Genomic DNA, 57,671 nt, shown 5'->3' with positions numbered 1-57,671 from the left:
CAATCTTGAATAAATTCCCATCTGAGTATAAATAGTCTTTGTATATCAATTCATTAATACTTCCTTTATTTTGCATAATAGGAATAGTGTGTATGTTTCTGAATTTCTTAACCGTGTCTAATCCAGTACTCATCCAAGTTGTTTTCTCCATTTTGTTCATTTTGTAATTATTCATTAAAAATGAAATCAAACTAGGAGCAATGTCCCAATGTGAAGAAACGGATTTGAAAGTTTGTGTTTTTTTCAACAACGGACTGTACATATATAAAGGCACATGAAAACGGCACAATTTATCTTTTTGAGCAATAGGAATTAAACGATGATCTCCTGTGATTACAAAGATGGTATTTTTATATTCGGGTCTTTTTTTATAGGATTCAATAAAATTTTTAATTGAATGATCGGTGTATAATAAACAGGCAAAAATATCTTTATAAGTGGCTACCTCAGATTTTGAAACTGCTAAGGTTTTGTTCGTATTCATGATACTATCTACCTTTTTTAGATATTCTTTTTTGGCAGGAAAATCAAACGGCTCGTGATTGGTCAGCGTCATGATGATGTCCAATCTCGGGGCTTTTTTTCCATCTAATTCGGATAGTGTTTTTTTGAAAATTTCTCCATCAGGATACCCCCAACTAAATCCACCTGAATTTTCTTTGGTTTTTTCGTAGCCAGGACCAAATTTATTAATATCAATTACATTGTCTATTCCGTTGTATTCAAGAAAATTAATTTTTCGGTCAAAACTGGATTCGTCACCACAATAAAAAGAAGTAGTGTACTCATTGGCTTTTAAAATACTAACCAAAGAGATATGTGACGGTAATGGATTCATTTCTAAAAAACCTTTTTCGCCATAAGGGAGTGAGCCTAAAATAGAAGGTAGGGCGCCAAAAGTTCGTCCTGCATTACTAACGAAGTTTTCCCAATACAAAGATTTTGGAATTAAAGAATCTAGATAAGGTGTAAATCCACGATATTCATTTTTCCCTATGAATTCATTTCCTAGACCTTCAACAATAATCATCACAATATTTGGTTTTTCTTCTTTTATTTCGAAAAAAGGAGACAAAACATCGGGAGTTTCATTAAATGATTTTACTAACGGATATTCTTTTTTATACGTTAAATTATCGGCATTAAATGCATTTTTATCCGTTTGAAAACGAATGATATCCGAAGTGAAATAGGCTAATTTGTTTTGGTAATTGGAATCTGAAAACTCTGAAACAATTGTTTTAAAACCAAAACTTACTAATGCTAAACTTCCAAAAGTGATATAAAGTTGCTTGGTTGTTATACTTGTTGAAATCGCTTTGTGTATTCCCAAATAAAGGATTGGAAATACAATAAACGGAATGAAATAGACAATTGATAATGACTCTGATGCAGTTACAGTGGTGAACATATCATCAATCGAATATCCTAAAAAATCTGCCCCAAGATTGACTAATGTAGTCAAGTGGTATTTAGTTAGTGCAAATTGTCCGATTACAATTAATGAAAAAAACACTTTGACTACAATAGAGTCCCAAGGTTTTTTTGCAAATCCTAAAACTAAATAGAGAGGGTAAAATAGTAACGAGATAACCAATCCTGTCCAAATATCATTTAATAACTTGTATAGGATAGTGATTATCGTATTATCAAGTTGGATGCCATTAATTGTTTTGGAAACAATTTCGAAAAGGCTTATTAACCAAAAAGTTAGAATTAATGAAAGACTTAGGTAAAGGTAAGAGAAACTATTTTTTAGTTGGTCTTTAATTTTCATGCTTTTACTATTAAAATTTTTGGCAATTTAGTTATTTGTCATCCCTTTTCGGGTCATTTCGCCCCATTTTATTTTTTTGTTGAAATAATAATCAAAATTCCCCTTGACAGCTGCATACAAAATAAATGGATGATTTATAAATGGTTCTAGAAAAGCTGTTTTAATGAGTTGATAACCAATTCCTTTTTTCTTGTATTGATGATAAGTTAACTCTTCGGTTATGATTGTAATAATAGAAAAAAGTACTGTAAATAAGTAGGCTAATGTGATGAAAGCTAGTGCGTAATCCCATTTAACATTTTTATTCATTATCAAAAACAGGAAGTAAAACAAACCTGCAACTTCAATAATGGGGGCTATTCGTTCATAAATTAACCAATACGGATAACTAATAGTTCCTAAAGAGTTATATTTAGGATTGAATCCAATTTTTTTGTGTTTTTTTAAAGTTTCTATTGTTCCACGAGTCCATCTGTTTCTTTGAGAAATGAAAATTTTGTAACTATCTGGAGCTTCTGTCCAACAAAGTGGATCAGGAATATAAGCTACACGGTATTTTACTTTTTGTTCTTCCATATGTCTTCTCATCCTTACGATGATTTCCATATCTTCACCAACCGTTTTAGTGTCATATCCACCTACTTCGATAGCTGTTTTTTTGTCAAATAGACCAAAGGCTCCTGAGATTACTAATAAACCATTTAGTTTACTCCACGCCATTCTACCTAATAAAAAAGCTCTTAGGTATTCTAAAATTTGACCTCTAACAATTTTATTTTTAGGTAGGTTGACATCGATTAATTTTCCGTCTTTGATTTCACAAGAATTAGCAATTCGAATTACACCACCAGCAGCAATAACTTTTTCATCTGTTGATTCTAGGAATGGTTTAATCATTTTTTGCAATGCTTCCTCTAATAGTAAGCAATCCACATCAATACAAGCTACATATTTGTTTGTGCTAATGTTTAAGCCTGTATTTAAAGCATCTGCTTTTCCACCGTTTACTTTATCAACTACAATCAATTTTTCAAAAGCAGGATTGGTTGATTTAAAGATGCCTTCGCGCAAGGGTTTAGTAGGGATTTGTTGGTTGATTGAATAATCTACTTTTACTAAATCATAGGCTTTGATTAGTTTTTCAAGACTATCATCTTTACTTCCATCATTTACAATAATAACATCATAATTTACATAATGATTAGAGAGTAACGAGCGTACGTTTTCTACGATATTCAGAGTTTCATTATACGCAGGAGCTATAATGGAAATTGAAGGTGAAATAGAAGAGGATAATATTTCTTTATAATTCACAAAGCTGTTTTTCTTCATATAATTCACTGTTTCAAATCCAGAGATTATAGCTAGAATGATATACGATAGAATTGCAGAAAAAGCAAAACTATAAAAGATAAATTCTAAAACAGAAGTAATTAATTCGGGTATATTTAGATACATAATTAACTGGCTTTAGTAAGATTTGTGTTTTCTGAAGTGGTTTTGTTTCTGTCTATTTGTATGGTATTACATCCAACAAATTCAATGATATTATTTACTGAAGCTCTAATATCGAAGTTCTCATGAAGTAAAAACTCCATTACAAATGGTATATCAGCAGTTGTACACATTTTCTCAGACATTTTGAAGAAAGCGATTTGTTCCTCCAGTGTTCTTTCTGTTATGTCTTTTTTCAATAATTCAAAAGCTTCTAATATTCCTAGATGATCAACAACCTCAATAGCTTGTATTCTAATATCTAGATTAGGATGTTTAAAAAGTTCCAGAATTTCATCTTTTGTCTCAAATTGATTAAAGATTCTAGCCAATTTTATAGCAAAAGAAATAACAGAAGGATTGTTAGATTTTAACCAAACTGAAATGTCAGGGATTTTTTGGTTATCCGCTTTTTGTAAAATTTCTAATAATTGGATTTGGTCCCATTCAGACAATTGATTCTCTAATACATTAAGAAAATCTAATCCATCAAAACAGAATAATTTAACTAAATATTTTTGAATTTCATTTCGAACTTCTTTTTTGGGATGGTTTACTAGCAATTTGATATCATCGTGTACTTCTTTGATTTCAAACTGAGAAAGTTCTTTGATGGCTCTTGCAACTACATCCCATTTTTTATGCTTTAGTTTAGTTACTGCTTGCTCCATTAATCCAGTTTGGTAATATAAATTTTGGATGGCATCTGCAGTTTCACCTGAAATTTCATTTCTTAATTTCAATAAAGTATGAATAATGATTTTTCTTTTTAATCCACTGATGGTGCATTTTTTTAAATATTTAATAATTTGCTGTTGTTGAGGACTAATTTCATTTAGGTCATTACCAGCATACAAATATTCAATTAAATCAGACTCGTATTTTTTTTGATACGTGGCTTCTATCCTTTCTTTAGTTCTTAATTTTGCTCTTAAATATGATAAGTAGGTGATTAAAAGCATGATTGTAACCATAAATCCAGCACTCAAAATCCAAGATAATTGAATTAAGGTAGGGGCGTGATGGAAGTATTCTACGAAATAGTGATACAATTTTGCCATAATAGTGATACTAAAAGGTTAACGTAAAAGTCTTTTTGTTCTAATAATCAATTCATTAGGACTGAAAGGCTTGCTCATGAAATCGGTAGCGCCAAGGTTAAATGCATTTAGAACCATTTCTTCTTGACCAGCTGAAGAAAAAACAACAATAGGAGTTGATAAATCTAATTTGTTTCTAACGTGGCTAATGACTTCTAAACCGCTAACAAACGGCATCATAATGTCTGTAAGAATCATGTCTGGTTGATGCTCTTCGATTAAATCGATTGCTTCTTTTCCGTTAACAGCAATTAATAGATTATAACCTTCTTTTTCTAATTTGAACTTTAGTAATAATGAAAGTATCGAGTTGTCCTCTGCTAAAACAATTTTTTTTGTAGTATTCATTATAGGTTAAATATTAAATTAAGATTTGGGGCTTTTGGGTGAATCAAATATAATACAAATCTTTTTAATAGCATCGATAAAGTGTATAAAAATATCGATAAAGTGCATATTTTACCTATTTTGTAAAAAAATTATTTCAAAATCCTCAAAGTTTATAGCAAACAGTCTGTCTTTGGCGATAATCCATGAAGATATTATACGAAGAAAAGAAAATGTATTTATGATTTAGTTTTGGATTTGACCTAAGGTTTTAAGCAGTAGCGAATTAAAATCCTTCAAAAACTCCTAAACCAAATAAAGCAAAATCATATTTAGCAGGGTCAATAGCGTCTAGTTCACGAAGTTTTATATCCAATTCAGTTAATGCTTTGGCGTCATTTTGCTTCCTTGATAGTAAGCCTAATTTACGAGCCACATTACCTGAATGAACATCTAAGGGACAAGAAAGGGCAGCAGGTGATATAGTTTTCCAAATCCCTAAGTCTACGCCTTTGTTGTCTTGACGACACATCCACCTGAGGTACATGTTAATCCTCTTGGCCGCTGAATTATTTAATGGATCTGAAATGTGTTTTTCAGTTCGAGTCAAATGAGGTATTTCAAAAAAGGTTTTTTTAAATTCAGAGATGCTTTTTTGCATCGAATGCGGTTCTTGGTATTGGCTAAAGACAGCTTCGAGGCCACTATGATTTTTATAAATGTTTTGAAGGCTTTGTATAAAGAAAGTGAAATCAAGACTATTGAACGTTCTATGAACAAATGATTCGAGTCGCTCTAAGTCAGAATCCGTATGGGACATCACAAAATCATAGGGCGTATTGCCCATCAAATCCATCATCCTGTGACTGTTTTTGATAATCATCGTCCGATTACCCCAAGCGATAGTTGCGCTCAAAAAACCAGCAATTTCAATATCTTCTTTCTGCGAAAACAAATGAGGGATTTGCACAGGATCACTTTCGATAAAATCAAGAGTGTTGTATTGAATTACTTTTTCGTCAAGAAAATCTTTGAGTTCGGATTGTGTCATGTTTATGGAGGTTCTAAGGTTCTTAGATAGTAAGATTCTAATTTTTAAGAAGGTATACTTGCCTTAGTACCTCAGAATCTTAGCAACTTAGTTTCTTTAAGAGCTTATTTGTCCATCTACCATTACTAATTTTCTATCCGCCATATTGGCAAGCTCTTCATTATGAGTAACAATTACAAAGGTCTGCCCAAATTCGTCACGTAGTTTAAAAAATAATTGGTGTAAATTTTCGGCCGAATGGGTATCTAAATTCCCTGAAGGTTCATCAGCAAAAATAATTGCAGGTTTATTGATTAAGGCTCTAGCTACTGCCACACGCTGTTGCTCACCGCCCGAAAGTTCGTTAGGTTTATGATTGATTCTATGTGATAAGCCTAGATATTCTAATAGTCGTTTGGCTTCCGTTTCGGTTTCTTTTTTTGGTTTGTTAGCGATATAGGCAGGAATACATACATTTTCCAAAGCGGTAAACTCAGGTAGTAATTGATGAAATTGAAAAATAAAGCCTAAATTCAAATTACGAAACTTTGATAAGCTTTTATCATTCATCGATAAGATGTTCTCGCCGTTAATATTAAGTTGGACATCGCTTTTTGTAGAAGGATGATCTAATGTTCCTAGAATCTGTAAAAGTGTTGTTTTTCCAGCTCCCGAAGCCCCAACAATGGAAACAATTTCGCCTTTTTGTATGTGCAAATCGACTCCTTTTAAAACATGAAGTTGATCGTAGTATTTATGTAAATTTTTTGCCTGAATCATTTGAACGAATTTCAGCAAAGAAACAAAGAATTTAATAATTTGCCGAAAGAATTGAGAAGACTATTTGTAAATTTTCGTTAAAACAAAAGAGTCATTTCCTTTGAATAGCTTAAATTTGGTAAGAAGTCAAAATTTGGTTAAAAATTAAAAAGGATGAGTTATACGAATCAAACGGAAATTGCAATTATTGCAGGAGGTTGTTTTTGGTGTACAGAAGCTGTTTTTTTAGAGTTGAAAGGGGTAGTAAAAGTCGCTCCAGGTTATATTGGAGGAGTGTCTCCAAATCCTACTTATAAAGAAATTTGTACGGGACAAACTGGACATGCCGAAGCAATACAGATTGAATTTGATCCTAAGTTAATTTCCTATGCTGAACTTTTAGAAGTTTTCTTTGCCACTCATGACCCTACAACATTGAATCGTCAAGGGAATGATGTGGGAACACAATACCGCAGCGAGATTTTTTATACTAATGAAAATCAAAAAAAAATAGCACAAGATTTTATTGAATGGCTTAATCGGGAGGAGGTTTTTCCAAACTCAATTGTGACCAAAATTTCGGAAGCTTCTAAGTTTTATGTTGCTGAAGATTACCATCATAATTATTATAATAGTAACAAAGAACAAGGATATTGCTCCTTCATTATTAGTCCAAAAATTGAAAAGGTAAAAAAAGTTTTTAAAGACAAATTAAAAGAGTAGATGGTAGTACCTATAAATTCAAATTAAGAATAAAAGTCAACAAAGCTATTAATAAACAAAGTGGAGAATAATATTTGGTGTCGTTGATGCCAAATCTTGTTTCTTTGTGTTTTTTAAAAAAACCGATGTAATTAAATTCGCCAATAGCTCTTAAGACGAATAATCCTGTAATTAATTTTAAACCGTAGGTGTTAAGGAATTCAGGCAGTTCTAATGGATATATTTTTACTCTTATTAAATAAAAAAGACTAATAGTAAATAATGCAATACCAACAATAATCGTGGGTACTGCTCCAGGGACTTTAGGGTTTGTATCGTTTGGCTGTGTTGGAAAAACGGCTCCAATACCCCATTTTCCACCTAAAACCCAATAAAAATGTATTCCTGAAAGAAATAGAAAAAGTGTAAATAAAATGATTGCTAAGGTTATTGTCATTTTTAGGGTTTAAATAAGAATCCTAATCCCATTTTTATCAACATTTTTTTTTCGAATGCCCAAAAGAATTTTAATTGTCCAAAAAGGAATCCTATTAGTACTAATAAAACTTGATATAAAGGGAAAATTAATATAAGTCTAATGGGAGTGTAGATTAATCCTAAGTCGCTTTTATATATTCCCATCCAATCACAGACTATAGTCGATAACCAAGCTGAAGTGGAGCCAGTAATAGCAAAAACGATAAATATAATACTGAGTTGAAAGTTCGTTTTTATTCCCCAGCGCTCTTTTAATTTTTTCATTTTATTTCAATCCATACAAATATAAGAACATTATCTTAGAGGGACATTACCATAAAGTTTTTGTTTATAAGTATTTTGGAAATAAATCATGTAATTATAAATCAAGTAATTGACTTCGTATCCATAATTAATATGGGGGTCGTAGTCTATTGTCATTTCATAAAGTCTTGAATTATAGCGTTGTGGTTGCATGACACGATTGTTCCATTCAGTAATGTAAAATAGATTTTTGTTTTCTAAATATGCTTGTGTATGATATCCTCTTGGGAATGCTCTACTGTTAAGCCAAGTATTGAATCCAGGATCAATAATGATGACTTCATATTCTAGCTCCTCATTGGCAATACGAATGGTGTCACTTGGACTAGCGGTTGTGTTTTTATTTTTGACTAATGCTTTACTGCTAGTACAACTGATTATTACAATTATAAATAGGATAAAAAGTAAATTCCACTTTTTCATTTTATGAATTTTATTTAAAATTACAAAATAGATAGTAGATTTAGTGGGGATTTAACATAAAAAAAAGATTATATAGTGTTGATATATAGTCTTCTGATGCTAATTAGTATAAAGATAAAAAGAGAATAGATAATAAAAAAAGGAACAATAATTTCAATCCATTCTACAGCTAACATGATGGCTATAATTAATAATTGAAACCCTAATCCATATATCGAAACAAAAGTCATAAACCAGTTGGGAAAGGTTTTTACTTTGTATGCGTTTGGGTCTAAACTATGAATGATTTGGTCGAATTTTCCATAAACAATCGTGTAAATAAAAAACAGAATATTTACAGATTTTTGGTTTTCACCAGGGAGCGCTTTTGGGGTTTTATATTCAAATATTTTACTGGTTGCATCCCCGCCAACAGATTTGTTTCTTAGAATGACATAATAGTAATTGTATAATGTCCCTTGTAGTTGAATACAGATAAATGCAATGATAGTAAATATAAATGAAGTTTGAGAAACATAACAAATCGCTGACAATAGTAATAAATTAAGAATAATATCAAATATACTATCTAGATAACGACCAGTATAAGAAGGTGTGTTTTTTACGCGTGCGAGTTCACCATCGGCAGCATCAATTATAGATTTCAAAATAATGAAAAAACCAGCCCAATAGTAGTGATTTTGAAGAATGCAGTATATAGCTATCAATCCCGAAACTCCAAAGAGTAGGGTTACATCAATAGGAGTGAAGCGCGTGTTTTTTAAAGTATTAGCGAGCCATCTCCCAAAAGGTCTTCCGTAATCTGATAAATCAATAAATTGGTCTTGTGAGGCGAGTTTTGACATTTTTGTTGGTAAACAAAGAAATGTGACAATATAGTCAGTAATAAAGATACAAAAAAAAACAGGCTATTTAGAAAGCCTGTGTAATGTATAAGTCATGGTTGCTAGTAAGAAAAACGCATTGATTTGATGCGCTAATCCTAACCAAAGAGGTACTGAAAGCAATAGTGTAAAAACGCCTAAAATAAATTGTACCAAAACTAAAATCATCAGCAAATTAATACCATTAGATTGCTCTTGTTCCGTTATTGTTGTTTTGCTTTTAAAAAATAACACTCCAATCAAGAATACAACAAGATAAGCTAAGGAGCGATGTACAAATTGAACGCCACTTTTTCCTTCGGTCAAATTGAGTAGTAGTGATTTTTGTTCAATAAAAACACTATCGTGAATAAATTGTCCGTCACTCATCATTGGCCAATGGTTGTGAATCAAGCCCGCATTAAGACCAGCGACAAAACCTCCGTAAACAATTTGGATTAATAAAAAAACAAGTGCGTAACGCGCAATTTTTTGCAAATTAACATTGGGTTGTTTACGTGAAGGGTAAATTAAATCCAAAGCAACCCAAAGCGTATAGGCAAAGGTGATAAAAGCAAAAGTAAGGTGTAAAGCCAGTCTAAAATGACTGACATCAGGATTGTCAATCAAGCCACTTTTAACCATGAACCAACCCAAAAATCCTTGAAATCCACCCATGAAAAGCAGTATGAAACATTTCTTGATGGTGGCACGGTCTAATTTCTTTTTGATTAAAAAATAGACAAAAGGAACTATAAATACCAGTCCTATGATTCGACCAATGAAACGGTGAAACCATTCCCAGAAATAAATGAATTTGTAGTCCGAAAGTTGGAAATCGTTGTGAATGTTGATTTTTTGGTATTCTGGGAATTTTTTATACTCCTCAAAGGCCGCTTGCCATTTTTCCTCTGTTAAAGGCGGAAAAGTATCGGTAACCAAATGCCAATCGGTCATGGATAAACCTGAGTTTGTCAATCGGGTGATTCCACCCACAGTTACCATCAAAAATAATAGGAAGCATCCTGTAAGCAACCAGTAGATAACGGATTTGTTTTGTGTCATTTTTTATAGTTTCTAAGATTCTGAGTTTTAAAGAGACTAAGAACCTAAAGTTTATTGTATTTTTAATAGTTCATCTAATTAGCTTGATTTCTCAGTGCCTTAGCTACTTAGCTGCTTTCTTCAATCCTAATTTCTCTGCTCTTTTCAAAACAAAGGCATAAGCCGCTTCGTACTCATTTGGAATTTCACCTTCCAATATAGCTTCTTTTACTGCTTCTTTTAGGACACCAATTTCTCTCGAAGGTTTCAAGTCAAAAATTTCCATGATTTGTTCTCCAGTGATAGGCGGTTGGAAGTTTCGAATTGAGTCTTTCTCTTCAACTTCGACAATTTTTTGACGAACAATCACAAAATTGTTGTGGTATTTCTTGAATTTGTTCGGGTTTTTAGTAGTGATATCGGCCTCACAAAGGGTCATCAAGTCTTCCACATCTTCGCCTGCATCAAATACCAAACGCCTCACCGCTGAATCCGTAACAATATCCTGAGAAAGAACAATAGGACGCGAACTCATCATGACCATTTTTTGAACAAATTTCATTTTTTGGTTCAATGGCATATGTAAGCGTTCAAATATCTTTTTGACCATCTTTCCGCCCAAAAACTCGTGTCCGTGAAAGGTCCAACCTTGCTTTTTGTTGAATTTTTTAGTGGGAGCTTTGCCAATATCGTGTAACAAAGCCGCCCAACGCAACCATACATCATCCGTATTTGGACAAATATTATCGACTACTTCCAGCGTGTGGTAAAAGTTGTTTTTATGCGTTTGACCTTCAATTTCTTCTACATTATTCAAAGCCGTTAATTCGGGTAAAATAAGGTCTAAAAGTCCGGTTTGGTACAATAATAAAAAACCTACTGAAGGTTTGTCGGTCGAAAGGATTTTGTTCAATTCGTCTACAATGCGTTCACCAGAGATGATGCTAATGCGGTCTTTGTTTTTTGAAATCGCCTCCAAAGATTCGGATTCAATTTCAAATCCCAATTGGGTAGCAAACCGAATCGCACGCATCATTCGTAATGGGTCATCAGAATAAGTAATATCAGGGTTTAAAGGGGTTTTGATGGTTTTGGATTCCAAAGCCGCCACACCTTCAAACGGATCAACCAAATCGCCATAATTACTTTCGTTCAACGAAAAAGCCAAGGCATTAATTGTAAAATCGCGACGTTCTTGGTCATCTTGCAATGTGCCAATTTCTACTTTTGGGTTTCTGCTTTCAGTTTGGTAGCTTTCTTTACGCGCGCCCACAAATTCGATATCCGTGTCTTTGTAGCGCAACATCGCTGTTCCGTAGTTTTTAAAAACCTGAACTTTCGGTTTGTTGGCTAATAATTCGGATACTTTTAAAGCCAAATCGATACCGCTACCCACGGCAACAATATCAATGTCTTTTTTGGATGGACGTGTTAATAAATAATCCCGAACAAAACCACCAATAACGTAGCTTTCCACACCAAGTTCTTGACTTGCTTGTGCAATGATTTTAAAAATGGGGTTTTCTAATGCTTTTATATAATTCATTCTGTTTTACCGCTAATTGCTTTATAAATTTTTGAGGCTTATGCTGATTAAGTTGTTTACTTTACAATACGTTTATACTCAAGTGAAATAGAATTAAAATTTGCTAGTATAGCTAATCTATTATTAGATACTTTGAGATAATTCAAACATTGTGAATAGTGCTTTGGGTGAAGATTCTCACTTGATTTTATTTCTAAAATAATCTTGTCAAATAATACAAAATCAGCATAAAACTTATGATTTAAAACTACAGTTTTATAATTTACAGAGTATTCTTTTTCTCTTTCATATGGAATTTTATTCTGTTGCAATTCGTATTCTATAGCATCTTTATATACAATTTCAGAAAAACCACCACCTAAATTTCGATGTACATCAAATAAAATACCCATTATCTGAAAACTTTCTTCTTTATAAAGTACTTCACTCATAGTTTTTTCTTTTTTTAGCCACGAATTCACGAATTATTTTTAATAAATTGAACTTACTTTCGACTAATAATTCGTGAATTCGGGGCTATTAAAATTTATTAGTGGTTAAAAACTACTTTCTAATCACCTTCACCTGTGCATCATTCGTCAACTTGATAATGGTCGAGGGTTTGCCTGAAATTTTATCGTGGTGCAAATTTACAACATAGTCCACACCCTTAACAATTTCAGGGTTGATTTTCTAATAGTTTTGAATAGTAGGTTAAATCTATATTATCTTCATATATAATTTCAGAAAAGCCACCACCTAAATTTCGATGCACATCAAATAAAATTCCAATTATCTGAAAACTTTCCTCTTTATAAAGTACTTCACTCATAGTTTTTTCTTTTTTTAGCCACGAATTCACGAATTACTTTTAATAAATTGAACTTACTTTCGACTAATAATTCGTGAATTCGTGGCTATTAAAATTTATTAGTGGTTAAAAACTACTTTCTAATCACCTTCACCTGTGCATCATTTGTCAATTTGATAATGGTCGAGGGTTTTCCTGAAATTTTATCGTGGTGCAAATTTACAACATAGTCCACTCCCTTAACAATTTCAGGGCTGATTTCCTTAAAACTTTTAGGAGTAGGTTGGCCCGAAATATTTGCAGAGGTAGAAACCAATGGTTTTTTCATTCGCTCCATCAATTTAAAACAAAAAGGTTCTTTGACTAGTCTTATTCCCAGTGTGTTATCGGTTGCAATAATATTAGGCGCTACATTTCGTGGATTGTCCAAAATCAAAGTCGTTGGGTTTTCGGATAAATCCATTATTTGCCAAGCCACTTCAGGAATGTCTTTAAATACATTGTAAAGCATTTTTTCGCCATTCATCAGGCAAATCATACTTTGGGTTTCAGCTCTTTGTTTCAGCTTGTAAATCTTCGCAATCGCTTCAGGATTGGTCGCATCACAACCAATTCCCCAAACCGTATCGGTAGGATACAAAATGATACCTCCTTCTTTAATTACCTCAAAAGCGTTGTGTATTTCTTGATTGATGTCCATGATTGAATTTTAAAGTTGCAAAGATAAGCAATAAGGATTTAGGATTAAAGAGTAAGGATTTATGATTTCATATTTTTAGAACCTAAAAACAAAAAAAATACATTTGTACACTTTACTAAAATCAAAAAGTCATTCTCCAAAATCATAACTCTTTTTTGGGCATTCCCCGCCTACAACTCTTGAGGTTTGAAGAAGCAGTTTTTGGGGCGGGTCGGGCTGTCCGCACTCGCTTTATTGTTCCATTACCATTTTTACTCCAATTAGCGTTACGGGTGTCACAATAAGAGCTCAAACAATTGCTCCCATCCCTAATGCGGGTTCCGTGGATTGGAGAACGATTCGTTTTTAATTGCACGCTTTCTGCCCCTGATAAAAGCGGCAGCCCCGACTGAAAAATACTATTTTTTACGGGAGGGACAGAGCGACCAAAGGAAGCTCCTGTACCGACCTAGTAAAAAAAGTATTTTGAAGGAGGGCTACAGCGGATAGCAGGATAAGGCACAAAAAAAAAATTAAGGCCTCGATTTGATGTTTTTAGAACATAAATCGATAATGGCGTTAATACGACTTTGTCGGGTTGCTTCGCGTTTGGCTTGGTTGAGCCAGTACAAATAGCTTTTGCGGTAGGAGGGAGCAAAGGCGAGGTAGTGCGTGTAGGCCAACTTATTTTGATCAAAGGCTTGTTGTAAATCTTCGGGAAGGCTGAGTGATTCCACGCTATCTAGAGATTCCCAAGAGCCGTTGTCTTTGGCAATTTGTATGGTGGTATAACCACTTTCATGTAGCAATCCTTCTTTGTCGAGTTTTTCGATATAGGTTTTGTTGAGTTTACTCCAAACGCTTTTGGCTTTGCGGGGACCAAAACGTTGTTTACGTTTTTCATCATCAATTTTTCGTACCGTTGAGTCAATCCAACCAAAACAAAGGGCAACCTGAACGGCCTCTTCCCAGCGCATACTCTCCTGAATGCTACCCACCTTGTAGAAAATGAGATCAATACCTGTGCAATTAGCGTGGTTAATCTCTAGCCAAGCACGCCATTCAGCGCTATTTTTAAAGTAATGTTCTATTTCTTTGTTCTGCATAATTTCTTCTGGAAGCCTTTAAAAATAAAACCATTAAGAAAATAAGTTTATTAAGGAAGACTTAATTAGCTTATTTTCTTAATGGTTCAAATTGATTACTATATGTTTTATCAATTGCTATTATTTGATGATAGCCGTACAAGCCACTCTACCACCTGCATTTCCTGTTGGTTGGGTTGTAAAATCATCAGCGCCTTGGTGCACAATTATAGCATGACTTAAGATATCTTTGGTAGGGTCTCCCGAACCTATGTTCCATTCGTCAGTAGTGAATTTAATCGAACCGTTTCCGTTTTTGTCAGCAGTAAAATTCCCGATATCGCCTTTATGGTATTGTCCAACGCCCCATTTTCCATGGTTTTTGAAAGTGGGATTCCAGTGACCACCAGTTGAGGTACCATCAGGAGCAGAACAATCTGATTTTTCGTGAATGTGAATGGCGTGTACGCCTGGTGTCAATCCTGAGAATTTGGCTTCCAGGGTAACTTTTCCGTCTTTTTCGATAAAGGTTGCGGTACCCGCTACATTACTATTACTTTTGGCTTCAAATGTTAAGTTTAGTTTTTTGTCAGAATCAGAAGTACACCAAGATTTACAACCTACGAAGGCTAGTACTAAAAAGACTATTGATAGAAGAATCTTTTTCATTTTATGAGGATTTAATTTTTTTATAAAGTTAGCCAATTATTTAGGCTAGTCAAATAAAAAACCGCTCTAAATTAATTTTAGAACGGTTTAACAATATAATTTAACCAAAAATTATAGAACCATTATTAAAAACAATACTGATTTTCTTTTATGAGCTTAGTAGCGATAGTATGGCGTAATGCTACAATATTAGGCATGTTAGTGTATTTTGTAAAACGTTTTAATCCCATAAGCATCATACGCTGTTCATCACCTTCGGCAAAGGAAATGATGCTTTCTTTTCCTCTTTGAATTACAATATCAACAGCTTTGTATAAATACAATTGCGCCATGGCGATTTGTTCTTTAACCTTTTCTTCACCCTCTTTTTTAGCTGATTTTTCAGCTCTAAGGATGGTACTTTCCGCCATGTATATTTCGATTAAAATATCTGCGGCAGCTAACAAGAGTTGTTGGTGTGAATCCAAATCGGGACCGTATTTTTGCACAGCACTACCTGCCACCATTAAGAATACTTTCTTTAATTTGGCTATCATTTCTTTTTCCTCAGCAAATAGTTCTGAATAATCAGGGGCGTCAAATGACGGAATGCCTAATAATTCTTCACCTACTTTAGTAGCAGGACCTAATAAATCTACATGCCCTTTCATGGCTTTCTTAATCAACATCCCAACTGATAACATACGGTTGATTTCGTTAGTCCCTTCGTAAATTCGGGCAATACGAGCATCACGCCAGGCGCTTTCCATTGGAGTATCTTCGGAGAATCCCATTCCTCCAAAAATTTGGATTCCTTCGTCAGCACAGTTTTGAATGTCTTCGGACACTGCTACTTTTAATATCGAACATTCGATAGCAAATTCTTCGACACCTTTTAATTCTGATTCTTGGTGTGAACCGCCCTCAGCTTCCCGAATAGCTATTCTGTATTCAATATCTTTGGCCGCTCTGTAAGTAGCACTTTCGCCTGCATAACAACTCGTTGCCATTTCGGCTAATTTGTATCGGATGGCGCCAAATTGTGAAATGGCGGTATTAAATTGCACTCTTTCGTTAGCATATTTTACAGAGCCTGAAATAACTCTTCTTTGTGCATCTAAGCAGGCAGCGGCTAGTTTGATTCGGCCTACATTTAAGGCATTCATCGCAATTTTGAAACCATTTCCTCTTTCGGATAACATGTTTTCAACAGGCACAACCGTTTCATTGAAAAACACCTGACGGGTTGAGGAGGCACGAATACCAAGCTTGTGTTCCTCTTCATTCATGGTAATGCCGTTATTTGGATCGTTTTCTACAATGAAACCGGTGATGTTTTTATCATCTCCAATTCGGGCAAAAACGATAAATAACTGACAAAAACCAGCATTGGAAATCCACATTTTTTGACCTGTGATTTTGTAATGCGTCCCGTCTTCCGACAAAACGGCTTTCGTTTTCCCTGAATTAGCATCCGAACCCGCACCTGGTTCTGTTAAGCAATAAGCACCAAACCATTCACCGGTAGCCAGTTTAGGAACGTATTTTTGTTTTTGTTCTTCGGTTCCATACAAAGTAATTGGCATGGTTCCAATTCCTGTATGTGCTCCAAAAGCCGTGGAAAACGAACCCGTGGCTCCCGATATATAATCACAAACAAGAACTGTATCTACAAATCCCATTCCCATTCCACCATAGGCCTCAGGTACAGAAATGCTCAGGAATCCTAAGTCACCTGCCTTTTTCATGCATTCTTCGGTGTATTTATAATCCTTTTGTTCAAATCGGATTTTATGTGCCCAAAGTTCTTTATCGACAAACTCTTTTACAGAGTCGCGCATCATGATTTGTTCTTCGTTAAAATCCTCAGGAGTGAAGATGTCTTCACATTTTGTTTCTTTGACTAGGAATTGACCTCCTCTTGTTTTGTTACTCATTTTAAGTGGTTTTTAAATGATAAATAGTTTTCTTTAATCTTTCCAAAAAGAAGGATTGTGATTTGTTAATAGTTCGGTTTTTTGATGCTTTGAAGGGTTATAATAGTTCATAAATTCCTGCAGCACCTTGACCAGTACCCACACACATGGTGACCATACCGTATTTGTTACCACGGCGTTTCATTTCGTCAAACAATTGAACCGATAGTTTGGCGCCCGTACATCCTAAAGGATGGCCCAAGGCAATAGCACCACCATTTACATTGACAATATCTGGATTAAGTCCTAATTCCCTTATGACCGCTAACGATTGTGAGGCAAAAGCTTCGTTTAATTCAATTAGGTCAATGTCTTTTTGTTGCAATCCTGCTTGTTTTAGTGCTTTTGGAATTGCTTTGACAGGGCCAATTCCCATAATACGAGGTTCAACACCTGCAGAGGCATAACTCACCAAACGCGCTATAGGCTCAAGGTTTAATTCTTTGACCATTTCTTCACTCATAATCAAAACAAAAGCAGCTCCATCACTCATTTGGGAGGAATTTCCAGCGGTAACACTTCCGTCGGCTGCAAAAACGGGACGCAATTTTGCTAATACTTCTCTTGAGGTATCGGCTCTAGGTCCTTCGTCTTTATTGACGATATAGGATGAGGTTTCTTTTTTACCTTTTCCATTAATAAAAGTTTGCTCCACAGTAATCGGGACGATTTGGTTGTCAAATTTTCCTTCGGCTTGCGCTTTTAAAGCTTTCATATGAGAGTTGTAAGCAAACTCATCTTGGTCTTCTCTGGAAACTTTAAATTGATTGGCTACAGCTTCAGCCGTTAATCCCATTCCCCAGTAATAGTCCTCGTTTCCTTCTTTTGCAACAGCATAATCAGGAGTAGGTTTGTAACCTCCCATTGGAATGTAACTCATACTCTCGGCACCACCCGCAATGATACAATCAGCCATTCCAGTTTGTATTTTTGCCGTTGCCATTCCGATGGTTTCGATACCAGAAGCGCAGTAGCGATTTACAGTCACACCAGGTACTTCTTCTATTTTTAATCCCATTAAAGAAATCAAACGAGCGACATTTAAACCTTGTTCCGCCTCAGGCATAGCGTTTCCCACCATGACATCATCAATACGAGTTTTGTCAAAATTAGGTAGGTCTTTCATCATGTGTTCGATAGTTTCAGCCGCTAATTCATCTGGACGTTTGAATCGGAAAACTCCCTTTGGGGCTTTCCCAACTGCGGTTCGGTAGGCGGCTACTATATAGGCTTGTTTCATAGTTTATTGTATTAAGATTGGAGAATTAAATGTTTTATTATCCAATGTTTAGTTGTTTTTTGTTTTAGTTTTTTATCTTTTATAGCCTCATAGAGGCATACTGTTTATAGCTAATATTGTTGTTAATGGGCAAAGCTCCGTAGGAGCGACCTGTTAATTATTCAATCCAATCAAATAAGTATTTGTCATCGTAATCAATATTGAATTTTTCTAAAAAGGAATAATATTCTTGTTTAAATGATGTTGTTTTATGTTTCTCTTCTTGATTCAAAATGTATTTTATAACATTGTCGATGTTACTTTTAGAATAAGAGAATGCTCCGTATCCTTCTTGCCAGTTAAATTTACCGTTAATCCATTTGTTGTCATTGATAAATTTAGACGAACCTGATTTAATATCTCTTACCAAATCCGATATCGAAATATTAGGTTTCATTCCAACTAAAATATGAACATGGTCAGGCATTGCAAAAATGGCTAATAATTTTTGTTCTCTATTCGAAACGATACCCGTAATAAATTTATGTAATTCTTCTCGGTTTTCTTTTTTTATCAAATTTTCTCTCCCTTTTACAGCAAAGACAATTTGGATATAAATTTGTGAATAGGTGTTTGCCATACATTAGTGTTATATACAGGTCGCTCCTACGGAGCTTAAACCAAAATCATATTAATTTTCTACAAACAGTCGACCTCTACGAGGTCATTCTTTTTTGCCGAATTTTTAATTTTTCAAATTGATGCATATCTTAATACTTAATACTAATTTCTTAATTACGAAGCGGTTTCCCTGTTTTTAACATATGCTGAATTCGTTCTAGTGTTTTTCTTTCGGTACAAAGGGATAAGAAAGCTTCGCGTTCTAAATCCAATAAATACTGTTCTGATACCAAAGTTGCTTCTGACAAATCACCCCCAGCCATGACATAAGCCAGTTTGTTGGCAATTTTTTTATCATGTTCTGAGATGTATTTCCCAGCTACCATTTGGTCTGTACCTACTAAGAACATTCCTAAAGCTTGTTTTCCTAAAACTTTTACATCGTTTCGGCGGATGGGTTGTGTGTAACCAGCTTCGGCTAATAGTAACGCATGCTTTTTAGCTTCTGCGATTTGGCGGTCTTTGTTAACTACAATAATATCTTTTCCTTTTTGTAGTAAACCTGTATCAAAAGCTTCATAACCTGAAGTAGATACTTTGGCCATCGCAATGGTTAGAAAATATTCTTGTAAGACATTCAGTTCAACATCGTTTTTGTGGAACAAATCAGAGGCTCTCAAAGTCATTTCTTTAGAACCACCACCACCAGGTAAAACGCCTACGCCAAATTCCACCAATCCCATATAAGTTTCAGCTGCGGCTACTACTTTGTCAGCGTGTAAACTCATTTCACATCCTCCACCAAAAGTCATTCCGTGGGGCGCAACGATAACTGGTGTAGCGGAATAACGTACGCGCATCATAGTATCTTGGAATAGTTTAATAGCCATATTTAACTCGTCATATTCCTGCTCAACAGCCATCATGAAAATCATTCCGATATTGGCTCCAACTGAAAAATTAGCGGCTTGATTTCCAATGACTAATCCTTCGTATTCTTTTTCGGCTAGGTCAATTCCTTTATTGATTGCTTGTAAAACATCACCACCAATGGTATTCATCTTGGATTGGAATTCTAAATTTAAGATTCCGTCTCCTAAGTCTTGGATAATAGCGCCACTATTGCTCCATACTTTTTTGCTTTCGCGAATGTTGTTCAGAATGATAAATGCATCTTGTCCAGGTACTTTTTCTTGTGATTTTGTGGGTAGGTTGTAAAAATAGGTAGCACCTTCTTTTATGGTATAAAAGCTGTCGCTTCCTGACGCAATCATGTCCGTAACCCAGGAAGCGGGTTCAAGACCTTCGACTTTCATGATTTCGATTCCTTTTTGTACTCCAATCGCATCCCAAATTTCGAATGGTCCATTCTCCCAACCAAATCCTGCCTTCATGGCATCATCGATTTTGTATAGTTCATTCGAAATTTCAGGTACACGATTCGAAACATAGGCAAAAAGGGCTGAAAAGCTTTTTCTATAGAACTCTCCCGCTTTGTCTGTTCCTTTTACAAGGACTTTAAAACGGTTGATAGGTTTGTCTATAGTTTTAGTGAGTTCCAATGTGGCAAAAGAGGCTTTTTTAGAAGCTCGATATTCTAGGGTGTTTAGGTCAAGTGTTAAAATTTCGTTATCTACTTTTTTGTAAAATCCTTGTCCTGTTTTACTTCCGTACCATTTATTCTCCATCATTTTGTTGATGAAATCAGGTAGCTGAAACAAAGCGTGTTGTTCATCCTCAGGACAGTTTTCATAGATTCCGTTGGCCACATGTACTAAGGTGTCTAATCCAACGACATCAACCGTACGGAAAGTAGCCGACTTAGGTCTCCCAATAACAGGCCCCGTTAATTTGTCTATTTCTTCGACGGTTAAATCCATTGCTTTAACCAAATGGAACAAACTTTGAATACCAAAAATTCCAATACGGTTTCCTATAAAAGCGGGAGTGTCTTTGGCTACAACCGAAGTTTTTCCAAGGAATTTTTCGCCATACAGGGTTAGAAAATCCAAAACTTCAGTGGAAGTTTGTGGACCAGGAATGATTTCGAACAATTTTAAGTATCGCGCAGGGTTAAAAAAGTGGGTGCCACAAAAATGCTTTTGAAAATCGTCACTTCTGCCTTCACTCATAAAGTGAATAGGAATCCCCGAGGTATTAGAGGTTACCAAAGTGCCAGGAGTACGGTATTGTTCTATTTGGTCAAAAACTAATTTTTTGATATCCAAACGTTCCACAACAACCTCTATGATCCAATCGACATCAGCTATTTTAGCCATATCATCGGTGGTATTTCCAGTAGTGATGCGGCTAGCAAATTTGGTGCTATAAATAGGAGAGGGTTTTGATTTTAAGGCATTCGCCAAATGCTCGTTTACGATTCGGTTGCATACCGCAGGAGATTCTAAGGTAAGCCCTTTTTTGGTTTCACTTTCAGTAAGCTCTTTAGGGAGGATGTCAAGTAGCAATACTTGAACTCCGATATTGGCAAAATGGCAAGCGATACCAGAGCCCATAATTCCCGAACCTATTACGGCAACTTTTTTAATTATGCGTTTCATTTTCAGTTGTTTCGGTTTGATTAAAAATAGTTTTATTTTGAATGAGTTCATTTATTGTTTCGGCTACTTCCATAAAGTGCTGTAATTTTTCAGCAGAAACATGTTGTTTTACTGTTTCATTAAATTTTAGCACGTTCTCTCTAGATATAGCTCGGTTTTTTTTGCCTTCCTCCGTCAAATAGATAAGTACTCCACGGCCATCTTCCGGATTTTTTTTTCTTTCGATTAAGCCTTTTTCTTCCATGGATTTTAAAGTACGAGTTAAACTCGTTGCTTCCATTCCCATTTTTGGACCTAAAGCAGTAGAGGGAGTTCCATTTTCTTTGTCCATACTCAATAGCGCAAAGCCTGTGGCCATGGTACCTCCATATTTTAGAGCTTCTTCGTTGTACATTCTGGAAATGGCTTGCCAGGTAGCTCTTAGGATATAATCTATTGTTTTGTCAGTCATATTTCCCGATAGGTGTGTCTTTCAAATATAAGAAAAAATACTATGCATGCATAATATTTAAGGATTATTTTTATGTGAAATTTAAAAAAAAAATATTTTTAGGAAATAGACTAAGAATTGGTTTTTAGGGAATTGATAAAAAAAATAACAAGAACAGTAGTAAGTCTTGAAGATAAAGAATACTTGAAAAGAAAAGAACTAAACTTTGTGTAGATAGGTGGATGGATGTAATTTTTGTCTAGGAAAGATTTGGATAAACTTTATAGTGTTTTTTCAGGGTCTAGGTTGCTATGTTTTGCTTTTATCTTCTCTTGAATAATGATTTCTCTGTGTTTTGCTGTGCCCATTAATCCAATCATCATAGTGATTGCTGTAAGTAATATTACTTGAATAATTAATGACTTGTTTACAAAATGAACTGTTTGTTCTGAACTTATGGATAGGAATAATAAAATGGTAATTAATCCTCTTGGTGCAACAAATAACAAAGGGAATAAAGGTATTTTAGAAAAATATAATTGTATCACTCTTAGTCCGTAAATGGCTAAGACAATACTAACAGCCCAAATTAAAGTGTCTGGGTTGAGGATTTCAGAAGTTTTGATTAAGTAACCAAAAAGTAGAAAAAATAAGGCTCTAACTAAAAAAGTAGCTTCGATAGTTAATTCTTTAAATTTAGCAACTTCTTTATTGAGTAAGTCTAAACGAAATTTTTCTGTCCATTTTAAGTGTTTTATTTCATCTAAATTCCCAATCGAAAGTCCAAATACAAGGATAAAGATTAGGGCTGGTAAGTGGAATATTTTAGATATTTCATAAATTAAAATGACCAAAAGAATGATAGGTACAAACTTAATATGGTGGTCAATTTTGTTTAATAAAAAGGAAAGTAATATAGTTGCGATGAATGAAATTGCAATGATAATTAATATTTCTAATGAAAAATAGCCAAAAGTTTCCATTCCAAAACTTGTGTTATAGGCAATGAAATTAAAGAAAATGACCCCAAATATATCTGACAAACTGCTTTCGTATATGGTGAATTCTTTTTGGCTTGAAGTCAGATTTCTCACGCTAGGAATGGCAATTGCACTACTAATTACACAAAAAGGGATCGCATTTGATAAACAATCTTTGAATGAAAAATTGCTATAATAATGGAGTACATAAGCTAATGAAAATGCTAAAATCATTAATGGAAGTAAAGCTCCAAATACCGATTTTTTAATAAGACCAATCTTAGATTTATTGAGTTCTAATTCTAATGAGCCTTCTAATACAATTAATATTAATCCAATCGTGCCCAGAATAGGTAGAGTGGACGTAAGGTCGGGAACTTTTATATCAAAAAAGAAAGTTACTTCTCTAACAATCCATCCTAATAGGAGTAATAAAATGACAGATGGTATTTTTGTCCAAGATGCTGTTAGATCAAATAAATAAGCTACAAGTAGTAAAATACAAAGTGAAATTATAATGGTCATAAATATTCATTAGAGTTAAGCCTTCATCAATTAAAGAGGATGTAATATACTGCTTTAGATTGTAATAAAACAACATTTTTTTTTGAATGTTTATTGTTTTTAAGGGTTAATACTACTTTGTAGTGATGAAAAAACTGGTGGTACTGTATTATATTTTTTTAAAGTATTGAAAATGATGCGGCTAAACTTTTAGTTTTCATAAATTGTCAAACGTCTTCTTACGGACTGAAGTTCAGTTTTTAAGTCGTCTATTTTTTTTAATAAATTGAGCACAACATCAATTCCTTCAATATTTACGTTTAAATCTTGATGCATTCTAATTATTTTTTCAATTTCGTGAAGAGAATCTTGGTGAATGTATTGTTTTTTTTCAATTTCAAGAATCTCTATTAAGCCATTTTCATTGAGGTTGTGAAAAAAGGTTTCGGTAACTTTATAGTGACTACATAAAGTGTTTATTTGTATGAAGTTGTTAGTGTTCATGTTTCGCTAGTTTAGAGAGTTCTGTAAATAGTTCAATTTCTTTTTTTGATAAATTTTTAGGGAGAATTACATTGTAACTAATTAATAAGTCTCCAAAATGACCTTCTTTTTTGTATACAGGAAAGCCTTTTCCGCTTAACCTGATTTGTGTTCCATTTTGCGTTCCAGGAGCAACTTTTACTTTTACTTTTCCATCAAAAGTAGGAATAGTGGTTTCTCCACCGAGTACAGCTGTATATAGATCTAAATCAACAGTGGTGAAGAGATTGCTGTTGTCTCTTTTAAATTGTGTAGTGTTGCTAATTGAAAAAGATAGGTATAAATCTCCATTGGGTCCACCTTGAGAGCCAGGTCCACCATGTCCTGAAATTTTTATAACTTGACCATCTTCAACTCCTGCAGGAATGGTGAGTCGGATGTTTTTGTTATTAATGGTTAAGGTTCTTTTGTGTGTTTGGTATACATCTTTAATGTCGAGCTGCAATTCTGCATTGTAATCCTGGCCTTTAAATTGGGGTTTACCTCTAAATTGTGAACCAGAAAAACCTCCTCCAAACATGGATTCGAAAAAATCAGAGAAATCATGGCTGCCAGATTCAAAACCAGCTTGATTTCCGTATTGTTTTCTATAGTGCTGTTGTTGTTGGTTTTGTTTACTGTATTGGTCGGCATACTGCCAGTTTTCACCGTATTGATCGTATTTTTTTCGGTTTTTAGGATTGCTTAAGACTTCATTGGCTTCATTTATTTCTTTAAATTTTTTTTCAGCTTCCTTATCATTTGGGTTTAAGTCAGGATGGTATATTCTGGCCATTTTCCGATACGCTTTTTTAATTTCAGCCTCGGAAGCTTTTTTGTCAATTCCTAGTATTTTATAATAGTCTATAAATGGCATCTTTAAATATTTTAAATTATCATTTAGGAATATTTATTTATCAGCTACTTTTTATACTAATTATAGTTTTAAGTATGAAGGTATGTAGTGTCTCTCAAATTTAAGGATTTTTAAGATTAAAAGCAGTATTCCAAGATTTTATTTGTGGTGTGGAATGAAAAGATTTTTTAGTGTGAAGGAAGCAATATTGGCGATGTTGAGTTTTAGATTTTAATCCCAATTAAAAAAAAGTACCTTTGCCACACTTTATTAATCATGGTTTTTCCATGAGTTACAATTTTAAATAAAAAATGAAACAGTATTTTAATTTATTTGATTTCACTCAAAAAGTGAATTACAGAACAGAGATTTTAGCAGGTTTAACGGTAGCGATGACAATGATTCCTGAATCCTTGTCTTTTGCAATATTAGCAGGTTTTCCACCATTGGTAGGGTTGTATGCCGCTTTCATTATGGGCTTGGTAACTGCAATTTTCGGAGGACGTCCTGGACTAGTTTCTGGTGGAGCGGGAGCAACAGTAATTGTTTTGATTGCTTTGATGAAATCACACGGATTAGAATATGTTTTTGCTGCAGTAGCATTGGCGGGTGTTTTTCAAATATTGGTAGGATTGTTCAAATTGGGTAAATTCATTCGATTAGTACCGCAACCTGTTATGTATGGTTTTGTAAATGGATTAGCGGTGATAATTTTTATGTCTCAATTAGAGCAATTTAAAACGATGGTTGACGGTGAAACGGTGTGGTTGTCTGGTATGCCTATGTATATTATGGCAGGTTTAGTTGCTTTAACCATTGGAATTGTTTTGGTTTTACCTAGATTTACTAAGGCAATCCCAGCCTCATTAGTAGCTATTATTGTAGTATTTGGTTTGGTTCTTGGATTTGGTATTGAAACCAAAACAGTGGCTGATATTGCTTCAGTCAGTGGAGGACTTCCTCCGTTTCATGTACCTAATATAGAATGGAGTTGGGCTACCTTACAGTTGATTGCTCCTTATGCACTGATTATGGGGTCTGTGGGATTAACCGAAGGGCTGTTGACTTTGAACTTGGTTGATGAAATTACAGGAACTAAAGGAAGTGGAAATAGAGAATGTGTCGCTCAAGGAGGTGCAAATCTTTTGAATGGTTTTTTCTTCGGTATGGGTGGTTGTCCTATGATTGCTCAAACCTTAGTAAATCTTTCTGCGGGTTCTAGAGCACGTTTGTCTGGAATAGTGGCGGCATTGACGATTTTACTAATTGTTTTGGTTGGTGCACCTGTTATTGAGCAATTGCCTATTGCGGCACTCGTAGGTGTTATGATTATGGTGGCGATTGGAACCTTTGAGTGGATTAGTTTTAGAATCATCAATAAAATGCCTAAACAAGATATTTTCGTTGGGGTTTTAGTGGCTGTTATTACGATAATGCTTCATAATTTGGCTTTGGCAGTATTAATAGGTGTGATTATTTCCGCTTTAGTATTTGCATGGGAAAGCGCAAAACGTATTCGTGCTAAAAAATATATTGATGACAATGGTGTAAAACATTATGAGATTTACGGGCCTCTTTTCTTTGCATCGACTACTGCCTTCGGTGAGAAGTTTGATGTTTTTAATGATCCAATCGAAGTGATTATTGATTTCAAAGAAAGTAAAATAGCTGATATGAGTGCAATTGATGCGGTAAATAAAATTACAGAGCGTTATGCCAAGGTGGGAAAAAAAGTACATCTTCGTCATTTAAGTGCTGACTGTCGTCAGTTGTTGCAAAATGCAGAAGGCATCATCGATGTGAATATCTTAGAAGATCCTACGTATAAAGTAGCAATTGATTAAAGTTAGTTTTCCAAAATACTAAAACCACAATTAGGCATTGTTCTAATTGTGGTTTTTACTTTATAGGAGGTCTATTATTGGTCAACGGCTGACACTGATTCAATACGTATTAAATGTTTTTATTATAATATGTAAAGAGACCTTGTGAAAGGAATCTGAAAAAATAATTGATTTTCCTGTATTGCTTTAGTTTGAAATTAATTTAATGTTTGGGATTGAATGCTTGAAGTTACTTTAATGTTAACAGCTAAAAAGGATTGGATATTGATGTTTTGCTGTTGATTTTGATTTTAACTTGATAATTGTGTAAAGTAGTTTTCAAACAATTACACATCCTGTAATTTTACTAAATTAAAAATAGTTAGTAGATAAATTTATTTTCAGTAGGTTGTTTTATGGTTGAGTTAAGTTGTTTAATTGGGGCGTTCTTTTTTCGAAATGAGATGTAATTTTGGACTGTAAAAAAAAACGAAATTAAAACTTAAAAAGAAAATCATGAAAAAATTAATGTTATCAGTTGTGCTTACCTTTATTGTGGGTATTGTATTTGTTTCAGCAAAGGAATTAAAACCTAAAAAAAGTTATCTAAGAGCAAACCAAGAAATATCAAACTTGCTTATTCCATCATCTGCTGTAGGAGAATTAGAGAGCCCAGTAGTTGTTAAAGTTAAAATTAGAATTACTGCTAATAATGAAATTGTAGTTTTGGAGACAAATTCTTCTATCTCGGAATTGAATGATTATATTATTGAGAATTTAAATTATCAAAGATTGACTAGTTCTGATTTAGAAATAGATAAAGAATATGTATTTGATGTTAATTTTAAATCTTAAATTATCAATATGAGTAAAGTTTATAATCGGTTTAGATGTTATCTAAATAGCTAAGAATCCTAAGTTGAATGACTTAGGATTTTTTTTTAAACCCAACTCAATCGTTGTAGTGGATGTTTGCTAATTCTTTAATCAAATTATTTAATTCTTGTGTTTTGTTGTGTAATTATATGCGAAATAGCAAAAATCATGAGAATATGTTTGATATGTGGTTTAGTGGGCTGGTTCGTATAGACTTAGTTTGTGTAAGATAAAGACTTCTTTAGTGTTAAAACTAAAAAAAAGTACAAAAGTTTTACTTCCTGAAATTATTGATTATGTATAATTTTAGTCGTTTTTTTTTATATATCCACTATTTTATACATAGTTTTATTAATTACCCAAAAAAAATAACCTAAATCCATTGTTTTTTACGAATTGTTAACGAAAAAAAAGGATTGTTGCTACTCTAAAACTATGCTATACATTTGCATCATAATAATCATAAAAAATGAATGTCATGAGAAAATCAGTCGTATTATTAGTAGTTGCTTTGATTATGAATGTAGCATTTGTATCAGCAAAAGAATTAAGCCCAAGAAAGAGTTATGCAAGAACAACTCAAGAACTTACTTCATTATTAAGCCCGACTTCAGCAGTTGAAGAATTAGAAAATGATGTTGTGGTAAAAGTAAGAGTATTGATTACTTTAACTGGGGATATTGTAGTGTTAGAAACTAATGCAGAAAACAAAAGCTTAGAAAATTACATTAAAGATAACTTGAATTACAAAAAGTTAGCTACAAATGAATTAGAAGCTGGAAATGATTATGTTTTTGAAGTTAACTTTAAAGCATAATCATTATATGAAGACAGTACAAATTATTCGTAAATAAAAATCCTAAGTTGTTAGACTTAGGATTTTTTGTTTTTACCATTATTGAATTTTACTTTTTCAACAATGTCTATTTTTGGATTCGACTTTTTGTCTTTGGATTGAAATGGTTTTTTCTTGAAATCCTTTTTTTCAGGTTTTTGATCACCTCTTGCACCTTCACTATCTTTGGGAGTTGCTTTAAATTCTACTCTTTCCTTTCCGCCTTCTTTAGCAGGGATTTGAGCTTTGTGCTTCGCTAAAACATCATTTGGGTTTTTAGGATTTTCTTTCGTTCCTCTTAGGTGAATAACTAAAGCGTTTAAAAAATTTCGCAATACTTGGTCTCCACATTCCATATAATTCGGATGTTTTTCATCTCGGAAAAAAGCGCCTAATTCTGATTTCGAAATTCTAAAATCAACTAGTTCCAAAATTTCTACAATTTGATCATCGCGCAACATTAAGGCTACACGTAATTTTTTGAAGATATCGTTGTTTGTCATCATTAAATTTATTTTTTACAAAGGTACGTTTTAAAACCAATTCAAATCGATATATCCTCTTGGTATCGGTTAAGAATAGCGATTATTTTGTCTAAATCTTTCTTTTTGTGATTTGCTGTAAACACAATTCGATGTAAATCTTCTTTTAGATTGGCATATTTAAAATGAGTTACGATGATTTTATTGTCATGGAAAGCATTCTGTATCCCTTCAATTCTAGGGTATATGACGGGATAATTTGGATTGAAAGAAATATTTATATTTTGAATTAATTTTGAATTGATATAAGCTAGTTTTTTCTTCAGTTTTTGGTGTTGTTTTAAGTAGATGGATTTGGCGTCTGCAATGGTTTGTACAAAGGCAGGATTCATACCAGCACTAGAAACAAAGCTGTCAGTAGATTTAATTAAGTTGATAAATTCGCTATCTGCTGCGATTACACCTCCCGTTAAACCAAATGATTTTCCTAGTGAGGAAAGCATTATTTTTCTTTTAACGTTAGAATATTTGGTCGTTGAAAAAATACCACAGCCATTTTCTCCCAGAATTCCTAATGAATGAGACTCGTCAATTATTAAGGTTATTTCTTTATAAGGGGATATTTTTTTGAGAATAGATAAATCAATTGCTTCTATATTAAATGAGGGAACCGAATCTGTAAGGATTGTGATTCTTTCAGTAACAGTGTTGAGCAACCGTGGATTTAGTTTTCCATCGATATAAAAAGGGAGGCTGTTGTGACTTTTTAAAGCCGAGTGGGTATCGGGAAGGTAAAAAAAACAATCCGTTATTGAATCGATGGTTTCGACTACTAATTTTCCAGCTAACATGCCTGAAGATACTGTTAAGGCGGCATCAGCTCCTATGAAATTAGCCAAAAACTGTTCGCCCTCATCATAGGCTGTTAGTTTAATATTTGCGTTTCTAGAGCTTCCATAGGTGGTTCCCCAGCGTAAAATGTTTTTTAGAAGTATTTTTTGGAATTTTTTATGGCTTGGTAATCCCAAATAAGCTGTACCTCCAAAATACAAATACGATTGGTTTTCAATGGTTATTTTTCTGTCTGGAAATTGGGTCACTTTCATAATGATTCATTTAATAGGACACCAGTTCCATTTATATCAGTATAGTCAATTTTGCCATTTTCAATACGAACACCTTGAGCGATATCTTCGGCTAAAAGTAAAGGACCGTCCATATCCACATAATCCAATTGAGGTAATAAATGTGCAATAGCCGATATACCAACCGAAGATTCAGTCATACAACCTACCATCGTTTTAAGTCCTAGTTTTTTAGCTTCTTGTATCATTCGTCGAGCAGGAGTAAGACCACCGCATTTTACTAACTTTATATTTACACCATGAAAATGCTTATGACATTTGGCAACATCTTGTTCAATAATACAGCTTTCGTCAGCAATCACCGGTAGAACTGATTTTTTAAAAACTTCAGTATGTCCTTCCCAGTTATCTGCTTTTAAAGGCTGTTCTAGAAATTCCACCCCCATTTTTTGTAAAGCTAAGGCATTATTGATGGTTTCATCAACCCCCCAACCACAATTGGCATCGATTCTAAAAATGGCATCCGAATGCTTACGAAGTTCTTTTACGATTGCAATATCCTCATGAGTACCTAATTTTATCTTATAAATGGGCCAAGGTAATTCTTTCATTTTGGCTAACATTTTTGGAATAGAGTCAATACCGATGGTATAATTGGTTAAAGGATTTTTCTCGGGGTTATAGTGCCATAAATCATAGAGTTTCTTGCCTTTTTTACGCGCATATAAATCGGTGTAGGCCATGTCTAATGCACATAAAGCAAATAGATTGTCTTTAAGGTAAGGGTGGGTTTTGTTCCAAAATTCTTCAGGGGTTTCATTTGCAGTGGCTTCAATTATAGAGCGTAAAGCTTCTATGTCTGCTTTCATATTTGGAATAGTGATGTTGTAATAGGGGTTTGAAGTTGCTTCGCCAAAACCTGAAAATTCTCCATCCTTTAATTCAACGATTAATGAAGGTTGGATGTCAATAGATTCTCTTGATATTGTAAAGGTATGTTTTAGTTTTAAATCGAAAGCTCTAAGTATAAGTTGCATATATAATGGTATTGAGAGTTTTTTAATTGAAGATGGTTTAAAGTCTAAATGTAATAAATTAACCCGTTGGGTGTAATTATTTTTAAACACATAGGGACATAGTTTTTTATAGTTTTGATTAAGATGGTACACTTCAACATAGTAAAACATAGCTTTGTGACCAGTGACAAAAGGTCGAATTGACGAATCAATTGTGTTCTATTGCATCTTTTTTTATGATTAGATGTGTTTAATTTTTGTTTTTTATGTTATTAGCCCCAACGGGTTAAATTAAACTTAGTATATGATTTGTTTTGACCTAATTAGATTGTAATAATTGCGTTTTTTAGTTTGTTTTTGCTGTTAAAAAAGAAAGATAATACTTTGTAAATTTTAACGATTATCGTGTTTAAAATGCATTTTTGATAATAATGATAGCGTCTGAAAATTATATTATCGAAAAATCAATTGTTTTTTGGTAATTGTGAATAAAATGATAAATTAGCAAAAATTTAAAATTGCATGGATATCTACCAAGAAAAGAAGAATTTGCTTTTAGACATGATTGCCTACGCAACTGTCAATGGTCAATTAGATAAAAAAGAATTCGATTTCTTATTTATGTTAGCCAATACCTTGGACATTGAAAAGGGAGGTTTTATGGAATTGTTCTATAAAGGAACCACTTTGAAAATGATTAAAGATGAATCTGTTCGAATTCTACAATTTTACCGTTTGGCAATTTTAATGCAAAAAGATGGTATCTTATTTGTAAAAGATGCTACTGCAATTAAGCAATTTGCAATACATATGGGTGTGAATCTTGATGCTGTTAAAAAAGTACTTAAGAAAATGAAAGCGGCACCTGATACGCAAATAAGTATCAATGAATTATTGCGTATTTTCAAGGAAGTTGCTTATTAAGTTGTTTTTTCCTGTAAAGCTTTAATCTCATCTCTCAATTTAGCGGCCTGCATAAAGTCCAATTCTTTGGCGGCTTTTTCCATGGCTTTTCGTTTTTCGCGAATGCGTTTATCTACTTCTGTTTTCGATAAATATTCGGTTTCTGGTTCGGCGGCAGCATTTAAGGGGTATCCTAATTCGTGATCTACCAATGGATTTTTGGTAAAAGCACTATCGATTTTTTTATTTAAGGCTTGAGGAATAATATTATTCGCCGTATTGAAATTGATTTGTTTGGTACGACGGTATTCCGTTTCATCAATAGTTTTTTGCATGCTGGCGGTGATTTTATCCGCATACATGATTGCTTTTCCGTTGAGATTACGGGCGGCACGACCAATGGTTTGAGTTAACGAACGATGCGAACGTAAGAATCCTTCTTTATCAGCATCTAGAATCGCTACAAGGGAAACCTCAGGTAAATCAAGACCTTCACGCAATAAGTTGACTCCAATCAAGACATCAAACAATCCTTTTCGTAAATCCTGCATGATTTCTATTCGCTCCAAAGTATCCACATCCGAGTGGATGTAACGGCAACGAATCGAGACTTTGGTTAAGTATTTTGCTAGTTCTTCTGCCATTCTTTTGGTCAAAGTGGTTACTAGAACACGCTCGTCCAATTCACAACGTTGTTGAATTTCTTCAATCAAATCATCAATTTGGTTCAAACTTGGGCGAATTTCAATAACTGGGTCTAATAATCCTGTAGGGCGAATGACTTGTTCGACATAGACACCATCACATTTTTGCAATTCATAGTCGGCAGGAGTGGCCGAAACATAGATAACTTGGTTTTGCATGGCTTCAAATTCGTCAAACTTCAATGGGCGGTTGTCCATGGCAGCAGGCAAACGAAACCCGTATTCTACTAGGTTTTCTTTACGACTCCTGTCACCACCGTACATGGCATGCACTTGCGAAAGAGTCACATGACTTTCATCGACCACCATTAAATAATCTTTAGGGAAATAATCGAGCAAACAAAAAGGTCTTGTTCCAGCTTGTCTGCCATCTAGGTAACGAGAATAATTCTCGATTCCAGAACAATAGCCGAGTTCTCGAATCATTTCCAAATCAAAATTGGTGCGTTCTTCCAGTCGTTTGGCTTCCAGATGTTTGCCTATTTCTTTGAAATAATCGACTTGTTTGACCAAATCTTGTTGGATTTCCCAAATAGCGCCTTGTAGCACATCTGGTGAAGTCACAAACATATTAGCGGGGTATATGGTTAGTTTATCGAAACGTTCAATTACTTTGGATGTTTTGACGTCAAAAGACTCGATTTCTTCGATTTCATCGCCAAAGAAGTGAATTCTATACGCATCGTCTGCATAACTAGGATAGACTTCGACTATGTCCCCTTTGATTCTGAAATTTCCCGGTGTAAAATCGGCTTCTGTTCTAGAATACAAACTTTGAACAAGGTTATGTAGTAATTTGGTACGAGAGATCTCTTGGTCTCTTTCGATTTCAATTACATTCTTCTGAAACTCGACCGGATTTCCTATACCATACAAACAAGAAACTGAAGCTACAACTAGAATATCTCTTCGACCAGAAAGTAGGGAAGAGGTAGTGCTCAAACGCATTTTTTCAAGCTCTTCGTTGATAGATAAATCTTTTTCGATGAAAACTCCAGTTACAGGCATAAAAGCTTCAGGTTGGTAGTAATCGTAGTAAGAGACAAAATATTCTACCGCATTGTTTGGGAAAAATTGTTTGAATTCCGAGTATAATTGAGCCGCTAGTGTTTTGTTATGAGCCAAAACCAGTGTCGGTCTTTGCACTTCTTGAATTACATTGGCTACTGTAAATGTTTTTCCTGAACCTGTTACCCCCAATAGCGTTTGGTGTTCATCACCATCATTGATGCCTTGAACAAGTTTTTTGATTGCTTCGGGTTGGTCGCCTTTAGGCTGGTAATCGGATACGACTTGGAAATTCATCTAGTAAGGTTGCAAAGTGTTTAAGTTGCAAAGTTACAAAGTTTCTCCGCAATTCACGGGTAAGAGAAACGCAAAAGCTATGGAGTTGCAATCCTAGCTTTTCGACTTACTAAAAGTATAGATACCACCCATAAAAAGTACGGCCGCTAGTCCTAAATAAAGATAGCCTTGTTGTTTTCCTGATTCATTTGAAGCATCTATTTCAAGTCCTAAAACATTAATTTCTGCGGAGTTGTCTGCGATTTTATTAGTTCCAGTGTATCCTAGTCCTAGGCTTAGAATGATGAGTACCAAACCGATGAGTTTTGATGTATTCATAATAGTTTCTTTTTTAATTTTAACCAAGGTAAGGAACAAAACTCTAGTGGTAATTACAGGAATAGGATGAAAAGTTTCAATTTTGCCACATTTCATAAATGATGAAACTAGCTCTGCCCCAGATAGAAGCGGCAGCCCCGAGAATGTGGGCGCTATTTTTTACTCGCGCTACAGAGCGACCAGAGGAAGCTCCTGTAGTGGGATTGTAAAAAAAGCGAACGCATGGAGGGCTATAGCGAATAGCTGGAAATAGGCACTAAAAAACACTAGGTTTAGGCTCTTCAAAAGACCAGTCTGCTTGTTGTTTTTCGCTGAGGAAAGTCCAGGCTAGAATGCGACTTGTTTTCTGTCCTTGCGCCATATCGATGGTTTTGATAGAGGCTGCATTGACTTTGTTAAGTACTTTGTAAATGCTTTTTAGGTGTGATTGTTTGGCTACTAAAGTTGTGAACCAAAGGCACTGCATAGGGTATTTGGCACTTTCATAAATCATTTGACTAATGAAACGGAATTCGCCCCCTTCGCACCATAATTCGGCATTTTGACCACCAAAGTTTAAGATAGGCTTGGTGGTTTTTATATTTTCTAAGTTGTTGATTTTACGAATGCTTCCCTTAGTAGCTTCTTCTTGTGAAGTGTGAAAAGGGGGGTTACATAAGATGAAATCAAATTTGTCTTCGGGAGTGATGATGTTTTTGAAAATAAAACGAGCCTCAGTTTGTTGTTGTAAGCTGATTGCTTCGACTAATTTTGGGTTCGATTCAATGATACTGCTACAATTTTCAATTGCCACATCGTCAATGTCAGTACCTACGAAACTCCAACCGTAAATTGCATTTCCTAATATAGGATAAATGCAATTGGCTCCCACACCAATATCAAGCCCCTGAATAACAGCACCCTCTGGAATCACCCCATTGTTACAAGATGCCAATAAATCAGCAATATTATGAATGTAATCAGCGCGTCCCGGAATGGGAGGACATAGATAGCCTTTAGGGATATCCCAGTTTTGAATGTCATAATAGGTGATAAGTAAAGCCTTGTTTAACGCTTTTACGGCCTCAGGATTACTGAAATCAATGGTTTCAATCTGATGCTCGTTGATACCAACAAAGTTTTTTAATTCCGGATAGTTTTTGCTTAAAAGTTCAAAATCGTATCGAAATTTATGTAGGTTTCTTGGGTGTAAGTTGGTTTTTTCGGTAATTGTCTTTGACATCGCTTTTTAATTTCGGTGCAAAGGTAGGGATTTCAAATTTGTTTACACCTTAATACTTAGTTATTTGAGGGGCTAATCGTATTAAAAAAAGTCAAACACGAATTACACGAATTATCACGAAAAAAAAGCTGTGTAAATTGCACTAATCTGTCAGATACAGACCAAAATGGGGCTAATACTATTTATTTACCAATGAATTAATTTTAAGAATTAATCCATGCATTCCATCAGTAGTAAATCGCCATTTTCATGTTCGATTCGTACTATGCCGTCTTCGGCTACATGATTGCTGCTTCCTGTTCGATATCCTATCGTTAAACTGTCGCCTTGCAAAGGATAAAATAAGTTTTCAGAATGGATGCCGCTTACATGTCCAATTGGGATTAACGAAATAGGAGTGTTTTTGGGATACCATTTTTCAAATTTTGGAGGTAATAAAAACACCTTTGAGTGGTCGTCAAGAATCACAATTTTCAACAAATCACGGTAACGAACAATATTCGTTAAATTCGTAATGGTATGGTCGGCCCGTCTTCCCGTTGCCCAAACCACATTGACTGCGGGAATATTGCGTTCGATTAAATAGTCGAAAGCCTTCTCTAAGTCAGTTTTGTTTTGGTCTGGCGTATGTACAATTTCTATAGGATATTGTATTTCTTTATAATAATTAGCATCAAAATCACGGTCAAAATCACCCAGCAATACATCGACTTTGATTCCAAGGGCAATGACACGCTCAATAGCCGAGTCGAGTACCACCACAATAGGCGACCATTCGAGCAGTTGCCCTAGTAATTCAGGATTACAAGCAGCGCCATTGGCAATAATTAAAGCGGGTTCTTGGTCGTCTCGAACGATGTGATGTGAGGACATTTTGTTGATTTTGAAAGCAAATATACTTAAATAGGAATTAAAATGAAGCTGTTAAAAGTGATTAGAAGCTAATCCTGCTATCCGCTTTAGCCCTCCTTCCAAACGCTTTTTTTGCTAGGTCGTTACAGGAGCTTCCTCTGGTCGCTCTTTAACTCCCGCAAAAAATAGCTTTTGTTCAGTCGGGGCTGCCGCTGCTATCAGGGCTAACCCAACTGAGAATGTTTATTGTATAGTGTAAGTTCGGCTGTCTATTTCACTTAGATAAAAGTACCCTAGTGGATAATTGTCTTTATTGGTTGCGTTGATGATATTTCCACGAACCGTAGCTGGTGGTGATTGGAAAGGACCACCGCCACCACCGCCAGCGATACTAATAAGAACATTCATGTAATTATAATAGGTCTTAGAAATCCCGTAATGCGTTACTGTGATTTCGTCTCCTTTTTTAATTTCATCAGACTGTGATAAACTGAAAAAACGATTGCCTTGAAAGAAGGTATCTTCATCACCATAAAAGGATTGCGTGATTTTATCGGTATAGCTGTATTGGTACAAATAGTAATTAGTTTCGGCAGCAGGGTCCGTAAAGAATGTTTTAAGTTGAATGTCTTTTCCAGTGAAACCTCCTTCGTTATTTTGAACAATTTCTTCAATAGGTGCAACCGATTTCAATGTCTCGGTAGCGGTATAATTTACACCGTTTAGGTTGATGTTCAAGGTGTACTTTTCGTTAATCACAGGCGTAAAATTAGTGCATAGGTATTCACCTGTTTTACCAATTTCAACAAAATTGAAGGTCGTATTAGAACTGTTTTTAACAGTAATAATTGCGCCAGAGACCGTTGGAATTTGGCTACTATAAAATGAAGTGGTAGTTGTTAATTTTATTTTCTGTTCTTTTCCTGTTGTTCCTTTCTTCCATTTGATAGAGGCTTCAATAACTAATCTTGGAGTAGCAGTATCTAAATCGATATTTACTACTTCCTCGCAACTACTTAAGAATAGAGTTATTAATAATGCTATAAGTATGTTTAGCTTTTTCATAGTCTTAAAATTTAAAATTATAACTCACAGCAGGTACGATTCCAAAAATAGAAGTTCGCACGGCTTCATTTGCTCCTGTATCTGAGTTTTGTCTAAAATTGATAGAAGCAGCGTTCTTACGGTTGTAAAGATTATAGATGCTAAAAACCCATTCGCCTTTCCAGTTGCGGTCTTTGTTTTTTGTTGGAGTTAATGTTGCTGAGATATCAAGATGGTGGTAGGCGGGTAGGCGGCTTTCGTTTCTCAAACCATAGCTAGGAACAACTACGCCTTCGTACGTATATTGACCGTTAGGAAAAGTAGCTGGTTGTCCTGTTTGTAAAGCGAAATTGGCTCCAAAACTCCATTTATCATTTAAGTTATAGGCCGAAGTTACCGCTAGATTATGTGTTTTATCATAAACAGATTTGTACCAAGCGCCATTATTTATTCCTAATTCTTCAGAAGTTCTGCCTGGAGTTTGCTGTTCTGATCGCGATAAAGTATAAGAGATCCATCCATTCAGTTTTCCTTCATTTTTTTTCAACATCAATTCAAGACCATAGGAACGCATTTGTCCATTTAGAACAATTTGTTCAATGGCTTTGTTGGCGATTAAATCGGCGCCATCAATGTAATCCAATCGGTTTTTAATTTTCTTGTAATAAGTTTCTACTTCAAGGGTGTACATCTTGTCGTCGAAGTTTTTAAAGTATCCTAAAGCTACTTGATCTGCCAGTTGTGGTTTGATAAAATTGTCACTTGGCGTCCAAACATCAAGTGGCGTAGGTGAAGAAGTATTGGATATCAATTGCAGGTATTGCACCATTCGGTTGTAACTGGCTTTTAGGGAACTTTCGTCGGTAAGTTGGTATGAAACCGCAAATCTAGGTTCTAGGTTGTTGTAACTTTGTACGACTTTATTTTTACCATAAAATTCAGTGTCTATTGGAGTCGCTTTCACGTAAATCTGTTGGTCAGTATTGAATAGAATAGGATTGTTATCTGCGTAAATATTAACTGTTGACTGTCCCAATCGGTAAAACATGCTGTAACGTAGTCCATAAGTTACGGCAATTTTTTTTGAAATGTCTTGTTCTGCACTCAGGTATAAAGAAGGTTCAAAAGCATATTTTTTATCCAATTGGTCAAAATTAATTCCTGAATTGGCGTCTGATGGTTTTATTGTTCCTGGGTTGAACGAATAATAAATCGCATTGGCACCATAATTCAATTTGAATTTATCAGATAGGTAATGCTTGAAATCGTATTTGATATTGTAGTTTTTTATACCCGAATCCCATTTGAAACCTACAAAATCCAAGTCCAAACCATAATAGTAATCGCTGTAAATCAGTGATAAATTAGAGAATAATTTATCGGAGAATAAATGGTTCCAGCGTAGGTTGAGCGTTGCGTTTCCATAAGTGTTAGAAAAACTTTTGTTAATCGAAAACACATCACGACCAAAATAACCTGACAAATATAAATTGTTGTTGGGGTTGATTTTGTAACTCAATTTGGTATTCAAATCATAAAAATAAGCGGAGTTGTCTTTTTGATCTTCGGACAGTTTTAAAAACAGATGTGCGTACGAGCTACGTCCACCAATTAAAAACGAACCTTTGTCTTTTACGATAGGTCCTTCAACTAACAACCGACTCGAAATCAATCCAATTCCTCCATTGGCATGAAAAGATTTACTGTTTCCATCTTTTTGATAAATATCTAAAACTGAAGATGCTCTTCCTCCAAAATTAGCTGGAATTCCACCTTTATACAGTTTTAAATCTTTGATAGCATCAGGGTTAAAAACAGAGAAGAAACCAAATACGTGTGAAGAACTAAAAATCGTTGCTTCGTCCAGTAAGATTAAATTTTGATCGGCACCACCACCACGAACGTTAAAACCAGAAGCGCCTTCGCCAGCGTTGGTAACTCCAGGTAATAGCAAGAGTGATTTGATAACATCGACTTCACCCAAAACCACAGGCATTTTTTTGATAGATGAAATAGAGAGTTTGTTGACACTCATTTCAGGTTTACGGATTGATGTACTGTAGTTTTTAGCATTTACAACAACTTCATCGAGAACTTCAGCATTATCAGATAAATTAAAGTTAATCTTAGTGTTTTTATCTAATACCACTTTTTTAGATACCGACTGAAAACCGATGTAACTCACCAAAACCGTATAGGTTCCCTTAGGTAGTGTTATGGAGTAAAAGCCATATTGATTGGTGTTGATGCTGGATTGGGTCTCAGGAATATAAAGATTAACTCCAATCATTGTTTCGTTACTTTTATTGTCGGTTATGGTTCCGCTTAAAGTGAATTTTTGCTTAGCCAGTTCGCTTTCGCTCGTGCCTTGAGAAAAAATATTGAAACAGCTTAATAAAAAGAAAAGAAAAGCGATTTTTTTCGTATCAAACATAATGATGAATTTGAAACGCAAATTTGAGGAATCTATAAGTAATTAGCTAATAAACATGCATTAAAACTGTGTTAATTGTCAGAAGTTGTCATGAGTATTAATGGATTATTGAATGGTAAAGGTTTTTGTGTCAATTTCACTTAAAGAAAAATAACCTAATGGTGGTTGGTTTGGGTTTGTAATGTTTCGAATGTTTCCTTTTGTTATAACAGGAGGTGTTTGAAACGGGTTGTTTTCGCTGTTTCTAGAATTGCTTAATACAATATTCATATAGTTGAAATAACTGTTAGATATTCCATAGTGAGTTATCTCAACAGTATCTCCTTTTTTGAAATGGGTGTTTTGTGAAATACTAAAAAAGTCCAACCCTTGATAAAAAGTGTCTTCATTGACGTAGTAATCTTTTTTTGCTTGATTTGAATAGCTGTACTTGTATAGATAATAATTTTTTTCATTATCAGGGTCGGTATAAAAGGCTCTAATTTCTATTTCAGACCCCGTTATGCTCCCGTTATTATTTTGTTCAACTCTAGTTATTGGAGCTACAGGTTTTAAGGTTTCGGATGCGGTATACGTATTTCCATTATTGATGACGGTTAGTGTGTAACTTTCATTTAATACAGGGATGAAATTAGTACAAACATATTCTCCTGTTTGTGGGGATTCAATAAATGAAAAGCTAGTATTGGAGGAATTGTTTTTTATAAAGACGGTGGCACCAGAAACAACAGGTGTATTATTGTTGTAATAATCAGTGCTATTGGTGAGTTTGATTTTTTGTAAATTCCCATTTGTGCCTTTTCTCCAGTTGATGGAAGCTTCGATAACTAATCGAGGAGGTTCTGTAGTTAGGTCCACAATAATAGCCTCTTCACAATTGAAGAATAGCAATGTAAAAACAAGGAATATCGGTATAGTTTTTTTTAGTGTTATCATCCTATCAGAATTTAAAATTATAGGTAATAGCGGGAACAAATCCAAAAATGGAAGTTTTTATAGCTTCATTATTTCCAGTGTCTATATTTTGTCGAAAGTTGATTGACGAAGCGTTTTTTCGATTGTATATATTGTAAATACTAAAAACCCATTCGCCTTGCCAATTTCCAGTACTTTTTGTGGAGGGTTTAAGCGTGGCCGAAAAGTCTAGATGGTGGTAGTTAGGGAGTCTATCTTTGTTACGAGAACCATAAATAGGGGCAGAGATGTCTAAGTATTTGTATTGTCCTCGAGGGAAAGTTGTCGCTTGACCAGTTTGATACACAAAATTTGATCCTAAAGTCCATCTTTTTGAAATATCATAGGAAGCTGTTATGGCCAAGTTGTGAGGTTTATCATAAACAGAATTATACCATTCACCATTGTTAATTCCTGTTTCTTCAGGAGTTCTACCCGTAGTTTGCTTCTCTGATTTGGATAAAGTATAGGAGATCCATCCATTGAGTTTTCCTCTGTTTTTCTTGGCTAATATTTCAAGACCATAAGACCGCATTTGACCTTTTAATAGTACTTGTTCAATAGCTTTATTGGCAATCAAATCGGCACCGTCAATGTAGTCTAATCTGTTTTTTAGTTTTTTGTAATAGACATCAAATTGAAGTGAATAGTCGTTTTTGATAATTTTTGAATAACCAAAAGCAATTTGATCTCCAATTTGAGGTTTGATATACCGATCACTTGGCATCCAAACGTCTAATGGGGTAGGTGAACTAGTATTAGAGATTAAATGAAGGTATTGGGACGTTCTATTATAACTGGTATTTATTGAATTATTGTCGTTGAGTTGATATGAAAATGAAATACGAGGTTCTAGGTTATTATAGCTTTTAATGATTTTGTTTGTACTATAATCTTGAATACCAGTTGGTATTGCTTTTTCGTAGATTTTTGATTCAGTGTTGAAAATGACAGGAGAGTTATTCTCATATAAGTTGACTTTGGCTGGTCCTAAGTGATAAAAAATACTCTGTCTTAATCCATAAGAAAGCTTTATGTTTTTAAAAATGTCATGTTCTGCATTTATAAAATAACAATGTTCCAGCGCCATTTTTTCTTCTAACTGTTCGGTTGTTTTATCGATGTATTTTAAAGTGCCAGGATTGAAGAGGTAATGGTTGGTTTCTAATCCATAATTTAATTTAAACTTGGATGAAAACTGATTTTTAAAGGCATATTTGAAAGTGTAATTCGTAATATTTGAATTCCAATTAACTGAAATAAAATGAAGGTTTAAATTATAAAAGTAATCACTGTAACTAAAGGAAAGATTGGAATTCATTTTTTTTGAATACTGATGATGCCATTTTAAGTTTAAAGTTGTATTTCCATATTCATTGGTGAAGCTATTGTTTAGTTTAAATAAATCTCGGCCTAAATAACTGGATATGTAAATGTTGTTGTTTGAGTTGATTTTGTAGTTTATTTTGGCGTTAAAATCATAGAAGTATATGGAGTTGTTTTTTTGTTCTTCTAAAAGTTTTAAAAATAGATGGGCATAGGTTGTTCGTGCGCCAATTAAGAATGATATTTTGTCTTTCAAAATTGGTCCTTCTAGGAGGAGTCGGCTGGAGATTACGCCTATTCCTCCCTGCACATTCAATTTTTTATAATTTCCAGATTTTTGATTAATGTCTAATAGGGATGCAATTCGACCTCCGTAATTGGCAGGGATGCCGCTTTTATAGAGTTTTAAGTCTTTTATTATATCTGAATTGAATACTGAGAAAAAACCAAAAGCATGAGAAGGATTGAATATTGGGCTTTCATCAAGCAGAATTAGGTTTTGGTCTGTACCGCCTCCACGTACGTTAAAACCAGCTGAACCTTCTCCAGCATTAGTGACACCAGGAAGTAATAAAATTGATTTAAGAATATCTACTTCTCCAAGTACTGCGGGAATTTTTTTTATTGTTGAAATAGACAATTCAATTGTTCCAGCTGGAGTCAAAGTAGTTTTGTTTTTTACAACTATTTCAAAAAGGGCTTCTTCTCCTTTGGTTAGATTAAAGTCTAGTTCGGTATCTTTTTTTAGGTTTATTTTTTTTGTAATGACGTAGTAACCTATAGAACTTATTTTAAGAGTGTGTTCTCCTTGAGGAAGTTTAATGGAGTAAAAACCGTAATTATCTGTGCTTGTTTTTATATTAGCTTCAGGACTAAATATGTTTACACCTCTTAATGATTCATTAGTTTTAAAATCAGTTATTCGTCCAATAAGTGTATGGTAATCTTGTGAGAAAGATGAAATGCTAAATAGTAAAAAAAGAGTTGAAAAAAATGTCTTTTTTATTTTCATTTTTCTGTGGTATTAATGAAAAGAGCATCAATTTAAGTAAAATTTAACAATGTTGATATTTTTTTTATAATAAAGTATAAAAAAAAGACAACCGTTTCCGATTGTCTTTCTGTTGATGTTGAGTGTGTTACCTTGTTTAAGTGGTCTAAACAGCTGTTTTTGCAAAATGGAATTGAAAGTTTGGCAAGGACAGTAAGTAGTAAATGAGAAGATATGCTTTGCATTAACGAAAACTAAATTTTAGATAATACTTTGAGTTGATAAAGGTGCCTCAGATATGTATAATTTTCCCTTAGATATGATAGCGCAGTATGGAAGCTTCCAGACTGTGCTATCCGTACACGAGATATTTATTTGGAATTCGAGTGATTGGGTGGTGTGGATATTGCATAGCCTTTGGGGCTGTCAACTTGATTGGGTGATGTCCTTTTACGTTATGCTACTTAAATACTCCTCCGCTGTCATAATTGGAATTGTAGCATTTTTAAAGTCTTTTGCGTTTCTAGTTATAATTATGGAGCAGTTAGATTGTAAAGCGGAAAAATATTGAACAGCATCTTCAAAATCTTTGAAATTAGAATTCAACGCTTTGTCTATTGTTTCTTCATTAACCTCACAGACCTCGCAGATTATTTTAAACTTTCGAAGTTTATTCAGTACAGTTTCAGAAGGTTCATATTTATTTAAAACGTAATTAATTCTAGTAAATGAAAGTGGTGAAACAATTAGAGTAAGCTTTTTTTGGTCTGCCAAGGTTGCAACTTTGGCAATTGAATCAAAAAAAGGAACTCTTTCTCCCAATAAATCTAATATTACGTTAGTGTCTAAGAAGAGTCTGCTCATTTGTGTTTTTGGTCTAAATATTCAGCACGGTCTTTTTTATAATCATAATCAGCTGGAATTTTGATTCCAGAAGAAAGGCTTTTTACAAATGGTGAAATTTGGATATCATCAGTAGTTTTTTCTGAAGTCAAAGAATTAAGATAGTTTTCTATAATTCGGGATAAACTTACTTTTTTTTCAGCTGCGTAATGTTTCGCTTTTTCAATTACCTCTTGGTCAAGCTTTAATGTGAGTTTAGTATCCATAGCTTAAAAATGTTTATACGTACAAATATATGGAATTTGAACGTAATAATTATAAGTTTCGATTTTTTTCGATAACATCTCTGCTCTTAGATGTGTACCTAAAATTATTACAAGTGCTGCGCAAATGTCTTCGACTTTGCGCAATTTTAAAATTGTGTTATAAACGAAATCGTTCTAAAAGTCTCCTGACTTTTGCACAAAATATTATTTTTAAGAGTTTACAAATCGATAAAGCTATTAACCAATTATTGTCGTTTTGAGTCCAGTATCATTCGCTCAATGTAATTCACAAGATTAGTCAAAAGTCAGGAGACTTTGGGACGCATTTATTTAATAAGTCGATTTTTAAAATTTCGCAAAGTCTCATGACTTTGCGAAGCGGGGGTTGAATTTTTTTACGAAAACATCTCGCTTTTAGTAGGGCAAGAAAAAGGAGTTTGGTAATTGCGTAGAGTCCTATTTTAGGTTCAACTATTACTTTGAAGCGCCTAAGACAAAAAGGCTATCAATCCTTGACAGATATTTACATTGAACTAAATCATCATTTGGAGTTTATCCCGAAATAATTTCGGGAAACCGCCGAGTCTAGCCTGTCCCGATTCGAGGGATGACCCGCTTGGCCTGTCCTGAGCGAAGCCGAAGGACTCGGTGGTGTGAGAGGCGCACTCCGTTAGTTTCTAGCGGAGCCGTCTACTCGATTACCAGCCGTATTGCTATATAATTATAAATTTGTATGTTTTGATTGAATCATTAAGCCATTCGTCTTCAATGCAAGTTGTGACTATTTGAACCAAGTCATTTTTTGAATCCTTAAATAGCTCATTGTTTATTTTCTGTTGAACTGCCATTTTTTCTATAGAGTTTTTCGCAATTTCTATATTGTCTTTTGTGAAGCCTTCTCGCATAAGTTGACTTTCCAAAATCTCTTTATTTTTAGTTACGTCAATATAATTCTGTGACGCTTTCCTTATGCTAGCAGTAAGTTCTTTCTCTAACGGATAAATATTCGCTTTTATGCTTTTGAATTCCTCGATATTTTTCTCCTGTTTTAGCTCGCTATTATTTATTAAGTCACTTTGATTCAAAATTATCATACCATTTTTGTCAGTTTTAAAAAAGGAAGTTGTATAATAAGAATCATCATTATCGACAAAAATTTTAAAGCCAAAAAGAATATTTTCCATTGGGTTGCTATTTCCGAATTGGTTAATAGTCTGAATCTCTATTTTAGTTGGAATTTTCATCATATGGCTGGTAACTAGTTTATATGTATGACAAAATCATACAAAGCCACCCCAATATGGGTAGATATGTATGACAAGTTTCATACTTTATTTATTTCCAAATATATTATTTTTTTCTTACAAATCATCAAATGGATTTTTAATTGGTGAACACTTTTCGTACTTAGGAGCTTTGTGGTTCAATCGTTTTGCAGTTCGTCCTAATACAACAATCTATGTGTAATTATGGAAAACAAAACGTACTTAATGAGCCCCGATTGCAGCGAAAATCCTTTTCCTTTTTCTTTTAAAAAGGAAAAGATTGCAGCGGAAAGCGGGAGGGAGGGTAGTTATGAAAATAAGTGTTTTTGCTCCAAAAAAAAAGACAACCCTTTCGAGTTGTCTTTAGAATAGTAAGTGTAAAAACGATTAAGCCGTTTTCAATGTTGAAATTTTATCTAAAATAGTATTCAAAGTTGTGCTTGGGCGCATCGCCTTGCTTACTAAAGCTGGATTGGGTTGGTAGTAACCACCAATTTCTTGTGGTTTACCTTGTGCGCCAATTAATTCAGCGTTGATGGTAGCTTCGTTATCCGTTAATTCTTTTGCAATTGGAGCAAAGATGGCTAGTAAGTCAGCGTCTTTAGTTTGTGCAGCCAAAGCTTGTGCCCAGTATAAAGCCAAGTAAAAGTGAGAACCACGGTTGTCAATTTGACCTACTCTTCTAGCTGGAGATTTATCGTTTTGCAAGAAAGCATCATTGGCTTGGTCTAAAGTCTCCGATAAAACAATTGCTTTTTCGTTGTTTAAACTTTGTCCTAAATGCTCTAATGAAGCACCTAGTGCTAAGAATTCACCTAATGAATCCCAACGCAAGTAGCCTTCAGTTACAAATTGCTCAACGTGTTTTGGAGCGGAACCACCTGCACCCGTTTCAAACAATCCACCACCATTCATTAATGGAACGATAGATAACATTTTAGCAGATGTTCCTACTTCAAGAATAGGGAACAAATCAGTAAGATAATCACGTAATACGTTTCCTGTTACTGAAATCGTGTCTAGACCTTTTACAAGTCTTTCGCAAGTAAAATCAGTTGCAGCAATTGGATTTAAGATACGGATGTCTAGTCCAGTTGTATCGTGATCTTTAAGGTATGTGTTTACTTTTTTGATGATTTCTCTATCGTGTGCTCTTTTTTCGTCTAACCAGAAAACAGCAGGAGTATCAGATAAACGTGCTCTATTAACAGCTAGTTTTACCCAGTCTTGAATAGGCGCGTCTTTCGCTTGACACATTCTGAAAATGTCATTTGCTTCAACCGCTTGTTCCATCAATACGTTTCCGTTTACATCAACTACACGAACTTTACCGTTAGCTGACATTTGGAAGGTTTTGTCATGAGAACCGTATTCTTCTGCTTTTTGAGCCATCAAACCTACGTTTGGAACAGAACCCATTGTAGTTGGGTCAAAAGCACCATTCTTTTTACAGAAATCAATTGTTGCCGTATATACACCAGCATAACAACGGTCTGGAATAATAGCGATTGTATCTTGTTGTTTTCCTTCTTTGTTCCACATTTGTCCAGAAGTACGAATCATAGCTGGCATAGAAGCATCTACAATTACATCTGATGGTACGTGAAGGTTTGTAATTCCTTTGTCAGAGTTTACCATGGCAAGAGCAGGACCGTTTTCAATCGCTTGATTGATGGCAGCTTCTACTTCTGCTTGTTGAGCGTGACCTGCAATTTTTGCATACACATCTCCTAAACCGTTTTTAGTGTTTACACCAAGTTCAGCAAATAAGGCAGCGTATTTTTCAAAAACGTCTTTGAAATATACTTCAACGATAGCTCCAAAGATAATTGGGTCAGAAACCTTCATCATCGTTGCTTTCAAGTGAACAGAAAGCAATACGCCTTGTGCTTTTGCTTCAGCAATTGTTTTAGCAACAAAAGATTTTAAAGCATTCAAGTGCATTACTGAACTGTCGATAATTTCTCCTGATTTCAATGGAGTGCTAGCTTTAAGAACAGTAGTAGCACCGTCTTCAGCAACAAATTCGATTTTTACATCTGTAGCTTCCGCTACAGTCAATGATTGCTCACTTCCGTAAAAATCACCTTCGCTCATAGAAGCTACAGCTGTTTTAGAATCAGCAGACCAAGCTCCCATAGAGTGTGGATTCACTTTTGCGTAATTTTTTACTGCTTTAGGAGCTCTACGGTCAGAGTTTCCTTCACGTAAAACTGGGTTTACAGCAGAACCTAATATTTTAGCATATTTTGCTTTGATTTCCTTTTCAGCATCGTTTTTAGGATCTTCTGGGAAATTTGGAATTTTATATCCGTGTGCTTGCAATTCAGCAATAGCCCCTTTTAATTGAGGTACTGAAGCGGAAACGTTTGGTAATTTAATGATGTTTGCTTCTGGAGCAGTAGCTAGTTTTCCTAGTTCAGCTAAAGAATCATTCACTTTTTGGTCTTCCGTTAAAAATTCAGGGAAGTTAGCCAAAATACGAGCTGCAACTGAAATATCTTCGGTTTCAATTTCAATACCTGCAGTCGCTGTAAAAGCTTTAACAATTGGTAAAAAAGAATAAGTAGCTAACAAAGGTGCTTCGTCAGTTAATGTGTAAACAATCTTTGATTTTTGTGTCATTTTTTTAATTTTATAATCGTAGTCCTATGCATTTAAATAGTGAAAAGTATGCTTGCTTTGAATAAAGCCGTGCAAAGATATGTAAATCAGACTAAAATACAGACTCGTTTAACATAGAAATATCCGAATTGCGGGATAACTAACGACTTCGCTTTAAAATGTTATTTTTTTAATTATAAGGCCTTTATTTGAGAATTCTCTTTTTGGCTGTAGCCAAAACCAAAAAAAAAGTCCCGACAATGTCGAGACTTTTAGTATAAAGGGATAGTAAACTATCTTCTTTTGTCTTTAATTCTAGCTTTTTTACCAGTAAGTTCTCTGAAGTAGAAAATTCTAGCTCTACGTACAGCTCCTTTTTTGTTGATTTCAATTTTTTGTAAAGCTGGTAAGTTGATAGGGAAGATACGCTCAACACCTACTGCACCTGACATTTTACGAATTGTAAAAGTTTCAGTACTTCCAGTACCTCTTCTTTGAATTACAACTCCTTTAAAGAACTGAGTTCTTGTTTTTTCACCCTCTTTAATTTCGTAGTAAGCTGTGATAGTGTCTCCAGCTCCGAATTCAGGGAAATCTTTTTTTGCAACATATTCGCTATTAACGAAGTCTACTAAATTTGCCATTTTAAATGCTAATTATGGTTTAATATCGGACCAACATTCACGGGTATCGCCAGAGGTTAATCAAATGTGGGTGCAAATGTAGTTAAAAAAATTAAATTCCAATAAAAGAAATTCCAAATTCCAATAAAAAAATAAACTCTAAATAAAATCAAATTCCTAATACCATTTTTTAACTGATTAATCAATTGGAATTTGGAATTTAAAATATTGGAATTTTTAAAGAAAATTTATTCTAACAAATCCGGTCTTCTATTCTTTGTATGTTCATAAGCGGTATCCTCGCGCCATTTGTCAATTTTGGCAGAATGGCCACTTAATAAAATATCCGGCACTTTCCATCCTTTGTAATCCGCAGGGCGAGTGTAAATAGGTCCTGATAATAAACCGTCTTGGAAACTATCCGTTAATGCTGAGGTTTCGTCGCTCAAAACGCCTGGTATCAATCGAATTAAAGTATCTGACAATACTAATGCGCCTAATTCACCACCACTCAGTACATAATCACCTATCGAAATTTCCTTGGTGATAAAATGATCGCGTACTCTTTGATCTACTCCTTTATAATGTCCACACAAAATGATGATATTCTCATACATGGACATGGTGTTAGCCATTTTTTGGTTCAACGTATCTCCGTCAGGTGACATATAGATGATTTCGTCGTACGCTCTTTCGCTTTTCAAATGCGTAATACAAGCGTCAATAGGTTGTACTGTCATTACCATTCCTGCACCACCACCAAAAGGATAATCATCTACACTTTTTTGTCTGTTAGTGGTATAATCACGTAAATTGTGAATGTGAACTTCCACCAATCCTTTATCAATAGCACGTTTCATAATCGAAGCTTCAAACGGACTTCTCAATAAATCGGGTAATACGGTAATAATGTCAATACGCATGAGTTGTTGTCTAAATTTTGAATTGGCAAAGGTACAAAGATTTCAATAGCAATTATAAAAGTCAATTTCAAATGTCAATAGTTAGAAGTGGGGAGAAGGGAGAAGGGAGAAGGGAGCGAAAAATTCATTAAGTTAAGCTATCGTCAGTTCGAGTTGAGATAAAATTTGCGACAGAAAATTTTATCTCAGTATCGAGAACTCTAGTTTAAACAAAACTTCTCGATCCCTTTTTTAATAATATAGCTGTCGCATTGTTATTAAAAATCACTCAAAGTGACGGTAAACTTCTTAAATTAATGACTTTGAGGGAGCGGGGAGCTGGAAGTTTCAAGCTCTCAATTTCTAACTTGCAACTTCCCACACTTAACCTGAAAATCAAACTTTCAAATTCCCTATTAAATTTGTAATTTTGCACCTCAATAAAAATAATATACAATGGAAAACGGAATATATGCTAAATTCAACACTTCTAAAGGTGCTATTTTAGTGAAATTAACGCACGATTTGACTCCTGGTACAGTAGGGAATTTTGTAGCACTTGCTGAAGGGAATTTAGAAAACAGCGTAAAGCCTCAAGGAACAAAATATTATGATGGATTAAGTTTTCATAGAGTAATTCCTGATTTTATGATTCAAGGAGGTTGTCCTCAAGGAACAGGAACAGGTGGTCCAGGATACAAATTTGATGATGAATTTCACCCAAGTTTGAAACATGACAAACCAGGAGTTTTAGCTATGGCTAATGCAGGTCCTGGAACTAACGGTTCTCAATTTTATATTACGCACGTACCTACTTCTTGGTTAGACGGAAAACATACTGTTTTTGGTCAGGTTGTAGAAGGACAAGATGTAGTAGACGCTGTTGCTCAAGGAGATGCTCTTGAAACTTTGGAAATTGTAAGAGTAGGTGAGGAAGCTCAAAAATGGAATGCTGTTGAAGCTTTCCGTACTTTTGAAGGAAACCGCAAAAAACGTTTAGAAGCTGAGAAAGCTGCTGCTGAAGAAGCTATGGAGAAATTAGCGGCTGGATTTGAAAAAACGGAAAGCGGATTGCGTTACCAATTCATCCAAAAAGGTGAAGGTAAACAAGCAGCTGCAGGTAAAACAGTTTCAGTACATTATACAGGACAATTACCAGAAGGAAAAGTTTTTGATTCTTCTTACCCAAGAAAAAAACCAATCGAATTTAAATTAGGTCAAGGTCAAGTAATCGAAGGATGGGACGAAGGTATCGCTTTATTAAAAGTAGGTGATAAAGCTCGTTTTGTGATTCCTTCTCACTTAGGATACGGAGCTAATGGAGCAGGAGGAGTAATTCCACCAAACGCTACTTTAATTTTCGATGTAGAATTAATGGATGTAAAATAATTCATTTTATTTGAAATCATACCTAATCCCGATTGTGAAAGCAGTTGGGATTTTTTATTAGTTTCAGATTCGAACTTAAAACTTTGTAATTTATTGCAGCACTTTAGTAAAACGAAAAATCTACTCTAAGAAAGTTTTTTTGCTGTATAGCGCATAAAAATTAGGTGTTAGAAAGTAAGATGGGTTTATGCTGTTTTTATTTTATAGTGTAATTGAACAAGTCCACTATCATAATTTTTTGATGATAATAGTGTGAGTTCTTGTTCTGGTCTGTCACTTTTAAATAACCTAATGCCATCACCAACCAAAATGGGTATAATAGAAATTATAATTTCATCAAGTAGTTTTTCTTTAAGTAGTTCGTGTACAATTTCGGCTCCACCATCACAAAAGATATTTTTTCCGTTTTTGCTTTTCAACTTTTTTACCAAATCAGGAAGATTACCGTTGTAAAATGTTAAGTTTCCTTCTTTCTCTTTAGTTGTTCTTGTTATGATATATGATTCTTTGTCTGCGTGCGGAAACTCAATTCCTTGATTGATAACCCAATCATAGGTCTTTCTTCCAATAATTACTGTGTCAATAGTTGATATAAATGAACTATAGCCATAGTCTTCTCCTTCCTTTTGGACACTATTTAAAAAACTTAAATCATCATTTGGTTTCGCTATATAGCCATCTAAAGAGCAAGCTATATATAAAATTAGTTTTCTGTTGTTCATCGGATACTGTTTTTGGTTGTAAATTAATAATAAAATATTCATTTAAAAAGAACTTGTAATCGGAGGTGTTTGTGCAATAGCTTCTCATTGTAGAATCTTGATCGCAATTGATTTGATAATAGAGTATGGAGAAATAGGAATTCGGTTTCAGATTACCTCACTATACTTTTATTTTTAGTAAGTGTTCCGTGAATTCCATTGGTAGAAACATTATCAAGAATAAAAAAATAACAGTTGAAGTTCTAGAAACAACCATTTTGGTGTTGAAATTCTTAAAAAAGCCATAATAAGGGAAAGAATTTATTTATTATTCCTATTTTTACAGGAATGAAAATGCTAAACATCATATTCTCCATCTACTTAGTTGTGCTTTCGTGTCTGCCTTGTGCAGATAAGTTAGCCGATAGTTTGGCACATCAAGCTGAAATTCACAGTACTACAGATGCGGAGCATTCACACGATGTCGATAATGATTTATGTTCGCCTTTTTGTGTGTGTAGTTGTTGTGGTTTTCATACGTTAACCTATGTGGCAGTTGTACCTACGCTAGTCACAGTCCTTTTTGAAGAAATAAAGTCTTCTCATTCTTTTTATACCTCAATTGCCTCTTCCAATTTCTTTGGAAGTATTTGGCAACCCCCGCAAATAGCCTAATAATTCCGTCTAAAAGCTACAAAATGTAGTTGCTTTTGGTCCACGGACAAAACGGATGTAACTGATGTTAGGTGGATAAACTGTTGCTTTTGTTTATTCTGAAAATAAAAAAAATCAGTGCTAATCTGTTTAATTTGTTTCATCTGTGGGCTATTATAAGTCATGTATATTGATACTATGACATTAGCTTTTAGAATTAAACTTAGGTGTATTCACAGCGAGAGCAAGCGCTAGTTTGCTAAATTTCTAATCTATGATATTCTAACATGTTAGACAAAATAATACAATTCAGTATAAAGAATAAATTCATTATACTGCTTTTTACCTGTGTGCTTATTGGGGTGGGAAGTTATTCACTCAGTCAATTGCCCATTGATGCTTTGCCAGATGTAACAAACAATCAGGTGCAAATTATTACTACCGCTCCCACATTGGCGAGTCAGGAAGTAGAGCAATTAATTACCTATCCACTGGAGCAGGAGGTGAAAACCATCCCAAAAATCATCGAACTCCGAAGCATTTCCCGTTTTGGGCTTTCGGTGGTGACGGTAGTTTTCAAGGAGGATGTGGATATTTATTGGGCGAGAGAACAAATTTTTCAACGTCTTAAAAAAGCACAAGAAAACATTCCAGCCTATGCGGGTTCTCCAGAATTGGCTCCTATTTCAACCGGTCTTGGCGAAATTTATCAATACGATGTCTATGCTAAAAAAGGCTATGAAGACAAATATGATGCTGTTCAATTGCGTACAATTCAAGACTGGATTATCGTTCCACAATTACAAGGGACAGAGGGGGTAGCAGAAATTAGTACTTGGGGAGGAAAACTAAAGCAATATGAAATTGCGGTTAACCCCAATACGCTGAATAGTCTAGGGATAACGATTACTGAGATTTTTGATGCTTTACAAAAAAACAATCAAAATACAGGTGGTGCATATATCGAAAAAGACCAATACGCCTATTTCATTCGTGGCGTAGGGATGGCCAAAGGGATTAAGGATTTAGAGAATGTAGTGATAAAAAACCGCAATGGTGCTCCTGTTTTGGTTCGCGATGTGGCGAAGGTACAAGAAGGTGTTGCCTTGCGTTACGGAGCTTCTACTAAGGATGGAAAAGGCGAAATCGTTTCGGGTTTGGTCTTGATGTTAAAAGGCGAAAATTCAAGCGCTGTGGTGAAAAGAGTCAAAGAGAAAATGGCTCAAATCAATAAAACATTACCTGAAGGAGTCGTAGCAGAAGCTTTTATTGACCGAAGTAAATTAGTGGATAATGCCATTGGAACGGTATCAACCAACCTTTTGGAAGGAGCCTTAATCGTGATTTTTGTTTTGATTTTATTCCTTGGAAATTTTCGAGCGGGATTGATTGTAGCTTCGGTGATTCCGCTGGCGATGTTGTTTGCTGTGATTTTGATGAATGCCTTTGGCGTAAGCGGAAACTTAATGAGTTTGGGGGCGATTGATTTTGGAATCATTGTCGATGGTGCGGTGATTATCGTAGAAGCGACCATGCATCATTTGCAAAAGCGAACCAGAATAAAAGAACTTACGCAAGGCGAAATGGATGTTGAGGTTTACGAGTCGGCTTCCAAGATTAGGAACAGTGCTGCTTTTGGTGAAATTATCATTTTGATTGTGTATTTGCCTATCCTCGCTTTGGTAGGTACCGAAGGAAAAATGTTCCGACCGATGGCAATGACAGTAGGATTTGCGGTTTTAGGTGCTTTTATCTTATCGTTAACCTACGTACCGATGATGAGTGCACTCTTTTTGTCGAAAAAAACAGAACACAAAACCAATTTTAGTGACCGCATGATGCTGTGGTTCGAGAATATATACACACCTTTTTTAGAGAAAGCCTTGCGTTTGAAAACATTGGTATTGGGGATTGCCTTGGCACTTTTTGCTATTGCATTTTTTGTGTTCCAAAATATGGGAGGCGAATTTATACCGACCATTGAAGAAGGCGATTTAGCATTCGAAACAAGAATCATGACTGGTAGTTCGTTGACCGAAATGATTCAAGCCACCACAGAATGCGAGAAAATATTAAAAGCTAAGTTTCCTGAAATCCAAACGATTGTTACCAAAATAGGAACGGGAGAAATCCCAACTGACCCTATGCCTATTGAAAATGGAGATATCGTAATCGTTTTAAAAGACAAAAGCGAATGGGATCACAAATACAAAAATTGGGAAGAAATCGGGGAAGCGATGAAAGCGGAAATAAACAAGAAGCTGTCCTATGTTTCTATTGAAGTGTCACAACCAATTCAAATGCGTTTTAACGAACTGATGACGGGAAGCAAAAGCGATATTGCAATTAAGATTTTTGGTGACGATTTGGATGTTTTGGCTGCCAAAGCTGATGAGTTAATTTCGAAAGTAAAATCCATTGAAGGTGTGGGCGATTTAAAAGCTGAAAAAGTCACGGGTTTACCTCAAATCACCATCAAATACGATTACAATAAAATTGCTTTGTACGGTTTAAATATTGTCGATATTAATCAGGTGATACGTTCTTCGTTTGCAGGTGATGTGGCCGGAAAAATTTACGACCAAAGCAAACGTTTTGATGTTGTGGTTCGAATGGATGAAACAAACCGCTCTGATATAACAGATGTTAGTAATTTATTTATTCCGTTACCCAATGGCCAACAAGTACCGCTCTCACAAGTAGCAACTATCAGCTATGAGCAAGGACCTGTACAAGTATCCCGAGAAAACGGAAAACGCAGAATTACAGTGGGATTGAACGTTCGTGGACGCGACATTAAAAGTGTGGTTGAAGAAATTCAACAAAAGCTAGATGCTCAATTCCAACTTCCTTCGGGTTATTATGTTACCTATGGAGGGCAGTTTCAAAATTTAATTGAAGCAAACAAACGCCTTTCGGTTGCTGTTCCCGTGGCTTTGGGATTAATTTTAGTCTTGCTGTATTTTACTTTTGACAGCATCAAGCAATCATTATTGATATTTACAGCTATTCCTTTATCTGCCATTGGTGGTGTGTATGCATTATGGTGGAGAGGAATGCCCTTTAGTATTTCGGCAGGAATAGGATTCATCGCTTTATTCGGAATCGCCGTTTTAAATGGAATCGTACTTATTTCGTATTTCAACCAACTGAAAGCCGAGGGAATTTCGAGTCCGCTCGAGCGTATTCGAATAGGGACGAAAACCAGATTGAGACCCGTTTTAATGACGGCAGCAGTAGCATCTTTAGGATTTTTGCCTATGGCGTTATCCAATAGTGGAGGGGCAGAGGTGCAAAAACCATTGGCCACGGTCGTAATTGGTGGATTGATGTCGGCGACTTTATTGACATTGATTGTCTTGCCAATCCTTTATTTATTATTCGAAACTTCCAAAAGTACATTGTTTTCTAAAAAAGAAAATGACGGTTTGGAAGCAAATAAAAATTCATAAGATGAAAAATACATATAAAACACCAAGGAATCCGTTCCGTTTTTTATTCTGTTTTGCAATTCTGCTATTGATGAGCAGTTTTTCGTTTGCTCAAAACAAACAAATCATTACACTTGAAAATGCAATTTTGTTAGCCAAGAAAAACAACAGCGATTTAAAAATTGCTGATACTGAAATTGAAAAACAAATGTTACTCAAAAAAACGGCTTTTCAAGTTGATCCGTTACAAATCCAGTACCAAGGGGGGCAGTTTAATAGCGAGTTCTACGACCATAATATTACGGTACAGCAGTTTTTTCCTATCGGTACGATTACCAAATCCAACCGTCAGTTACAAGAAGCTTTAGTGAACCTAGCCGAACGCAGAAAAGCATTGACGGAATACGAAATAGAGAAAGCCGTGACCTTATCGTACTACCAATATTTGTATGGAGTATCGATTCAGAAATTAAACGACGAACTCTTTACAATTTACAATCAGTTTTTAAAAAATGCCGAATTGCGTTTTAAAACAGGTGAAAGCGGTTCGATTGAAGTCATAAGCGCCAAAGCCAAGGTGAAAGAGATTGAAACGCAAAAAGCACAGTTGGAAAACGATTTGGTGGTCTATCAAAAACAATGGCAGTTTTTTCTTCAAACCAATGAAAACCTAATTCCTGATGTAAATACGCCTTTGAAATACACGCTGCTAAAGGATAATAAAGAAAACCGCATTCAAGAGTTGGTCAGCAATTTTTACGAACAAGAAATTTCAGTCTATCAAAAAGAAGCTTCGACTTATAAAGCGATGCGAACACCAAAAGTTGGTTTAGGGTATTTTGCACAAACCATTGATACCAAGTCCTTATTTCAAGGATTTACGGCAGGTTTGCAAATTCCTGTTTTTGGCGGTGTGAATACGACCAAAGCAAAGGCTTCTGAAATGAATGTTTTACAATCACAACTGGCTTTGGATAAAAATACTTTAAAGTTGAAATTGCAAAAAGAAATGTTGCAAAACGAATTCGAAAAACAACAAAAAGCCGTGCTTTACTATCAAAACGAAGGCCTGAACTATGCCAATCAAATCATCAGCACTGCGCAAAAAAGCTACGCTAATGGAGATATGAGTTATTGGAACTACATTAGTTTTTTGAATCAAGCCATCGATATCAAAAAGCAAAATGCCGAAGCCTTGAATGCCTATAATCAAAGTGCGATTGCGTTGCAATTTCCGTCTTTTACAAACAATTAACCGAATCACAATGAAAAATACACGAACATCTATATTCCTAATCCGTCGATTTACCTTTGCTGTTGCCTTGCTTTTAAGTGGTAGTTTACTCCTTTTTTCTTGTGGAGAAAAGAAAGCCGAAGAACAACATGAGGAAGAAGAAAAATCAGAAACCGAACTGGAACTAACAGCTACCCAATACAAAACCATCGGAATTGAAACGGGAAGTATCGAAATGAAAAACCTCAATACCATCATTAAGGCCAATGGTTATACTGCCGTTCCACCACAAAATATGGCAAATATTTCGACTTTAATTGGTGGAGTGGTTAAAGATATTTTTGTTTTGGAAGGAACGTATGTGACCAAAGGAAAGACTTTGGCAACCATCCAAAACCTTGATATCACTCAAATTCAGGAGGAATACAGTTCTGCAATAGCAAATGTCGAATTCTTGCAGTTAGAATACAACCGCCAAAAAACGTTGAGCGACGAAAATGTCAATCCATTAAAAACCTTTCAAGAAGTAAAATCAAAATTAGCGGTGGAAAGAGCAAGAGCCAAAGCTGCCAGAACCAAATTACAAGCCTTAAATGTGAGTTTGTCAGGCAATGGTTCGTTGATTCCTATTTTGGCACCTATTAGTGGGTATGTGGGGAAGATTAGCATCACCAAAGGCGCTTTTGCATCGACAGGAATCACCCTTTTTGAAGTGGTAGATAATAGCCAAATGCATTTAGATTTGAATGTTTTCGAAAAAGATTTGGGCAAAATTTCCATTGGTCAAGAAGTGGATTTTGTTTTGACTAATCAATCAAATAAGTCCATTAAGGGAACGATTTTCGGTATTAA

53 protein-coding genes and 1 pseudogene (2 of these 54 only partly in view) are annotated in these 57,671 nt (G+C 34.8%); 10 read left to right on the top strand and 44 right to left on the bottom strand.

The window, feature by feature from the left end; all coding sequences use genetic code 11:
* The 6 genes from SLW70_RS15170 to SLW70_RS15145 form a co-directional block, all read right to left on the bottom strand.
* Window positions 1-1,777, bottom strand: partial view of a sulfatase-like hydrolase/transferase gene (locus SLW70_RS15170; RefSeq protein ID WP_320889476.1) — the 5' portion only. The gene continues 647 nt to the left of window position 1, outside the view; the window shows 1,777 of its 2,424 coding nt (coding positions 1-1,777); it begins with the start codon at window positions 1,775-1,777; its stop codon lies beyond the left edge, outside the window.
* Between the two features lie 27 nt (window positions 1,778-1,804).
* A complete protein-coding gene (locus SLW70_RS15165) occupies window positions 1,805-3,235 on the bottom strand; it encodes a glycosyltransferase (protein WP_320889475.1) in 1,431 nt (476 codons plus the stop codon).
* 2 nt (window positions 3,236-3,237) lie between these two features.
* The gene (locus SLW70_RS15160) at window positions 3,238-4,332 is read right to left on the bottom strand and encodes a hypothetical protein (RefSeq protein ID WP_320889474.1); all 1,095 of its coding nucleotides are present in this window, start codon (window positions 4,330-4,332) and stop codon (window positions 3,238-3,240) included.
* Window positions 4,333-4,350: 18 nt separating this feature from the next.
* The gene (locus tag SLW70_RS15155; RefSeq protein WP_320889473.1) at window positions 4,351-4,719 is read right to left on the bottom strand and encodes a response regulator transcription factor; all 369 of its coding nucleotides are present in this window, start codon (window positions 4,717-4,719) and stop codon (window positions 4,351-4,353) included.
* Between the two features lie 265 nt (window positions 4,720-4,984).
* Window positions 4,985-5,749, bottom strand: coding sequence for a TIGR02757 family protein (locus SLW70_RS15150; RefSeq protein WP_320889472.1), 765 nt, complete (start codon window positions 5,747-5,749; stop codon window positions 4,985-4,987).
* Between the two features lie 96 nt (window positions 5,750-5,845).
* Window positions 5,846-6,508, bottom strand: a complete 663-nt coding sequence (locus SLW70_RS15145) for an ABC transporter ATP-binding protein (RefSeq protein ID WP_320889471.1) — start codon at window positions 6,506-6,508, stop codon at window positions 5,846-5,848.
* A 153-nt stretch (window positions 6,509-6,661) separates the two neighbouring features.
* Here SLW70_RS15145 and msrA point away from each other — a divergent pair, with 153 nt between their 5' ends.
* Window positions 6,662-7,210 (top strand): peptide-methionine (S)-S-oxide reductase MsrA, encoded by a 549-nt coding sequence (gene msrA / locus SLW70_RS15140; protein WP_320889470.1) that lies wholly within the window; start codon window positions 6,662-6,664, stop codon window positions 7,208-7,210.
* 10 nt (window positions 7,211-7,220) lie between these two features.
* Here the strand turns inward: msrA and SLW70_RS15135 are convergent, their stop codons facing one another.
* The 20 genes and pseudogenes from SLW70_RS15135 to SLW70_RS15040 all read right to left on the bottom strand — a co-directional run bounded on the left by SLW70_RS15135 (window position 7,221) and on the right by SLW70_RS15040 (window position 24,758).
* Window positions 7,221-7,646 (bottom strand): DUF3995 domain-containing protein, encoded by a 426-nt coding sequence (locus tag SLW70_RS15135; protein WP_320889469.1) that lies wholly within the window; start codon window positions 7,644-7,646, stop codon window positions 7,221-7,223.
* Window positions 7,647-7,648: 2 nt separating this feature from the next.
* A complete protein-coding gene (locus tag SLW70_RS15130; RefSeq protein ID WP_320889468.1) occupies window positions 7,649-7,951 on the bottom strand; it encodes a DUF6787 family protein in 303 nt (100 codons plus the stop codon).
* A gap of 30 nt (window positions 7,952-7,981) precedes the next feature.
* Window positions 7,982-8,413, bottom strand: coding sequence for a DUF6146 family protein (locus SLW70_RS15125; protein ID WP_320889467.1), 432 nt, complete (start codon window positions 8,411-8,413; stop codon window positions 7,982-7,984).
* 68 nt (window positions 8,414-8,481) lie between these two features.
* Window positions 8,482-9,258 carry a CDP-alcohol phosphatidyltransferase family protein gene (locus tag SLW70_RS15120; protein WP_320889466.1) on the bottom strand — a complete coding sequence of 259 codons (777 nt, stop codon included), beginning with the start codon at window positions 9,256-9,258 and terminating at the stop codon, window positions 8,482-8,484.
* A 63-nt stretch (window positions 9,259-9,321) separates the two neighbouring features.
* Window positions 9,322-10,341 carry a COX15/CtaA family protein gene (locus tag SLW70_RS15115; RefSeq protein ID WP_320889465.1) on the bottom strand — a complete coding sequence of 340 codons (1,020 nt, stop codon included), beginning with the start codon at window positions 10,339-10,341 and terminating at the stop codon, window positions 9,322-9,324.
* Window positions 10,342-10,444: 103 nt separating this feature from the next.
* On the bottom strand, window positions 10,445-11,866 hold the full coding sequence (locus SLW70_RS15110) for a CCA tRNA nucleotidyltransferase (protein ID WP_320889464.1): 1,422 nt from the start codon (window positions 11,864-11,866) through the stop codon (window positions 10,445-10,447).
* A 56-nt stretch (window positions 11,867-11,922) separates the two neighbouring features.
* Window positions 11,923-12,297: a GxxExxY protein gene (locus SLW70_RS15105; protein WP_320889463.1), complete on the bottom strand. Its 375-nt coding sequence runs from the start codon at window positions 12,295-12,297 to the stop codon at window positions 11,923-11,925.
* Window positions 12,298-12,409: 112 nt separating this feature from the next.
* Window positions 12,410-12,538 (bottom strand): annotated as a pseudogene (locus SLW70_RS15100) (translation factor Sua5); the annotation flags it as partial.
* A complete protein-coding gene (locus SLW70_RS15095; RefSeq protein WP_320891814.1) occupies window positions 12,525-12,677 on the bottom strand; it encodes a GxxExxY protein in 153 nt (50 codons plus the stop codon). The pseudogene SLW70_RS15100 and the gene SLW70_RS15095, both read right to left, overlap by 14 nt.
* Window positions 12,678-12,789: 112 nt before the next feature.
* A complete protein-coding gene (locus SLW70_RS15090) occupies window positions 12,790-13,356 on the bottom strand; it encodes an L-threonylcarbamoyladenylate synthase (protein ID WP_320889462.1) in 567 nt (188 codons plus the stop codon).
* 512 nt (window positions 13,357-13,868) lie between these two features.
* Window positions 13,869-14,333 (bottom strand): YdeI/OmpD-associated family protein, encoded by a 465-nt coding sequence (locus SLW70_RS15085; protein WP_320889461.1) that lies wholly within the window; start codon window positions 14,331-14,333, stop codon window positions 13,869-13,871.
* Between the two features lie 228 nt (window positions 14,334-14,561).
* Window positions 14,562-15,089 carry a superoxide dismutase family protein gene (locus SLW70_RS15080; RefSeq protein ID WP_320889460.1) on the bottom strand — a complete coding sequence of 176 codons (528 nt, stop codon included), beginning with the start codon at window positions 15,087-15,089 and terminating at the stop codon, window positions 14,562-14,564.
* A 125-nt stretch (window positions 15,090-15,214) separates the two neighbouring features.
* Window positions 15,215-17,005, bottom strand: coding sequence for an acyl-CoA dehydrogenase family protein (locus SLW70_RS15075; protein WP_320889459.1), 1,791 nt, complete (start codon window positions 17,003-17,005; stop codon window positions 15,215-15,217).
* 97 nt (window positions 17,006-17,102) lie between these two features.
* Window positions 17,103-18,284 (bottom strand): acetyl-CoA C-acyltransferase, encoded by a 1,182-nt coding sequence (locus SLW70_RS15070; RefSeq protein WP_220764131.1) that lies wholly within the window; start codon window positions 18,282-18,284, stop codon window positions 17,103-17,105.
* A 157-nt stretch (window positions 18,285-18,441) separates the two neighbouring features.
* Entirely contained in the window at window positions 18,442-18,903 is a 462-nt protein-coding gene (tnpA, locus tag SLW70_RS15065) for an IS200/IS605 family transposase (protein WP_320889456.1), read from the bottom strand.
* 151 nt (window positions 18,904-19,054) lie between these two features.
* The gene (locus SLW70_RS15060; RefSeq protein ID WP_320889455.1) at window positions 19,055-21,445 is read right to left on the bottom strand and encodes a 3-hydroxyacyl-CoA dehydrogenase/enoyl-CoA hydratase family protein; all 2,391 of its coding nucleotides are present in this window, start codon (window positions 21,443-21,445) and stop codon (window positions 19,055-19,057) included.
* Window positions 21,429-21,896, bottom strand: a complete 468-nt coding sequence (locus tag SLW70_RS15055; RefSeq protein WP_320889454.1) for a MarR family winged helix-turn-helix transcriptional regulator — start codon at window positions 21,894-21,896, stop codon at window positions 21,429-21,431. Before SLW70_RS15055 ends, SLW70_RS15060 begins: the two co-directional genes overlap by 17 nt.
* Window positions 21,897-22,156: 260 nt before the next feature.
* On the bottom strand, window positions 22,157-23,380 hold the full coding sequence (locus SLW70_RS15050) for a sodium:proton antiporter (protein ID WP_320889453.1): 1,224 nt from the start codon (window positions 23,378-23,380) through the stop codon (window positions 22,157-22,159).
* Window positions 23,381-23,569: 189 nt separating this feature from the next.
* Window positions 23,570-23,863 (bottom strand): chaperone modulator CbpM, encoded by a 294-nt coding sequence (locus SLW70_RS15045; protein ID WP_320889452.1) that lies wholly within the window; start codon window positions 23,861-23,863, stop codon window positions 23,570-23,572.
* Window positions 23,853-24,758: a J domain-containing protein gene (locus SLW70_RS15040; RefSeq protein ID WP_320889451.1), complete on the bottom strand. Its 906-nt coding sequence runs from the start codon at window positions 24,756-24,758 to the stop codon at window positions 23,853-23,855. The genes SLW70_RS15045 and SLW70_RS15040 overlap by 11 nt, the downstream gene beginning before the upstream one ends.
* Window positions 24,759-25,048: 290 nt before the next feature.
* Here SLW70_RS15040 and SLW70_RS15035 point away from each other — a divergent pair, with 290 nt between their 5' ends.
* From SLW70_RS15035 to SLW70_RS15025, 3 genes are all read left to right on the top strand, one after another.
* Window positions 25,049-26,581, top strand: coding sequence for a SulP family inorganic anion transporter (locus SLW70_RS15035; RefSeq protein ID WP_320889450.1), 1,533 nt, complete (start codon window positions 25,049-25,051; stop codon window positions 26,579-26,581).
* A 495-nt stretch (window positions 26,582-27,076) separates the two neighbouring features.
* Window positions 27,077-27,415 (top strand): hypothetical protein, encoded by a 339-nt coding sequence (locus SLW70_RS15030; protein ID WP_320889448.1) that lies wholly within the window; start codon window positions 27,077-27,079, stop codon window positions 27,413-27,415.
* 499 nt (window positions 27,416-27,914) lie between these two features.
* Complete coding sequence (locus tag SLW70_RS15025) at window positions 27,915-28,253, top strand: hypothetical protein (protein ID WP_320889447.1); 339 nt, start codon at window positions 27,915-27,917, stop codon at window positions 28,251-28,253.
* A 56-nt stretch (window positions 28,254-28,309) separates the two neighbouring features.
* Here SLW70_RS15025 and SLW70_RS15020 read toward each other — a convergent pair whose 3' ends face one another.
* Genes SLW70_RS15020 through SLW70_RS15010 form a run of 3 tightly spaced genes read right to left on the bottom strand, consistent with a single transcriptional unit; the run spans window position 28,310 to window position 30,875 of the window.
* Window positions 28,310-28,774 (bottom strand): DUF1456 family protein, encoded by a 465-nt coding sequence (locus SLW70_RS15020; protein WP_320891803.1) that lies wholly within the window; start codon window positions 28,772-28,774, stop codon window positions 28,310-28,312.
* Window positions 28,775-28,815: 41 nt separating this feature from the next.
* Window positions 28,816-29,859, bottom strand: a complete 1,044-nt coding sequence (locus SLW70_RS15015) for an aminotransferase class I/II-fold pyridoxal phosphate-dependent enzyme (RefSeq protein ID WP_320889446.1) — start codon at window positions 29,857-29,859, stop codon at window positions 28,816-28,818.
* Window positions 29,856-30,875, bottom strand: coding sequence for a dipeptide epimerase (locus SLW70_RS15010; protein ID WP_320889445.1), 1,020 nt, complete (start codon window positions 30,873-30,875; stop codon window positions 29,856-29,858). The genes SLW70_RS15015 and SLW70_RS15010 overlap by 4 nt, the downstream gene beginning before the upstream one ends.
* 501 nt (window positions 30,876-31,376) lie before the next feature.
* On the opposite strand from SLW70_RS15010, the gene SLW70_RS15005 reads away from it, so the two are divergent.
* Window positions 31,377-31,778 (top strand): excinuclease ABC subunit B, encoded by a 402-nt coding sequence (locus tag SLW70_RS15005; RefSeq protein WP_320889444.1) that lies wholly within the window; start codon window positions 31,377-31,379, stop codon window positions 31,776-31,778.
* Here SLW70_RS15005 and uvrB read toward each other — a convergent pair.
* From uvrB to trmD, 14 genes are all read right to left on the bottom strand, one after another.
* Window positions 31,775-33,766 (bottom strand): excinuclease ABC subunit UvrB, encoded by a 1,992-nt coding sequence (uvrB, locus tag SLW70_RS15000; RefSeq protein ID WP_320889443.1) that lies wholly within the window; start codon window positions 33,764-33,766, stop codon window positions 31,775-31,777. The genes SLW70_RS15005 and uvrB overlap by 4 nt on opposite strands.
* A gap of 93 nt (window positions 33,767-33,859) precedes the next feature.
* Window positions 33,860-34,180, bottom strand: coding sequence for a hypothetical protein (locus SLW70_RS14995; protein WP_320889442.1), 321 nt, complete (start codon window positions 34,178-34,180; stop codon window positions 33,860-33,862).
* 160 nt (window positions 34,181-34,340) lie between these two features.
* On the bottom strand, window positions 34,341-35,306 hold the full coding sequence (gene rlmF, locus SLW70_RS14990) for a 23S rRNA (adenine(1618)-N(6))-methyltransferase RlmF (protein WP_320889441.1): 966 nt from the start codon (window positions 35,304-35,306) through the stop codon (window positions 34,341-34,343).
* A 210-nt stretch (window positions 35,307-35,516) separates the two neighbouring features.
* A complete protein-coding gene (locus tag SLW70_RS14985) occupies window positions 35,517-36,179 on the bottom strand; it encodes a thiamine diphosphokinase (protein WP_320889440.1) in 663 nt (220 codons plus the stop codon).
* A 222-nt stretch (window positions 36,180-36,401) separates the two neighbouring features.
* Window positions 36,402-37,223 (bottom strand): DUF4249 domain-containing protein, encoded by an 822-nt coding sequence (locus SLW70_RS14980; RefSeq protein ID WP_320889438.1) that lies wholly within the window; start codon window positions 37,221-37,223, stop codon window positions 36,402-36,404.
* A gap of 4 nt (window positions 37,224-37,227) precedes the next feature.
* On the bottom strand, window positions 37,228-39,636 hold the full coding sequence (locus tag SLW70_RS14975; RefSeq protein ID WP_320889437.1) for a TonB-dependent receptor: 2,409 nt from the start codon (window positions 39,634-39,636) through the stop codon (window positions 37,228-37,230).
* A 105-nt stretch (window positions 39,637-39,741) separates the two neighbouring features.
* A complete protein-coding gene (locus tag SLW70_RS14970) occupies window positions 39,742-40,572 on the bottom strand; it encodes a DUF4249 family protein (RefSeq protein WP_320889436.1) in 831 nt (276 codons plus the stop codon).
* Between the two features lie 4 nt (window positions 40,573-40,576).
* Window positions 40,577-42,928, bottom strand: a complete 2,352-nt coding sequence (locus SLW70_RS14965) for a TonB-dependent receptor (protein WP_320889435.1) — start codon at window positions 42,926-42,928, stop codon at window positions 40,577-40,579.
* Between the two features lie 429 nt (window positions 42,929-43,357).
* Window positions 43,358-43,771 (bottom strand): PIN domain-containing protein, encoded by a 414-nt coding sequence (locus tag SLW70_RS14960; protein WP_320889434.1) that lies wholly within the window; start codon window positions 43,769-43,771, stop codon window positions 43,358-43,360.
* On the bottom strand, window positions 43,768-44,016 hold the full coding sequence (locus tag SLW70_RS14955; RefSeq protein WP_320889433.1) for a DUF6364 family protein: 249 nt from the start codon (window positions 44,014-44,016) through the stop codon (window positions 43,768-43,770). The genes SLW70_RS14960 and SLW70_RS14955 overlap by 4 nt, the downstream gene beginning before the upstream one ends.
* 713 nt (window positions 44,017-44,729) lie before the next feature.
* Window positions 44,730-45,263 carry a hypothetical protein gene (locus SLW70_RS14950; protein WP_320889432.1) on the bottom strand — a complete coding sequence of 178 codons (534 nt, stop codon included), beginning with the start codon at window positions 45,261-45,263 and terminating at the stop codon, window positions 44,730-44,732.
* A gap of 405 nt (window positions 45,264-45,668) precedes the next feature.
* Entirely contained in the window at window positions 45,669-47,906 is a 2,238-nt protein-coding gene (locus SLW70_RS14945) for an NADP-dependent isocitrate dehydrogenase (protein ID WP_320889431.1), read from the bottom strand.
* A 272-nt stretch (window positions 47,907-48,178) separates the two neighbouring features.
* Entirely contained in the window at window positions 48,179-48,529 is a 351-nt protein-coding gene (rplS, locus tag SLW70_RS14940; RefSeq protein WP_320889430.1) for a 50S ribosomal protein L19, read from the bottom strand.
* 227 nt (window positions 48,530-48,756) lie between these two features.
* Window positions 48,757-49,431 (bottom strand): tRNA (guanosine(37)-N1)-methyltransferase TrmD, encoded by a 675-nt coding sequence (gene trmD, locus SLW70_RS14935; protein WP_320889429.1) that lies wholly within the window; start codon window positions 49,429-49,431, stop codon window positions 48,757-48,759.
* A gap of 435 nt (window positions 49,432-49,866) precedes the next feature.
* Here trmD and SLW70_RS14930 point away from each other — a divergent pair, with 435 nt between their 5' ends.
* Entirely contained in the window at window positions 49,867-50,799 is a 933-nt protein-coding gene (locus SLW70_RS14930) for a peptidylprolyl isomerase (protein ID WP_320889428.1), read from the top strand.
* A gap of 185 nt (window positions 50,800-50,984) precedes the next feature.
* Here SLW70_RS14930 and SLW70_RS14925 read toward each other — a convergent pair whose 3' ends face one another.
* Window positions 50,985-51,563: a dihydrofolate reductase family protein gene (locus tag SLW70_RS14925; RefSeq protein ID WP_320889427.1), complete on the bottom strand. Its 579-nt coding sequence runs from the start codon at window positions 51,561-51,563 to the stop codon at window positions 50,985-50,987.
* 285 nt (window positions 51,564-51,848) lie between these two features.
* Here SLW70_RS14925 and SLW70_RS14920 point away from each other — a divergent pair, with 285 nt between their 5' ends.
* From SLW70_RS14920 to SLW70_RS14905, 4 genes are all read left to right on the top strand, one after another.
* The gene (locus tag SLW70_RS14920) at window positions 51,849-52,175 is read left to right on the top strand and encodes a DUF6660 family protein (protein WP_320889426.1); all 327 of its coding nucleotides are present in this window, start codon (window positions 51,849-51,851) and stop codon (window positions 52,173-52,175) included.
* A 266-nt stretch (window positions 52,176-52,441) separates the two neighbouring features.
* Complete coding sequence (locus tag SLW70_RS14915; protein ID WP_320889425.1) at window positions 52,442-55,606, top strand: CusA/CzcA family heavy metal efflux RND transporter; 3,165 nt, start codon at window positions 52,442-52,444, stop codon at window positions 55,604-55,606.
* A gap of 1 nt (window position 55,607) precedes the next feature.
* Window positions 55,608-56,840, top strand: a complete 1,233-nt coding sequence (locus SLW70_RS14910; RefSeq protein ID WP_320889424.1) for a TolC family protein — start codon at window positions 55,608-55,610, stop codon at window positions 56,838-56,840.
* 10 nt (window positions 56,841-56,850) lie between these two features.
* Window positions 56,851-57,671, top strand: the 5' portion of a protein-coding gene (locus SLW70_RS14905) for an efflux RND transporter periplasmic adaptor subunit (RefSeq protein WP_320889423.1). 409 nt of this gene lie beyond the right edge of the window; 821 of the gene's 1,230 nt are visible here — the first part of the coding sequence; its start codon is at window positions 56,851-56,853; the stop codon falls past the right edge of the window.

It is taken from the genome of Flavobacterium sp. NG2, assembly GCF_034119845.1.
In the GTDB taxonomy this organism is placed as follows: Bacteria; Bacteroidota; Bacteroidia; order Flavobacteriales; family Flavobacteriaceae; genus Flavobacterium.
This window is presented reverse-complemented; position numbering and strand designations above follow the sequence as displayed.

What these genes read in the sequence shown, in the direction of transcription:
- SLW70_RS15035 (WP_320889450.1), top strand. Translation starts at nt 25,049, where the DNA reads ATGAAACAGTATTTTAATTTATTTGATTTCACTCAAAAAGTGAATTAC.
- SLW70_RS15130 (WP_320889468.1), bottom strand. Translation starts at nt 7,951, where the DNA reads ATGAAAAAATTAAAAGAGCGCTGGGGAATAAAAACGAACTTTCAACTC.
- SLW70_RS14910 (WP_320889424.1), top strand. Translation starts at nt 55,608, where the DNA reads ATGAAAAATACATATAAAACACCAAGGAATCCGTTCCGTTTTTTATTC.
- SLW70_RS14955 (WP_320889433.1), bottom strand. Translation starts at nt 44,016, where the DNA reads ATGGATACTAAACTCACATTAAAGCTTGACCAAGAGGTAATTGAAAAA.
- SLW70_RS15060 (WP_320889455.1), bottom strand. Translation starts at nt 21,445, where the DNA reads ATGAAACGCATAATTAAAAAAGTTGCCGTAATAGGTTCGGGAATTATG.
- SLW70_RS15030 (WP_320889448.1), top strand. Translation starts at nt 27,077, where the DNA reads ATGAAAAAATTAATGTTATCAGTTGTGCTTACCTTTATTGTGGGTATT.
- SLW70_RS15025 (WP_320889447.1), top strand. Translation starts at nt 27,915, where the DNA reads ATGAGAAAATCAGTCGTATTATTAGTAGTTGCTTTGATTATGAATGTA.
- SLW70_RS15075 (WP_320889459.1), bottom strand. Translation starts at nt 17,005, where the DNA reads ATGAGTAACAAAACAAGAGGAGGTCAATTCCTAGTCAAAGAAACAAAA.
- rplS (WP_320889430.1), bottom strand. Translation starts at nt 48,529, where the DNA reads ATGGCAAATTTAGTAGACTTCGTTAATAGCGAATATGTTGCAAAAAAA.
- SLW70_RS15120 (WP_320889466.1), bottom strand. Translation starts at nt 9,258, where the DNA reads ATGTCAAAACTCGCCTCACAAGACCAATTTATTGATTTATCAGATTAC.
- SLW70_RS14965 (WP_320889435.1), bottom strand. Translation starts at nt 42,928, where the DNA reads ATGAAAATAAAAAAGACATTTTTTTCAACTCTTTTTTTACTATTTAGC.
- SLW70_RS15105 (WP_320889463.1), bottom strand. Translation starts at nt 12,297, where the DNA reads ATGAGTGAAGTACTTTATAAAGAAGAAAGTTTTCAGATAATGGGTATT.
- SLW70_RS15110 (WP_320889464.1), bottom strand. Translation starts at nt 11,866, where the DNA reads ATGAATTATATAAAAGCATTAGAAAACCCCATTTTTAAAATCATTGCA.
- SLW70_RS15125 (WP_320889467.1), bottom strand. Translation starts at nt 8,413, where the DNA reads ATGAAAAAGTGGAATTTACTTTTTATCCTATTTATAATTGTAATAATC.
- msrA (WP_320889470.1), top strand. Translation starts at nt 6,662, where the DNA reads ATGAGTTATACGAATCAAACGGAAATTGCAATTATTGCAGGAGGTTGT.
- SLW70_RS14915 (WP_320889425.1), top strand. Translation starts at nt 52,442, where the DNA reads ATGTTAGACAAAATAATACAATTCAGTATAAAGAATAAATTCATTATA.
- SLW70_RS15055 (WP_320889454.1), bottom strand. Translation starts at nt 21,896, where the DNA reads ATGACTGACAAAACAATAGATTATATCCTAAGAGCTACCTGGCAAGCC.
- SLW70_RS15045 (WP_320889452.1), bottom strand. Translation starts at nt 23,863, where the DNA reads ATGAACACTAACAACTTCATACAAATAAACACTTTATGTAGTCACTAT.
- SLW70_RS15165 (WP_320889475.1), bottom strand. Translation starts at nt 3,235, where the DNA reads ATGTATCTAAATATACCCGAATTAATTACTTCTGTTTTAGAATTTATC.
- SLW70_RS14995 (WP_320889442.1), bottom strand. Translation starts at nt 34,180, where the DNA reads ATGAAATGTGGCAAAATTGAAACTTTTCATCCTATTCCTGTAATTACC.
- SLW70_RS15015 (WP_320889446.1), bottom strand. Translation starts at nt 29,859, where the DNA reads ATGAAAGTGACCCAATTTCCAGACAGAAAAATAACCATTGAAAACCAA.
- SLW70_RS15150 (WP_320889472.1), bottom strand. Translation starts at nt 5,749, where the DNA reads ATGACACAATCCGAACTCAAAGATTTTCTTGACGAAAAAGTAATTCAA.
- SLW70_RS14950 (WP_320889432.1), bottom strand. Translation starts at nt 45,263, where the DNA reads ATGATGAAAATTCCAACTAAAATAGAGATTCAGACTATTAACCAATTC.
- SLW70_RS15160 (WP_320889474.1), bottom strand. Translation starts at nt 4,332, where the DNA reads ATGGCAAAATTGTATCACTATTTCGTAGAATACTTCCATCACGCCCCT.
- SLW70_RS15020 (WP_320891803.1), bottom strand. Translation starts at nt 28,774, where the DNA reads ATGACAAACAACGATATCTTCAAAAAATTACGTGTAGCCTTAATGTTG.
- SLW70_RS15080 (WP_320889460.1), bottom strand. Translation starts at nt 15,089, where the DNA reads ATGAAAAAGATTCTTCTATCAATAGTCTTTTTAGTACTAGCCTTCGTA.
- SLW70_RS14945 (WP_320889431.1), bottom strand. Translation starts at nt 47,906, where the DNA reads ATGACACAAAAATCAAAGATTGTTTACACATTAACTGACGAAGCACCT.
- SLW70_RS15040 (WP_320889451.1), bottom strand. Translation starts at nt 24,758, where the DNA reads ATGCCATTTATAGACTATTATAAAATACTAGGAATTGACAAAAAAGCT.
- SLW70_RS14975 (WP_320889437.1), bottom strand. Translation starts at nt 39,636, where the DNA reads ATGTTTGATACGAAAAAAATCGCTTTTCTTTTCTTTTTATTAAGCTGT.
- SLW70_RS15135 (WP_320889469.1), bottom strand. Translation starts at nt 7,646, where the DNA reads ATGACAATAACCTTAGCAATCATTTTATTTACACTTTTTCTATTTCTT.
- SLW70_RS14970 (WP_320889436.1), bottom strand. Translation starts at nt 40,572, where the DNA reads ATGATAACACTAAAAAAAACTATACCGATATTCCTTGTTTTTACATTG.
- SLW70_RS15155 (WP_320889473.1), bottom strand. Translation starts at nt 4,719, where the DNA reads ATGAATACTACAAAAAAAATTGTTTTAGCAGAGGACAACTCGATACTT.
- SLW70_RS15070 (WP_220764131.1), bottom strand. Translation starts at nt 18,284, where the DNA reads ATGAAACAAGCCTATATAGTAGCCGCCTACCGAACCGCAGTTGGGAAA.
- SLW70_RS15005 (WP_320889444.1), top strand. Translation starts at nt 31,377, where the DNA reads ATGGATATCTACCAAGAAAAGAAGAATTTGCTTTTAGACATGATTGCC.
- rlmF (WP_320889441.1), bottom strand. Translation starts at nt 35,306, where the DNA reads ATGTCAAAGACAATTACCGAAAAAACCAACTTACACCCAAGAAACCTA.
- SLW70_RS15090 (WP_320889462.1), bottom strand. Translation starts at nt 13,356, where the DNA reads ATGGACATCAATCAAGAAATACACAACGCTTTTGAGGTAATTAAAGAA.
- SLW70_RS14930 (WP_320889428.1), top strand. Translation starts at nt 49,867, where the DNA reads ATGGAAAACGGAATATATGCTAAATTCAACACTTCTAAAGGTGCTATT.
- tnpA (WP_320889456.1), bottom strand. Translation starts at nt 18,903, where the DNA reads ATGGCAAACACCTATTCACAAATTTATATCCAAATTGTCTTTGCTGTA.
- SLW70_RS14960 (WP_320889434.1), bottom strand. Translation starts at nt 43,771, where the DNA reads ATGAGCAGACTCTTCTTAGACACTAACGTAATATTAGATTTATTGGGA.
- SLW70_RS15050 (WP_320889453.1), bottom strand. Translation starts at nt 23,380, where the DNA reads ATGACCATTATAATTTCACTTTGTATTTTACTACTTGTAGCTTATTTA.
- SLW70_RS14920 (WP_320889426.1), top strand. Translation starts at nt 51,849, where the DNA reads ATGAAAATGCTAAACATCATATTCTCCATCTACTTAGTTGTGCTTTCG.
- SLW70_RS15010 (WP_320889445.1), bottom strand. Translation starts at nt 30,875, where the DNA reads ATGCAACTTATACTTAGAGCTTTCGATTTAAAACTAAAACATACCTTT.
- SLW70_RS15145 (WP_320889471.1), bottom strand. Translation starts at nt 6,508, where the DNA reads ATGATTCAGGCAAAAAATTTACATAAATACTACGATCAACTTCATGTT.
- uvrB (WP_320889443.1), bottom strand. Translation starts at nt 33,766, where the DNA reads ATGAATTTCCAAGTCGTATCCGATTACCAGCCTAAAGGCGACCAACCC.
- SLW70_RS14980 (WP_320889438.1), bottom strand. Translation starts at nt 37,223, where the DNA reads ATGAAAAAGCTAAACATACTTATAGCATTATTAATAACTCTATTCTTA.
- SLW70_RS15095 (WP_320891814.1), bottom strand. Translation starts at nt 12,677, where the DNA reads ATGAGTGAAGTACTTTATAAAGAGGAAAGTTTTCAGATAATTGGAATT.
- SLW70_RS14925 (WP_320889427.1), bottom strand. Translation starts at nt 51,563, where the DNA reads ATGAATATTTTATTATTAATTTACAACCAAAAACAGTATCCGATGAAC.
- SLW70_RS14985 (WP_320889440.1), bottom strand. Translation starts at nt 36,179, where the DNA reads ATGTCCTCACATCACATCGTTCGAGACGACCAAGAACCCGCTTTAATT.
- SLW70_RS15115 (WP_320889465.1), bottom strand. Translation starts at nt 10,341, where the DNA reads ATGACACAAAACAAATCCGTTATCTACTGGTTGCTTACAGGATGCTTC.
- trmD (WP_320889429.1), bottom strand. Translation starts at nt 49,431, where the DNA reads ATGCGTATTGACATTATTACCGTATTACCCGATTTATTGAGAAGTCCG.